This window comes from Paraburkholderia sp. GAS448 (assembly GCF_050435685.1).
Taxonomy (GTDB): domain Bacteria; phylum Pseudomonadota; class Gammaproteobacteria; order Burkholderiales; family Burkholderiaceae; genus Paraburkholderia.
In genome coordinates this window covers 1-57468 of record NZ_JBNDKT010000022.1, presented here as the reverse complement: position 1 = coordinate 57468, position 57468 = coordinate 1, and the positions used below count along the sequence as shown (strand labels likewise).

General features: G+C 62.2%; 48 protein-coding genes and 5 tRNA genes (1 of these 53 only partly in view). 36 read left to right on the top strand and 17 right to left on the bottom strand.

Annotated elements, in window-relative coordinates; genetic code table 11:
* Positions 1 to 1133 carry the 5' portion of an elongation factor P maturation arginine rhamnosyltransferase EarP gene (gene earP, locus P3T23_RS31180; protein ID WP_429319934.1) on the bottom strand. The gene continues 64 nt to the left of window position 1, outside the view, so only the first 1133 of its 1197 coding nucleotides appear in the window; it begins with the start codon at positions 1131 to 1133; the stop codon falls past the left edge of the window.
* Between the two features lie 109 nt (positions 1134 to 1242).
* On the opposite strand from earP, the gene uvrC reads away from it, so the two are divergent.
* The 6 genes from uvrC to P3T23_RS31150 all read left to right on the top strand — a co-directional run bounded on the left by uvrC (position 1243) and on the right by P3T23_RS31150 (position 5671).
* Positions 1243 to 3384 carry an excinuclease ABC subunit UvrC gene (gene uvrC / locus P3T23_RS31175; RefSeq protein WP_429319933.1) on the top strand — a complete coding sequence of 714 codons (2142 nt, stop codon included), beginning with the start codon at positions 1243 to 1245 and terminating at the stop codon, positions 3382 to 3384.
* A gap of 131 nt (positions 3385 to 3515) precedes the next feature.
* Complete coding sequence (gene pgsA / locus P3T23_RS31170) at positions 3516 to 4109, top strand: CDP-diacylglycerol--glycerol-3-phosphate 3-phosphatidyltransferase (protein WP_429319932.1); 594 nt, start codon at positions 3516 to 3518, stop codon at positions 4107 to 4109.
* Between the two features lie 134 nt (positions 4110 to 4243).
* Positions 4244 to 4319, top strand: a tRNA-Gly gene (locus P3T23_RS31165).
* A gap of 47 nt (positions 4320 to 4366) precedes the next feature.
* Positions 4367 to 4442, top strand: a tRNA-Gly gene (locus P3T23_RS31160).
* A gap of 113 nt (positions 4443 to 4555) precedes the next feature.
* Positions 4556 to 4629 (top strand) — tRNA-Cys (locus P3T23_RS31155).
* A gap of 493 nt (positions 4630 to 5122) precedes the next feature.
* On the top strand, positions 5123 to 5671 hold the full coding sequence (locus P3T23_RS31150) for a hypothetical protein (RefSeq protein WP_429319931.1): 549 nt from the start codon (positions 5123 to 5125) through the stop codon (positions 5669 to 5671).
* 216 nt (positions 5672 to 5887) lie between these two features.
* On the opposite strand, the gene P3T23_RS31145 is transcribed toward P3T23_RS31150, so the two are convergent.
* Entirely contained in the window at positions 5888 to 7102 is a 1215-nt protein-coding gene (locus P3T23_RS31145; RefSeq protein ID WP_429319930.1) for a DUF2252 domain-containing protein, read from the bottom strand.
* A 451-nt stretch (positions 7103 to 7553) separates the two neighbouring features.
* On the opposite strand from P3T23_RS31145, the gene P3T23_RS31140 reads away from it, so the two are divergent.
* Entirely contained in the window at positions 7554 to 8051 is a 498-nt protein-coding gene (locus P3T23_RS31140; protein ID WP_429319929.1) for a GNAT family N-acetyltransferase, read from the top strand.
* 78 nt (positions 8052 to 8129) lie between these two features.
* Here the strand turns inward: P3T23_RS31140 and P3T23_RS31135 are convergent, their stop codons facing one another.
* From P3T23_RS31135 to P3T23_RS31125, 3 genes are read right to left on the bottom strand one after another with little or no spacing between them, the layout of a single operon-like run.
* Positions 8130 to 9041: a cytochrome c oxidase assembly protein gene (locus P3T23_RS31135; RefSeq protein ID WP_429319928.1), complete on the bottom strand. Its 912-nt coding sequence runs from the start codon at positions 9039 to 9041 to the stop codon at positions 8130 to 8132.
* A 9-nt stretch (positions 9042 to 9050) separates the two neighbouring features.
* Positions 9051 to 9512 (bottom strand): copper chaperone PCu(A)C, encoded by a 462-nt coding sequence (locus P3T23_RS31130; RefSeq protein ID WP_429319927.1) that lies wholly within the window; start codon positions 9510 to 9512, stop codon positions 9051 to 9053.
* 32 nt (positions 9513 to 9544) lie between these two features.
* Positions 9545 to 10120 (bottom strand): SCO family protein, encoded by a 576-nt coding sequence (locus P3T23_RS31125; protein WP_429320014.1) that lies wholly within the window; start codon positions 10118 to 10120, stop codon positions 9545 to 9547.
* Between the two features lie 447 nt (positions 10121 to 10567).
* Between P3T23_RS31125 and otsB the strand changes: the two genes are divergently transcribed.
* Positions 10568 to 11317 (top strand): trehalose-phosphatase, encoded by a 750-nt coding sequence (gene otsB, locus P3T23_RS31120; protein ID WP_429319926.1) that lies wholly within the window; start codon positions 10568 to 10570, stop codon positions 11315 to 11317.
* Between the two features lie 55 nt (positions 11318 to 11372).
* On the top strand, positions 11373 to 12824 hold the full coding sequence (gene otsA / locus P3T23_RS31115; RefSeq protein ID WP_429319925.1) for an alpha,alpha-trehalose-phosphate synthase (UDP-forming): 1452 nt from the start codon (positions 11373 to 11375) through the stop codon (positions 12822 to 12824).
* Between the two features lie 79 nt (positions 12825 to 12903).
* Here otsA and P3T23_RS31110 read toward each other — a convergent pair whose 3' ends face one another.
* Positions 12904 to 14739 carry an ABC transporter ATP-binding protein gene (locus P3T23_RS31110; RefSeq protein WP_429319924.1) on the bottom strand — a complete coding sequence of 612 codons (1836 nt, stop codon included), beginning with the start codon at positions 14737 to 14739 and terminating at the stop codon, positions 12904 to 12906.
* A gap of 703 nt (positions 14740 to 15442) precedes the next feature.
* Here P3T23_RS31110 and P3T23_RS31105 point away from each other — a divergent pair.
* The 4 genes from P3T23_RS31105 (at position 15443) to P3T23_RS31090 (ending at position 19913) form a co-directional block, all read left to right on the top strand.
* Positions 15443 to 16507 (top strand): glycosyltransferase family 4 protein, encoded by a 1065-nt coding sequence (locus P3T23_RS31105; protein WP_133662302.1) that lies wholly within the window; start codon positions 15443 to 15445, stop codon positions 16505 to 16507.
* Positions 16508 to 16725: 218 nt separating this feature from the next.
* Complete coding sequence (locus P3T23_RS31100; protein WP_429319923.1) at positions 16726 to 17589, top strand: hypothetical protein; 864 nt, start codon at positions 16726 to 16728, stop codon at positions 17587 to 17589.
* 130 nt (positions 17590 to 17719) lie between these two features.
* Positions 17720 to 18175: a DUF2214 family protein gene (locus tag P3T23_RS31095; protein WP_429319922.1), complete on the top strand. Its 456-nt coding sequence runs from the start codon at positions 17720 to 17722 to the stop codon at positions 18173 to 18175.
* A gap of 454 nt (positions 18176 to 18629) precedes the next feature.
* A complete protein-coding gene (locus P3T23_RS31090) occupies positions 18630 to 19913 on the top strand; it encodes an MFS transporter (RefSeq protein ID WP_429319921.1) in 1284 nt (427 codons plus the stop codon).
* Positions 19914 to 20181: 268 nt separating this feature from the next.
* On the opposite strand, the gene P3T23_RS31085 is transcribed toward P3T23_RS31090, so the two are convergent.
* On the bottom strand, positions 20182 to 21177 hold the full coding sequence (locus P3T23_RS31085) for a LacI family DNA-binding transcriptional regulator (protein WP_429319920.1): 996 nt from the start codon (positions 21175 to 21177) through the stop codon (positions 20182 to 20184).
* A 252-nt stretch (positions 21178 to 21429) separates the two neighbouring features.
* Between P3T23_RS31085 and P3T23_RS31080 the strand changes: the two genes are divergently transcribed.
* The 3 genes from P3T23_RS31080 to P3T23_RS31070 all read left to right on the top strand — a co-directional run bounded on the left by P3T23_RS31080 (position 21430) and on the right by P3T23_RS31070 (position 23937).
* Complete coding sequence (locus tag P3T23_RS31080; RefSeq protein ID WP_429319919.1) at positions 21430 to 22263, top strand: NAD-dependent epimerase/dehydratase family protein; 834 nt, start codon at positions 21430 to 21432, stop codon at positions 22261 to 22263.
* Complete coding sequence (locus P3T23_RS31075; protein WP_429319918.1) at positions 22260 to 23174, top strand: SMP-30/gluconolactonase/LRE family protein; 915 nt, start codon at positions 22260 to 22262, stop codon at positions 23172 to 23174. The genes P3T23_RS31080 and P3T23_RS31075 overlap by 4 nt, the downstream gene beginning before the upstream one ends.
* A 313-nt stretch (positions 23175 to 23487) precedes the next feature.
* Positions 23488 to 23937, top strand: coding sequence for a hypothetical protein (locus P3T23_RS31070; protein ID WP_429319917.1), 450 nt, complete (start codon positions 23488 to 23490; stop codon positions 23935 to 23937).
* A 108-nt stretch (positions 23938 to 24045) separates the two neighbouring features.
* Here P3T23_RS31070 and P3T23_RS31065 read toward each other — a convergent pair.
* The 4 genes from P3T23_RS31065 to P3T23_RS31050 all read right to left on the bottom strand — a co-directional run bounded on the left by P3T23_RS31065 (position 24046) and on the right by P3T23_RS31050 (position 26247).
* Positions 24046 to 24120 (bottom strand) — tRNA-Val (locus tag P3T23_RS31065).
* A gap of 48 nt (positions 24121 to 24168) precedes the next feature.
* Positions 24169 to 24915: a DNA polymerase III subunit epsilon gene (gene dnaQ / locus P3T23_RS31060; protein ID WP_429319916.1), complete on the bottom strand. Its 747-nt coding sequence runs from the start codon at positions 24913 to 24915 to the stop codon at positions 24169 to 24171.
* Between the two features lie 61 nt (positions 24916 to 24976).
* A complete protein-coding gene (rnhA, locus tag P3T23_RS31055) occupies positions 24977 to 25423 on the bottom strand; it encodes a ribonuclease HI (protein ID WP_429319915.1) in 447 nt (148 codons plus the stop codon).
* A complete protein-coding gene (locus P3T23_RS31050) occupies positions 25420 to 26247 on the bottom strand; it encodes a class I SAM-dependent methyltransferase (protein ID WP_429319914.1) in 828 nt (275 codons plus the stop codon). The genes rnhA and P3T23_RS31050 overlap by 4 nt, the downstream gene beginning before the upstream one ends.
* 19 nt (positions 26248 to 26266) lie before the next feature.
* Between P3T23_RS31050 and gloB the strand changes: the two genes are divergently transcribed.
* The 7 genes from gloB (at position 26267) to P3T23_RS31015 (ending at position 36473) form a co-directional block, all read left to right on the top strand.
* Positions 26267 to 27058 (top strand): hydroxyacylglutathione hydrolase, encoded by a 792-nt coding sequence (gene gloB / locus P3T23_RS31045; protein ID WP_429319913.1) that lies wholly within the window; start codon positions 26267 to 26269, stop codon positions 27056 to 27058.
* 153 nt (positions 27059 to 27211) lie between these two features.
* Entirely contained in the window at positions 27212 to 28909 is a 1698-nt protein-coding gene (locus P3T23_RS31040; RefSeq protein WP_429319912.1) for a transglycosylase SLT domain-containing protein, read from the top strand.
* A gap of 192 nt (positions 28910 to 29101) precedes the next feature.
* Positions 29102 to 30343, top strand: coding sequence for an MFS transporter (locus P3T23_RS31035; RefSeq protein WP_429319911.1), 1242 nt, complete (start codon positions 29102 to 29104; stop codon positions 30341 to 30343).
* Between the two features lie 396 nt (positions 30344 to 30739).
* Positions 30740 to 31903: a glutamine-hydrolyzing carbamoyl-phosphate synthase small subunit gene (gene carA / locus P3T23_RS31030; RefSeq protein ID WP_429319910.1), complete on the top strand. Its 1164-nt coding sequence runs from the start codon at positions 30740 to 30742 to the stop codon at positions 31901 to 31903.
* A 160-nt stretch (positions 31904 to 32063) separates the two neighbouring features.
* On the top strand, positions 32064 to 35318 hold the full coding sequence (carB, locus tag P3T23_RS31025) for a carbamoyl-phosphate synthase large subunit (protein WP_429319909.1): 3255 nt from the start codon (positions 32064 to 32066) through the stop codon (positions 35316 to 35318).
* Between the two features lie 144 nt (positions 35319 to 35462).
* Positions 35463 to 35939, top strand: a complete 477-nt coding sequence (gene greA, locus P3T23_RS31020) for a transcription elongation factor GreA (RefSeq protein ID WP_133662336.1) — start codon at positions 35463 to 35465, stop codon at positions 35937 to 35939.
* A gap of 21 nt (positions 35940 to 35960) precedes the next feature.
* Positions 35961 to 36473 carry a DUF4149 domain-containing protein gene (locus P3T23_RS31015; RefSeq protein ID WP_429320013.1) on the top strand — a complete coding sequence of 171 codons (513 nt, stop codon included), beginning with the start codon at positions 35961 to 35963 and terminating at the stop codon, positions 36471 to 36473.
* A 169-nt stretch (positions 36474 to 36642) separates the two neighbouring features.
* On the opposite strand, the gene P3T23_RS31010 is transcribed toward P3T23_RS31015, so the two are convergent.
* Entirely contained in the window at positions 36643 to 37170 is a 528-nt protein-coding gene (locus P3T23_RS31010) for a YhbY family RNA-binding protein (RefSeq protein WP_429319908.1), read from the bottom strand.
* 187 nt (positions 37171 to 37357) lie between these two features.
* Between P3T23_RS31010 and P3T23_RS31005 the strand changes: the two genes are divergently transcribed.
* The 11 genes from P3T23_RS31005 to phoR all read left to right on the top strand — a co-directional run bounded on the left by P3T23_RS31005 (position 37358) and on the right by phoR (position 49563).
* Entirely contained in the window at positions 37358 to 38020 is a 663-nt protein-coding gene (locus P3T23_RS31005) for an RlmE family RNA methyltransferase (RefSeq protein WP_429319907.1), read from the top strand.
* A gap of 191 nt (positions 38021 to 38211) precedes the next feature.
* Positions 38212 to 40098 (top strand): ATP-dependent zinc metalloprotease FtsH, encoded by a 1887-nt coding sequence (ftsH, locus tag P3T23_RS31000; RefSeq protein ID WP_429319906.1) that lies wholly within the window; start codon positions 38212 to 38214, stop codon positions 40096 to 40098.
* 174 nt (positions 40099 to 40272) lie between these two features.
* A complete protein-coding gene (folP, locus tag P3T23_RS30995) occupies positions 40273 to 41073 on the top strand; it encodes a dihydropteroate synthase (RefSeq protein WP_429320012.1) in 801 nt (266 codons plus the stop codon).
* 39 nt (positions 41074 to 41112) lie between these two features.
* Entirely contained in the window at positions 41113 to 42471 is a 1359-nt protein-coding gene (glmM, locus tag P3T23_RS30990) for a phosphoglucosamine mutase (protein ID WP_429319905.1), read from the top strand.
* Positions 42472 to 42803: 332 nt separating this feature from the next.
* Complete coding sequence (pstS, locus tag P3T23_RS30985; protein ID WP_429319904.1) at positions 42804 to 43835, top strand: phosphate ABC transporter substrate-binding protein PstS; 1032 nt, start codon at positions 42804 to 42806, stop codon at positions 43833 to 43835.
* Positions 43836 to 43948: 113 nt separating this feature from the next.
* Positions 43949 to 44935 carry a phosphate ABC transporter permease PstC gene (pstC, locus tag P3T23_RS30980; RefSeq protein ID WP_429319903.1) on the top strand — a complete coding sequence of 329 codons (987 nt, stop codon included), beginning with the start codon at positions 43949 to 43951 and terminating at the stop codon, positions 44933 to 44935.
* Entirely contained in the window at positions 44932 to 45828 is an 897-nt protein-coding gene (gene pstA, locus P3T23_RS30975) for a phosphate ABC transporter permease PstA (RefSeq protein ID WP_429319902.1), read from the top strand. Before pstC ends, pstA begins: the two co-directional genes overlap by 4 nt.
* A gap of 16 nt (positions 45829 to 45844) precedes the next feature.
* Positions 45845 to 46693, top strand: a complete 849-nt coding sequence (gene pstB / locus P3T23_RS30970) for a phosphate ABC transporter ATP-binding protein PstB (RefSeq protein WP_429319901.1) — start codon at positions 45845 to 45847, stop codon at positions 46691 to 46693.
* A 40-nt stretch (positions 46694 to 46733) separates the two neighbouring features.
* Entirely contained in the window at positions 46734 to 47438 is a 705-nt protein-coding gene (phoU, locus tag P3T23_RS30965; RefSeq protein ID WP_429319900.1) for a phosphate signaling complex protein PhoU, read from the top strand.
* Between the two features lie 25 nt (positions 47439 to 47463).
* Positions 47464 to 48165, top strand: coding sequence for a phosphate regulon transcriptional regulator PhoB (gene phoB / locus P3T23_RS30960; RefSeq protein WP_006051991.1), 702 nt, complete (start codon positions 47464 to 47466; stop codon positions 48163 to 48165).
* Between the two features lie 84 nt (positions 48166 to 48249).
* The gene (gene phoR / locus P3T23_RS30955) at positions 48250 to 49563 is read left to right on the top strand and encodes a phosphate regulon sensor histidine kinase PhoR (RefSeq protein ID WP_429319899.1); all 1314 of its coding nucleotides are present in this window, start codon (positions 48250 to 48252) and stop codon (positions 49561 to 49563) included.
* Positions 49564 to 49638: 75 nt separating this feature from the next.
* Here the strand turns inward: phoR and ppk1 are convergent, their stop codons facing one another.
* A complete protein-coding gene (gene ppk1 / locus P3T23_RS30950; protein ID WP_429319898.1) occupies positions 49639 to 51702 on the bottom strand; it encodes a polyphosphate kinase 1 in 2064 nt (687 codons plus the stop codon).
* Positions 51703 to 51906: 204 nt separating this feature from the next.
* On the opposite strand from ppk1, the gene ppx reads away from it, so the two are divergent.
* The gene (ppx, locus tag P3T23_RS30945; RefSeq protein WP_429319897.1) at positions 51907 to 53487 is read left to right on the top strand and encodes an exopolyphosphatase; all 1581 of its coding nucleotides are present in this window, start codon (positions 51907 to 51909) and stop codon (positions 53485 to 53487) included.
* 149 nt (positions 53488 to 53636) lie between these two features.
* Here the strand turns inward: ppx and P3T23_RS30940 are convergent, their stop codons facing one another.
* Both P3T23_RS30940 and sixA read right to left on the bottom strand, forming a co-directional pair.
* Positions 53637 to 54455 (bottom strand): GNAT family N-acetyltransferase, encoded by an 819-nt coding sequence (locus P3T23_RS30940; RefSeq protein ID WP_429319896.1) that lies wholly within the window; start codon positions 54453 to 54455, stop codon positions 53637 to 53639.
* Between the two features lie 130 nt (positions 54456 to 54585).
* Complete coding sequence (gene sixA / locus P3T23_RS30935; RefSeq protein ID WP_429319895.1) at positions 54586 to 55044, bottom strand: phosphohistidine phosphatase SixA; 459 nt, start codon at positions 55042 to 55044, stop codon at positions 54586 to 54588.
* A gap of 197 nt (positions 55045 to 55241) precedes the next feature.
* Here sixA and P3T23_RS30930 point away from each other — a divergent pair.
* Positions 55242 to 55318: transfer RNA gene (locus P3T23_RS30930), tRNA-Pro, on the top strand.
* 250 nt (positions 55319 to 55568) lie between these two features.
* Here the strand turns inward: P3T23_RS30930 and P3T23_RS30925 are convergent.
* Together P3T23_RS30925 and P3T23_RS30920 are read right to left on the bottom strand one after the other, a co-directional pair.
* On the bottom strand, positions 55569 to 56105 hold the full coding sequence (locus P3T23_RS30925) for a hypothetical protein (protein ID WP_429319894.1): 537 nt from the start codon (positions 56103 to 56105) through the stop codon (positions 55569 to 55571).
* Positions 56106 to 56112: 7 nt separating this feature from the next.
* Positions 56113 to 57468: glycoside hydrolase family 24 protein (locus tag P3T23_RS30920; RefSeq protein WP_429319893.1), on the bottom strand; the 1356-nt coding region annotated here is incomplete at its 5' end.

Sequence of the window (57468 nt, the reverse complement as noted above, 5' to 3'; positions counted from 1 at the left end):
TCGCCGGCCGATTTCGCCGCGCGTGCCTCGAATGCAGCGCGGTGACGCTGGAAATCCGCCCAGTCGGGCTTGCCCACGCCGTTCCATGCGTGCCAGAAGCGCGCAAGCGCGGCGCGGGCGCGGGCGGGGAGCGGGCCCGCATAGTGAGCGAGGGCGGCGTCCAGCTTGGGCAGATGGGCGTCGTCGGCTTGCGGATAGATATGCCAGACGAACGGCCGGGCGGCCCACTGGGCCCGCACGAACGAGTCTTCGCCGCGCACGAAATTGAGGTCGCTCGCCCACAACAGCCGGTCATAGCCGGGCTGGTCGGTGAAGGCGAGGGCGTAGGCCGTCAGGTTGCCGCGGCGGGCGTCTGAACCCGCCGCAAAGGCAGGCAGACCGAAAAAGCGCGCGACGGCGCCCGAAATCCGGCCTTCAGGCACCAGCAGGACAATCTCTCCGGTGCTATCGCGCCATTGTTCGAGGAGGCTGTCCACCGCGGGATTTTCGTATGCGAAGAGGGAAACGACGGTGGCATCGCGGCCGGGTGGGGGCGCGCCGGCGGTCTTGCGCCACCACGCGTCGCGCGCATCCGGCGACGCTTCGAACGCGGCGCGCGCGGAGTCCAGTCCGCGCTCTTTCAATACGCCGCCAGTTCCGGCGCCGAGTCCTGGGAAAAAGAAAGTCTTCGTGAGTGGAAAGCGCGGGTGTGGCGACGGCCGCAGATGAAAATCCGCGACCCAGTCTTCGGCGCTCAGATATTCAAGGTTCAACCAGACCGGCGCGCGCTCTCGTTGCGCCATCCCCGCAATGTAGACCGGTGGCAACTCACACCCAAAGGCTTCAATGACGACGTCCGCAACTTCGAGCGTGTCGCCGGCGTGCGCGGGCTCGTGCCAGTGCTCGATGACAATGCCCTCGACACTCTGCCGCGCCCGGTCGACCGACAGGGTCGGGCAGAGTTTCTGAAACGCGTGCAGATCGTCGACAAATACCCGCACCTGCCAGTCGTGCTCAGCCGCGAGCTGACGGGCGAGGCGCCAGCAGACGCCGATGTCGCCGAAATTGTCGATGACCGCGCAGAATATATCGCACGCGATATCGGCGACCGGCCCTGGGGCCGAAGCGGTGGCGGGGGGAACGGGCGAGGACATGATGGCCGGCATCCGGAGGCCGGACGCGCGCGGAATGTTCTAAACTGGCGATTCTAAAGCACTTGCCACCGTTTCCGCGCCGCGTGCGCGGTGCCCAGCCTGATCCTGCATGACCGATTCCGACGCTTTCGAGCCCAAAAGGGTACTGGCCCAACTGCCGCATCTGCCCGGCGTCTACCGCTATTACGATGCGCACGGTGCTGTGCTGTATGTAGGCAAGGCGCGCGACCTCAAAAAGCGTGTATCGAGCTACTTCACGAAGACGCTGCTGTCGCCTCGCATCGCGATGATGGTGACGCGTATCGCGCGCATCGAGACAACCGTCACGCGCTCCGAAGCCGAAGCGCTGCTGCTCGAAAACAATCTGATCAAGGCACTCGCGCCGCGCTACAACATCCTGTTTCGCGACGACAAGTCGTACCCGTACCTGAAGCTCACGGGGCACAGGTATCCGCGGATGGCGTACTACCGCGGCGCCGTCGACCGGAAGAATCAGTACTTCGGGCCGTTCCCGAGCGCGTGGGCCGTGCGCGAGAGCATCCAGATCCTGCAGCGGGTGTTCCAGCTGCGCACGTGCGAGGATTCCGTGTTCAACAACCGCACGCGGCCGTGTCTGCTGCACCAGATCCAGCGATGCACCGCGCCATGCGTGAAGGCGATCAGCGAGGAAGACTACGCGCGCGATGTCGCCAACGCGTCGCGTTTCCTGCTCGGGCGGCAGAACGAAGTGATGAACGAACTCGAGCAGAAGATGCACTCATTCGCGGCAGAACTTAAGTTCGAGCAGGCCGCGGCGGTGCGTAACCAGATGAGTTCGCTGTCGACCGTGCTGCATCAGCAGGCGATCGAAGTGGGTGGCGACAGTGATGTCGATATTCTCGCGGTCGTCGCGCTGGGCGGGCGCGTCTGCGTGAATCTGGCAATGGTGCGCGGTGGCCGGCATCTCGGCGACAAGGCGTATTTCCCTGCTCACGTCGAGACGGCGCTGACACCCGATGAGGGCGGGCTCGACGCAGACGAGGCAGAGGCGCTCGCCGAACCTACCTCCACCGCGGCGGCCGCAGCCGACGCCGCTGATGCGTCCGACGCACTCGCGATCGCTCAGGATCTTCCCGCAGAGACGGACGCGGACATGGACGCGGACGCCGAACCGGGCGCCAACGGCGCATCCGGTGCTGCGGCCGAACCCGGCACACGTATCGCAAGCATCGAAGCAGAAGTGCTTGAAGCGTTCATTGCGCAGCACTACCTGGGCAACCGGGTGCCGCCGGTGCTTGTCGTGAGTCACGCGCCGTCGAATCGCGAACTGGTCGATCTGCTGATTGAGCAGGCCGGCCACAAGGTCACATTGCTGCGCCAACCGCAAGGCCAGAAGCGCGTGTGGCTTTCAATGGCCGAACAGAATGCGCGGCTTGCGCTGGCGCGTCTTCTGTCCGAGCAGGGTTCGCAGCAGGCGCGCACGCGTGCGCTCGCCGATACACTCGGCCTCGAATGCGATGATCTCGCGCATCTGCGCATCGAATGCTTCGACATCAGTCATACGATGGGCGAGGCGACGCAGGCTTCGTGCGTGGTGTATCACCACCACAAGATGCAGTCTGGGGAATACCGGCGCTACAACATCACGGGCATCACGCCCGGCGACGATTATGCCGCGATGCGCCAGGTCCTCACGCGCCGCTACGAAAAGATGGTCGCGCAGGCCGCGCAGAACGCCGCGGATGAAGCGGCTACCTTGCAACCCGAAGACGCACCGGACCCGGCGGTCACTGCGGAGGCCGCTGAACCCGTCGCTGCGGGCGGCACATTGCCGAATATCGTGCTGATCGACGGGGGCAAGGGTCAGGTCGAAATCGCCCGCCAGGTCTTCACTGAAGTCGGGCTGGACACCGGCATGCTGGTCGGTGTGGCAAAAGGAGAGGGCCGCAAGGTCGGTCTCGAAACCCTGATTTTTGCCGACGGCCGCACCCCGCTCGAACTTGGCAAGGAAAGCGCGGCGCTGATGCTCGTCGCGCAGATCCGCGACGAAGCGCATCGTTTTGCGATCACGGGCATGCGCGCGAAGCGCGGCAAGACCCGGCAGACATCGCGGCTCGAAGAACTGGAAGGGGTGGGCGCGAAACGTCGTCAGCGGCTGCTGGCGCGCTTCGGTGGTTTGCGCGGCGTGGTGGCGGCGAGCGTCGACGATCTGGCGAGCGTCGAGGGCATTTCGCGTTCGCTCGCCGAGCAAATCTACCGGCAATTGCATTGATGTGAGCACATGACCCGCGCAGCGTGGCCCCGCAACCCTGCAGGCGTGCGCGCCGCTTTGCCTTCGTTGCTTGTAGCAGGCCCCACGACACGGCACAATTGCATCTCCCTTGTCAGACGTGGCCTCCGCCCATGCCGTTTAATTTTCCGATCTTTCTGACGTGGCTGCGGATCGTGCTGATCCCGCTGGTCGTGGGCGTGTTCTATCTGCCCGACACGATGATGCTTCCCGCGCACCGCAATCTGGCGGCTGCGGTGATCTTCATCCTGGCGGCGTTGACCGACTGGTTCGACGGCTATCTCGCACGCAGATGGAATCAGACGTCGGCGTTCGGCGCGTTCCTCGATCCGGTTGCCGACAAGCTGATGGTGACCGCCGCTTTGCTCGTGCTGGTGCAGCTGGCGCGACTCGATGCGGCGATTGCGCTCGTGATCGTTGGTCGTGAAATCGCCATATCCGCGCTTCGAGAATGGATGGCGCAGATCGGTGCATCGAAGAGCGTCGCCGTGAATTCGCTCGGCAAGTTCAAGACGGCCTGCCAGATGGTCGCGATTCCGATGCTGCTTCTGTACGAAACGGTGCCGCTAGGTGCGGGGCTGTCGATCGACACGCGCGTGTGGGGTGCCTGGCTGATCTATCTTGCCGCGATACTGACGATCTGGTCGATGCTGTACTACATGAAGCTTGCATGGCCGCAGATTCGTGAGCGGGGCGGCATCGTGTGAAGCGGATTCATCTGGTTGCGTGAAAGGGGTTGACACGTTTCAGCGCTTTATACATAATCTCGTCTCTCCGGTGCACGCGGTTCTGCAACGGAAGGCGGGAAGCAGTAGTGATTAGCAACCGGTAGTAGCAAAACGCGGGAGTAGCTCAGTTGGTAGAGCGCAACCTTGCCAAGGTTGAGGTCGCGAGTTCGAGACTCGTCTCCCGCTCCAGATTTCGAAGCAGCGTTTTGCGGTAGTGGAATGAAAAGCAGGACAATGCGGGAGTAGCTCAGTTGGTAGAGCGCAACCTTGCCAAGGTTGAGGTCGCGAGTTCGAGACTCGTCTCCCGCTCCAGACACAGGGGAAGCAAAGCTTCCCTTTTTGTTTGGCAGGCCGGTTGGCCATCGCACAAATCTGCGAGCCGTTGCGTGATGTAACTTGTCATGTCGGCTCGACAGTCCGCTTACGGCGCGATAGCAAAGCGGTTATGCAGCGGCCTGCAAAGCCGTTTAGACCGGTTCGACTCCGGTTCGCGCCTCCAGCAGTTAAAGAAAAGCCCCGACGAGTCGGGGCTTTTCTTTTTTCTGCGGCGCTTCCGCCGACTGAAGCAGTCACCGGTGGTTTTATCCTCACATTGAGACAGTCGGCGTCACGGAGACAGTCATCATTGGTCAAGCCCTGTCCATGTGATCATCACGACGGCGAGGTCTGGCCACGACCCGTGCCAGTATCAACGACAGCACGGTCAGGATAACGATAGCGGGGATACCTTCAGGATCCGGAAGCATTGCAGCCTCCAGGTCGCCGCGTGAGTCGTCAGCTGATGGATGGCATACACGTATGCTGGCATCTGCATCGGTTGAAGGCCACCTTCAATCGATTGACAAGACTCGACCTTTGCATCGACTGCTGCGCAAGCATCGCCGCGGCAAACTGCATCGACTTGCAGCGACCTCCACCGGCGCGCGTCAACTAGAATGGATGCACATTGCGATCAAAACATTGGAAAAAGAACCGGCGCGTCAAGCGAGGTGTTGTACACAACGTCTACGATTCCTGAAGCCGAAACCGTCGAGATACGCGTCGAGCAGGTAACGCAACTTTTCGAGACTCACGATCCGTATCCTTTCAGGGAACGTAGCCTCGATCAGGCGGCGGAGGCCTATATCGTCGGCCAGGCAGAGAATCTGCCCTCTGGCCGGCCGGTTCACCTCATTGTGCATCTGCCGCCGCAGGAGGCCGCCTCTCAGGCGGCGACTCAACTGGAGCAGGCCATCACCCGCCACTTCAGCAGCGATCGCACCGACGCCGCGCAACGCTCGCTTCGTGCGTTGTTCCGCGATGGTCGGCGCCCGCTCGCAATCGGTCTTGCTGTGCTTGCCGTATGTCTCCTCGGCGGCAAGTTTGCGGAAAATCTGCCGGGCGAACGATTTCCCAAGCTTGTCGCGGAGGGACTGATCATTTTCGGCTGGGTTGCCAACTGGCGACCGATGGAGATCTTCCTCTATGACTGGTGGCCGATTGTCCGGCAGCGCAATGTCTATCGCCGGCTCGCTAAAGCGCAGGTGCTGGTGAAGGCTTGAGATCAAATCCTGTGCGGGCGCCGAGGCCGATAGCCGTCTGCGCCTGTCCCGTCGCAATGAAGGTCATCTCTGGCTGCGAACAGTGGTGCTGGAAACAGACCCTGCACTGCACAGCGCCGCCGGTCCAGGCTCTCTTTGACAGACTGTCTGTTCTAACGCCGCAGCCAACGACGGCTCGCTAGATCGGCAGCGCGACAGCGTTGGTGACGCGCGTATCTAACCCTTCACCGGCGGCCCGAATCGACCACTGTCGTACGCCTCGCAGTACGCGCGCCAGTCGGTCTTGACCTGCGTCTCGCACTCAGTCGCGAGTTCGATCAGCGGCATCTGCCAGTCGCGGCGACTGCCGAACGCTATGAGTTCGTCGGCGATTGCCGAGCCCTGGCGTCCGCCGCTGCGCAGTTGCGACCATGCACTCAGTTCCGCCATGTTGTTGACGACGGATTCGAGTCGGGAGAGCTTGCCGTTCCAGTTGGCTAGCGCGACGCGGTCTTCGGACGGTTGCAGCCCGCGCAGCACATATGCCTTGCCATCCATCTGGACGGCGTGCAGGAACGCTTGCGAGACAGCTTGCGCGCGGTGCTGGACTTCCACGACGCGTTGTGCCTCCGTGTCCCATTTGGGTTGCTTCGTCTTCACATGCGGCACGACAGAGGACGGCAACGCCTCCTTGAGATCGAGCAGATAGTTACCATCGGGCGAGCCTTTTCCTTCGACCAGAATCACGTAGCGATCGACGCCAAGGCTGCCCGTTCCCGCAATTCGGCGTGCAACATCGAGCATGTTGAAGAATGCGGGATTCGGCTCGCCGGCCGAGAATTTCTTCATGAAGGCAGTCACGGCGAGACGCGCCGTATCGCTCACAGGAAGCGCCTTTTTTCCATCGATCTTCAACGCACGCTGCTTGCCTTTCAGATCGGTGCGCCGGTTAAGGTAATCGACGCGCGTGCGCTCGTGCAATGCCTCGAACAACTCGCGCACCATCCCTTCCGCGGTTTCTTCTTCGATCCAGCGCGCCTTGCCGAAACGCAGCACGGCGCTGTACGAGTCGATCGCCGTGTGACAGAGCGCGAGCGCTTCTGCGCGGCTGACCTGCAGACTGTCGGCGGCGATGAGCACGCTCGTCAGAAGGCGCACGAGCTCCGCGAGACACGGCGCGAGACAGGCCTCGTCGAAGTCGTTCATGTCGAAATAGATGAGGCGGTTGTCGCCCTTGTAGCTACCGAAATTTTCCAGATGCATGTCGCCGCAGATCCAGGTCGCCGGCGTGCCGGCGATCACGCTACCCGATGGCAGCCGTGCGTAAAAGAGGTGGCAGGTACCGCGCAGAAAGACGAACGCCGACGTGCGCATCAACTTGTATTTCATGCTGAGTCGTTCGGGATCCCGTCCGGTGTTGAAGTTTGCGATCTCTGCTGCAACATCGAGCATGATGGGCTCCCATTTGATTCGCCGTGTGGCCCGACCCCTTTCCGGCATCGAGCGGCCGCTCCGATCATTGTGCGCCATCCGGAGTGACAGGCGAAGCGGCGCTCGTCATGGATTGACCGGTTTGCATGCCGGTTATGCGTCCCGTTTTGCGCCCGGTTGGGCAACCGCGCGCGCGTCCGACTCGATCAGCAGGGCGCGCCCCGCGGGACGTCGAGACGCACTGGCGCTGTTACTCTGCCCGGGTAGCTGTCCGCCATCCAGGCCGCTGCCAGCACTTCGCGCTTCGTCTCGAGAATGTGCTGCTCGAGCGGCGTGACGACCTCATCGCTGCGGATGCCGCCATACCGGCGTTAGGACCGGGATTGGCCTTGGCGGCGCGTCGCGGCATAATTCGGCACTGACGCGTGCACACCTGCACCGGCACTTGCGTACCCCTTCAGAAGCAGATTCCATGACTCAGTCTTTGCCCCCTTCGCAACAACCGGAAATCGAATGGCGCTGGAAAGCATTCGACGAACTTACGACCGCTGAGGTCTACGACATGCTGGCGGCCCGCAGCGCGGTGTTCGTCGTCGAGCAGAACTGCGTGTACGGCGATGTCGACGGCCTCGATACGGTGGCGTGGCATCTGTTCGCTTATGGCGTGGACAAGGCAGGCGAGGGTCGGGCGCCGCTGGCCGGTTATCTGCGGGTACTTCTGCCGGACGAAGAGGAAACCGACATTCGCATTGGCCGCGTGCTGACAACTGCAGGGTTTCGCGGTCAGGGGCTTGGCAACACGATGCTCGAGCGGGCGCTCAGCCATATCTACGCTCAGTGGCCAGGCATCCCCGTGCGGCTGCATGCGCAGGCGCACCTGCAGCCTTTCTATGGCGCGTTCGGTTTCGAACCGATTTCAGAGGTTCACGACGAGGATGGCATTCCGCACGTGTGGATGCGCTCCGCCTGAGATTTCGTCGCTTAGAGTAGGGGCGAGATCGGGCAACACCGGGTGTCAGCGCCGCAGCGGCTGGCGTGGCCCACTGGATCAGCTCTGCCGCGCGGGGATCGAACCTGAACGCGCGGCCATTTCACCTTCCGGATTCGTCGCACCCGTCAAACCGGCCGGAGCCGGAATGCGCTCATCGCGCAGCCGGGCGCGAGCCGACAGCCGCATCAGGTGACGCAGCGCAAGCACGGCGCCGATCACGCTCATCATCGAACCCGGAATCCAAAGCAACAGGCCGCCGATCTGTTGATCGCGCAGCGGGCTTAGCCAGGTAAATGCGCGGCCGCAGATCGAGTACACCGGATACAGTTCGCGCGGCGAAAAGAAAATGAACGCGCCGAGCACGATCTGTGGCGGAATCGCCGCGACCACGACCAGAACGCGCCGCCCAGGCGACAGCCGCGCCGGCGGCGCCGGCCGCGAATCGAGGACGAGCCACCAGAACATCAGCCCGTCGATGACCATGCTCCAGTTCATCACCCGATAAAGCCGCCAGTCGAGCATCGCGATGAAATGAATCGGCGACAGCAGCCAGAAATAGATCAGCCCTACGAACAGCACAACGGCGACGACCGGGTGCAGCAGCACACCGAGCACCGCCCGCACCGCGCGGGCGTTCAGTGCCGGCCGCACGAAGCGTTGCCGCCAGCGGAACGGAATCCCGGCGCGCAGCGCCGCCCCGGGATACGAAAGCGCAATGAAGAACGGGCCGAGATGATGTAGCACCAGGTGCTGGGCGCGGTGCATGAAGAATTCATGCTCGAAGAAATAATCGAGCCGCGTGTGCAGCGCGACGTATAGCGCGGCAAGACCGAACCAGAACGACAGCTGACGGGCGAACGACACCCTCGCCTTGCGCACGCCACGCGTGAACAGCACGGCCGCAACCAGCACCGCGACGACGACCGTCGGCGAAAACTCCCAGGGATCGAGCCAGTAAAGCAGGTTCATCGCGTTGCGCTACTTCGTCTGTGATGGCGGCTTCACGGCGAACGGTGTGTCCAGCGTTTCGCCGTCGGAGAACTTCAGCTGCAGATGAACGGTGTCGCCCGGGGCGATCTTGTGCTTCGCATCTTCGAGCATGACGTGATAGCCGCCCGGTGCGATCGATACCGTGCCGCGAGCGGGCACGGTCAGCTTGTCGACCATCACCATCTTTTGTGTCGAGCCGTTCGATACGGTCTGGTGCAGCATCGCACCGCCGTAGTCGCTGCTCGATATGTCGATGAGGTCGACGGGTTTGTCGCCGGCATTGACGAGCGTGACGTAGGCGGCGGCCGGCAGGTTGTTCGGCAGCCAGCGGACCCACGCATTCTGCGCCGTGATTGCCTGCGGGCCAGCCGCCTGCGCGGTGGCGCTGAACGAAAGCGAGCAGGCGAGCGCGAAAGCAGCAGCCAGTGCGGCGGGCGATTTGTTCTTCATCTGGATCGACATGACTGAACTTACGATAGGGATCAGGAATGGGTTTCGATGATACGGCGCAGATCCTGCGCGATGGTGTCGGGCGAATCCCGATCGGTGGCGAGCAGCCGTGCTCGTCCCTGCGCGTCGAAGACGTAGACGGCAGAGCTATGCGTCACCTCGTAGTTGCCTTTCGGATCGCGCTTCTCCATCTGGTACGCGACGCGGTAGCGTTTTGCGAGCGATTCGATCTGGTCGTCGCTGCCAGTCAGGCCGCGCGCATGCTGTGCGTCGAATGCGCCGACGTAGTCGCGTAACGCCTGAGCCGTGTCGCGCGCCGGATCCACCGTGATGAACAGGATGCGCACCTGCCGGGCCTCGGGTCCCAGTTTATCGAGCACCTGCATCAGACGGCCCATCGTCTCCGGGCAGACGTCCGGGCAATGCGTATAGCCAAAGTAGACGAGCGACGCGCGCCCTTTGAACGAGTCGCCGGTGACGGGCTTGCCATCGTCGGCGGTTAGCGAGAACTGGAGATCCGGCAGGTGGCCTGTGACGTTCGTGAGCTGCCACGGTGTGTCGTGGTGCGAGCAGGCGGCAAGGGTGAGCGCGCCCAGCACCGCGAGCAGCCCTGCCAGTCCGGCGCGGGCGGCGGATTTCGCCTGTCGCCGATACGGCGCATCATGTAGCGGTTCGCCTCGTTTCTGGCGCGTGGACGGGGGGAAGGGGAACAAAGGCGGCGTCAATGACTCGATTGATCAGGGCGGTCGCCGTTGCAGGTTCAGAGGGAATCGGTCCCATACCGGCAACGCGCGGTTGGCTGCGACTGTATCGCAATTCGGCCGGCCACGTCGGGCCACGGCCGTGCTCATGGTGTAAGCGGGGCAATTTGCCGCATGCGACTGAAAGCTGGCTGAAGCCCGATTGTTCTGTTTTTGAACGGAATGCAGGGGCTCGACCGGCGCGACGGCCCGTCCAGCCGGGCGTCCAGTCTTACTTTCTCGAAAAAAAGGCGGATGCGCGGTAAGATGCGCACACTTTTCCGGCTGCAAGCGGCTGAAAGGCAAGATAAAACGATGCAAGCACTTCCGGCTGTCCTGTCTCCCAGCGAGACTGCATATTTCTTCGACTTCGACGGCACGCTCGTCGAGTTGGCGCCGACGCCTGATGGCGTGCTGGTGCAACCCCAGGTCATCGATCTGCTGAGCGCACTGCGGCACCAGACGAACGGCGCGGTGGCGATCCTGTCGGGCCGCGGCATCGACAGCATCGATTCGTTTCTCGGTTTGCCCGATTTGCCGATCGCCGGTCTGCATGGCGCTGAGCGGCGCGACGCGAACGGCGACACGCAGCGCGTTGGTTTCAACGACGAGCGGCTCCTGCGGATGGAACAGGATCTGGCGGAGGTCGTGCGCCTGAATCCCGGCATGCTGCTGGAGATCAAGGGGGCGGCGGTCGCGTTGCACTACCGCAATGCGCCGGATCGCGAACCGGTCGCGCGCGCGGCGACGACCCGGCTCGTTGCCGATTATCCCGGCGCTTACGTGCTGCAGCCCGGCAAGATGGTCTACGAGATCAAGCCCAAGGGCGTCGACAAGGGCCGCGCGCTGCGGGCCTTTCTCGGAGAGCCGCCGTTCGCCGGCCGCAAGCCGGTGTTCGCGGGCGATGACCTGACCGACGAAAAAGGCTTCGCCGTCGTCAACGAGTACGGCGGCCTGTCGATCAAGGTCGGCGGCGGGGATACGATCGCGAAATCGCGCATCGAATCGGTGAACGGACTGATCCAGTGGCTCGCATCGATTGTGGCTGCTGGGGGCAGAGCGTGACGCCCGTGTGGCACGCCGTCAGCGGCTATCTCTTCCAGCATGGGAATTGCGCTTCATGAGTCGACTGATCATCGTATCGAACCGGGTCGCACCGATCTCGGAAGGCGGCCCCGCGGCAGGTGGGCTGGCAGTGGGCGTCTACGACGCGCTCAAGGAAACCGGCGGCATGTGGTTCGGCTGGAGCGGCGACGTGCTGCCGTCCGGTCAGCCGCAGATCAGCGTCGAAGAACGCGGTCCGGTGACGTTCGCGACCATCGGGCTCATGCGGCGCGATTACGATCAGTACTATCGCGGCTTCTCGAACGCGACGCTGTGGCCTGCGTTCCACTATCGCGCGGATCTGGTCCAGTATGACCGTCACGATTTCGAAGGCTATTGCCGCGTGAACGCGTGGCTTGCGCAGCAACTCGTGCCGCTGCTGCAGGCCGACGATGTCATCTGGGTCCACGACTACCACCTGATTCCATTCGCGCAGGCGTTACGCGCCGCGGGCGTGAAGAATCGCATCGGTTTCTTTCTGCACATTCCGTTTCCCGCTTCGCAGGTGCTGCTGGCCGTGCCGCCGCATCGCGATCTGGTCGAGGCGCTGTGTTCGTTCGATCTGCTCGGCTTCCAGACCGAGCCGGATCTGCGCTCCTTCTGCGACTACATCGTCCACGAGGCGAACGGCTCGGTCGAAGCGTCGCTGGCTGGCAGTCCGATGACCGTGCACGCGTTCGGCAGGACCCTGCACGCGGCGGCCTATCCGATCGGCGTCTATCCCGACGAGATCGCCGAACTCGCGAAAGCGGGCGAGAGCGGCAAGCCGGTGCGCACGCTGAAGGCGACGCTCCATTCGCGCAAGCTGATCATGAGCGTCGACCGGCTTGATTACTCGAAGGGGCTTGTCGAGCGCTTCCGTGCCTTCGAAAGGCTGCTCGAACATTCGTCCGCGCAACGCAACAACGTGTCGTTCCTGCAGATCGCACCGCCGACGCGCGCCGACATGCACGCCTATCAGGACATCCGGCTGCAACTGGAAGGCGAGTCGGGCCGTATCAACGGCCGCTTTGCCGAACTCGACTGGACGCCGATCCGCTATATCCATCGACAGTACGAACGGCCGGTGCTGGCTGCGCTGTTTCGCGCATCGCACGTCGGCTACGTGACGCCCCTGCGCGACGGGATGAATCTGGTCGCGAAGGAGTATGTGTCGGCGCAGGATCCCGACGATCCCGGCGTGCTGGTGTTGTCGCGCTTCGCGGGTGCGGCACAGGAGCTGACTGGCGCGCTCATCGTGAACCCTGTCGATATCGACGGCATGGCGGAGGCGCTGGCCACAGCGCTCGAGATGCCGCTCGCGGAACGCCAGGCGCGCTATCGCGACATGATTGCGCAACTGCGCGAGAACAATGTGTCGGTGTGGCGCGACAACTTCATGCGCGACCTGCAGAGCGCAGGAGCAGGGCGGCGTGCCGGAACGCGCGCGGCCGCCACTTCACCCGTTGAGGCGACGCCGGATCGCTAACTGCTGCAGGCAATGAAAAAACGCCGCTTCGATCCGAAGCGGCGTTTTTGTTCGAGGGCGCGGAAAAGAGAGACTGCGCTCAAGCCACGTGTTGCTCGTCGACTTTCTTGCCGCCCACGTGCAGCGTGGTTCCCTTGCCGTATTGTTTGGACAGCAGGTCGCGGTACAACCCCGGACGGTTTCGCAGCTCTTCCGGACTGCCGTCGTCGATCACCTTGCCCTGGCTCATCACGATGATGCGGTCGAAGTTGTGCAGCGTCGACAGCCGGTGCGCGATCGCGATGACGGTCCGGCCAACCATCAGCCGGTCGAGCGCCTTCTGGATCGCTTCTTCCGAAGCGCTGTCGAGCGCCGAGGTCGCTTCGTCGAGCAGCAGGATCGGCGCGTTCTTCAGGATGGCCCGCGCGATCGCAATACGCTGCCGCTGGCCGCCCGACAGCTTCACGCCGCGGTCGCCGACGATCGTGTCATAGCCCTCCGGCATCGCCTCGATGAAGTCGGCGCAACGCGCCTCGCGGGCGGCGGTGAGCACTTCTTCACGCGACGCCTCCGGGCGACCGTACGCGATGTTCTCGTACACCGAGCGATGGAGCAGCGAAATGTCCTGCGGCACGAGCGCGATCGTGTGACGGAGGCTGTCCTGCGTGATCGTGGCGATGTCCTGACCGTCGATCTTGATCTGGCCGGCCTGCGTCTCGTAGAAGCGCTGCAACAGCGCGAGCACGGTGGACTTGCCCGCCCCCGACTTGCCGATCAACCCGACGCGTTGCCCCGCTACGATATGCAGATCGAAGTGATCGAGAATCGGCCGGCGGCGCGGATACGCGAACGTGACGCGTTCGAAGTCCACGCGCCCGCCTTGCGGCACGAGTTCGCCTGCGTCGGACCGGTCCGGCATGCCGTGCGGCTCAAGCAGCGTCCTGATTGCCTCGGCGAGCCGCGCGATATGCTGGGTCACATCGACTAGCGCCACGGCCAGATCGCGCGTGCCGTGCAGGATCGTGAACCCCAGCGAGCTGACGAGCACGATGTCGCCCGAGGTCGCGCGGCCCTGATCCCACAGCCACAACGCCCAGCCGAGGAGGCCGGCCGACAGCAGCGCCGTGATCACCGCATGCAGCAGCCGCAGCTTCTCGAGGTACAGCAGGCTCTGCTGACGCGCGTCCATTTCGGCCTTGACGGTGGCGCCAAAGCGCGCCTGCTCGCGCAGCGTCATGCCGAACGCGCGTACGAGGCCCATGTTGCTGATCACGTCGACGAGTTCGCCGTCGACGGACGCCGCCTTCGTCGCGAAATGATGATGCCGCGCCGAGCCGCGCCCGGCGAGCTTGTAGAGCACGATTGACAGGATGGCCGAGCACAGCATCAGCCCGCACGCCATCAGCGGGTTCACGGTAATGATCATCACGATCGCGCCGAGCACCGCGATGCAAGGCGGCAGAACGTTCCAGGCCATCGTGTTTTCGGCGGTATAGACGGCGTTCGAGGTCGCCGTGATGCGGCTCGCCAGCATGCCGGGCTGCTTTTCCGAGTAGTACGTGGGGGAGTGCCCGCTCAGATACTGAAACAGATCGCGCCGCAGATCGCCGGTGACGGCGACGAAAGTATGCGCGGCCACCCAGCCGCCTACACGCCACAACAGGTTGTCCGCTGCAATCAGGCCGACGAGGATCGCGAAAGCGCCCCATAGCGGGCCCGGGTGATGCCGGCCCCCGGCAAGCACGTCGATGAGGTGCTTGATCGCGTACTGCGAAGCGAGCGCACAACCCACGGCCGCAAATACGCTGCACAGCACGATCGTGTGGGCGACCGGGTGGCGGCGGATGAAGCGGAAAAGGAACGCAAGCGGCCGGTGCGCATAGCTCGCGAGCTTTGCGTTGTGGGCATTACGCTGGGCGATGGTCAGATGTTCCAATGTGTTCGTGTGGTCGTGTTAGAGCGGTTGATCGCTGAACTGGCAACCGCCGCAAAAATTGCGACAAATGCGCGCGTCCCGGCATTGTAAACATGCAAATACCGTTACGTAGAGTGGTTCAGACTAACGATGAACAAAAGACGGGCCATCGTTTTCGCGCGACGCATATCACCAATGTATGCCTTGCTCGACCCGTCCGTAAGACGGTGGTTCACCCGGTGGGCGATTTTTTTCGAGATATAATTACAAATTGCATTCAGTCAAGTCCCGGCACGGGTGACGCAAGGCGATGTGGCCGGGGAAGCTGGGGGATCGGAATGGTCCGCGGATACTGGTCTCGATGGCAGGCCTTTCAATGTAAAACTGTCTTACAAAACAAGGGTTTGCAAAGTGTTTCGCCTTTGTAACAAGATAAAGACTTTGAAAGGTTTGGGGTCGCGCGAGGCTCCCGGCACCGATAATGCAGACTCGGTTGTGCCCACGAAAATCTGACAGTTTGTCAACGACTGCGCTTCCCGTGCGTTTACGCCGAATGTGCCGCCTGGTGACGATGACCAGTCTGGGCATCCTTACCAGCGATCAATCGCAGAATTTCCCGAACGAAACAGGCCGGAGCCGAAAAGCTTGCGGACTGCCCGGGGCGAGCGGGTGAGTCGCTTTAAACAAACAGCAGTCTTTGAATTTTTTTCAGGAGTTCACCACTATGCGAATCGCTCAAATCGCTCCGTTGCACGAGGCGGTTCCTCCCAAGCTTTATGGCGGCACGGAACGTGTGGTTTCGTACCTGACCGAGGCACTGGTCGAGCTGGGACACGATGTAACCCTCTTCGCGAGCGGCGATTCGCAGACTTCGGCAAAACTCGAAGCGTTCTGGCCGCAGGCGCTGCGCCTCGACCCGACGATCCGCGACACGATGGCGCCGCACATGCTGCTGCTCGAAGAAGTGCGCCGCCGCGCGGACGAATTCGACGTGCTGCATTTCCACATCGACTACTACCCGTTCTCGCTTTTCTCGCGTCAGCCGACGCCGCATCTGACCACGCTGCACGGCCGTCTCGACCTGCCGGAACTGCAGCCGATCTTCAACACGTTCAGCGACGTGCCGGTCGTTTCGATTTCGGACAACCAGCGTACGCCGCTGCAACAGGCGAACTGGCTGTCGACCGTTTATCACGGCCTGCCGGAAAACCTGCTCAAGCCGATCAAGGACGTGAAGCCGAGCTATCTCGCGTTCCTCGGCCGCATTTCGCCGGAAAAGCGTCTGGACACGGCCATCCGTATCGCTGAACAGGCAGGCATGCCGATCAAGGTCGCAGCCAAGCTCGACAAGGCCGACCGCGCGTACTACGACGAGGTCATCAAGCCGCTGATGTCGCTGCCGCACGTCGAATACATCGGCGAAATCTGCGAAGCCGAGAAGACCGAGTTCCTCGGCAACGCACACGCGCTGCTGTTCCCGATCGACTGGCCGGAGCCCTTCGGTCTGGTGATGATCGAGGCGATGGCTTGCGGTACGCCGGTGATCGCGTTCAAGCGCGGCTCGGTACCGGAAGTGATCGAAAATGGTGTGTCCGGTTTCGTCGTCGAAGACGAAATCAGCGCTGTGGCAGCTGTGAAGCGTCTGCACACGCTGCCGCGCGAAACCGTGCGCAAGGCGTTCGAGGCACGCTTCTCGTCGAAGGTGATGGCGCAGAACTACATTGCTTCGTACGAAGAGCTGCTGCGCCAGAAGCGCCGCACCGTGCTGCGCGAAGTGAACGCCGGATAAGCGCTTCAACTGGGGCCGCTCCCGCGGCCCGCAAACAAGCCGTTCCCCAGCAACGCCCTGCATGCCACCGGCATGCAGGGCGTTGTTGCATGCGCGCCGCGTCTTCATGACCGAAGCGCTGATTCGACGTCGCGAACGGTGAGCCGTCGCGGCAATGTCCCTATAATGGCCGTGCCGCAAAATTCCCCCAGCGGTGCTGCCGACGACAGGAGGATCCCTTGGCGAGAACGAAAGAAACGCGTGCGAACGCGGCGCCTGGCGCCGGAACGATTTTCGCGCTGCGCGCCATCGGTCTCGTGATTCTGGCTCGCTGGCTGTTTTCGATGTCGGAGATGGGGTTGAGCCTTACGACATTCCTCGCGATGGTGTCGTCGCCATGGGCGTGCATCAACCTCGTTTTCATCTTCCTCGTGATTGTCCTGCCCGGCGCGCAAGCCCGGGCCGAGCGGCCGTTTCATCCGCTGCCGCAGTGGCTTCGGCAGTCGTTGCGGCTCTTTGCTCTTCTTGGTTTTGTGTTTGCGATCTGGTCGGTGGGAGCGTTCGTCTGGACAGCCGGCTGGCGCCGTACGATCAATGCGATTGCGACGACCAACGGCTGGCTGGTGGCGGCGCCGGCGCTCTATGCCGCGGTCCTGCGGATCTGTCGGCCGCGGGCGCTATGGCGCACGAACATCGCCGCGCGCCGGTTTGCGATCGGCCGCTACGCCGTGGCGCTCGATCTGGCTACCCGTACCGCAATCGTCTGGGTCGAGAGCCGCAAGGTTGGCCAATACGATGCGCGCGAACTGTCGGTGCGCTGGCCGGCTGCCATGCAGGACGATGCGGGTGCCGCGGGTGCAGACCCGCCGCCACCCGCAATGGACGAACCTGGGGTGGACTCGCAGGCGACGCGTCCTGCCGTGGCGCTCGCCGCTCGGAGCCCGAGGCTTGCGGGTCTGCGGCGGCGTCCGAAGGTCGAGTTGCTGTGGGATTCGCCCGCTGCGGCCGGGCATAACCGGCAGACCGTCTTTAGCGCGCCGCTCATAACGGAAGGCGACCGGGTCGCCGCCCGCGCGCTTGACTCCATGCTCCGGCAGGCCTGAGCCGCTGGATTCCGGGCCGGCGCGATTCGCGTTGCCCAGAGCGGCCGCACATCGGTGGTCAAAGCGGCGGCCCGGCGTTTGAAACGTAACGAAGTACAGCGATCGTTTAGCACGCTTCGAAGGAGTCGCCATGCTGTTTCGCTGGTCGCTTGCCGCTGTTCACCTGCTCGCGTTCGGTCTCGCGCTTGCCTCGATTCTCGGCCGCTCGTGGGCGCTGCGTCGCACCTCGAGCCCCGCAAATGTGTCTGCGATCTTTCAGGCGGACGCCGGGTGGGGGCTCTCGGCGCTCGTCCTGATCATCACCGGCGGCATGCGCGCGTTCGGTGGGTATGAAAAAGGCGGTGGATATTATCTCCATGAGCCGCTCTTTCACCTCAAGATGGCGGCGCTGATCCTGATTCTCCTGCTCGAAATCGCGCCGATGATGGCGCTCATCCGCTGGCGTGCCGCCGTCAGACAGGGCCGCGTGCCGGATCTCAGCCGCGCGGCCCATTTTGCGCGCATTGGTACGGTCCAGACGATCTTGCTGATCGTGATGGTGTTCGCCGCTTCAGGGATGGCGCGGGGAGTGGGGTTGCCAGACTGAGGGCAGGGCTTTCCTGCTTCGTGATGCCCGTTTTCTACCTAATGAAAGAAAACGGTTAACGATCAATCGCCGGTGTTCGTGGCCGCAAGCGACGGTTCGTATTTGCCCGTCCGGATCGCCGCGACGCACGATCCCCCGCCCCGCCTTGATGTCTGCGCCGCATGGCGTCAACCTTCACTGCGCATTCCAGCGCGCTCCCAGTTTGTTCCTCATGCCCCAGGCGAGGCGCGTCCCCTCCGCTCTCTCGGGGTTTATCCTGGCCAGGGCATTTTTTGTGAACCTCAAGACAAAATGGGTTATAGAATGATCGAGGAGGAAAACGTTTTACTCTTTACCGGAACGACAGTCCGGGCGGCCGTGCAGTGAGGTATCTGCTTCGTCGCCCCAGTGTTCGTACCTGATATCAACAACATAGGCCCCGCGTGACGAGCCACGCCGGGCACGGAGACAAAACATGCAACCTGCCGTTCTGGGCGTTGCGCGTGTAGCCAGCCGCTATCGCTGGACTGTGTGCGCGCTGCTCTTCTTCGCGACAGTCATCAATTACATGGACCGGCAGATTCTCGGTCTGCTCGCGCCAGTCTTGCAGCACGACATCGGCTGGAGCCAGGTTCAGTACGGCCGGATCGTGATTGCGTTTTCCGCGTTCTATGCACTGGGTTTGCTGGGCTTCGGGCGAGTGGTCGACTGGCTCGGTACGCGGGTGTCGTACGCGATGGCCATGCTGATCTGGAGCGTGGCGGCGATGTTGCACGCCGCGGTGGGGTCGGTTGCGGGTTTCGCGGCGGTGCGCGCGCTGCTCGGCATCGGCGAAGGCGGTAACTTCCCGGCCGCTATCAAGGCGACGGCCGAATGGTTTCCGCGTCGTGAGCGCGCGCTCGCGACCGGCATCTTCAACTCAGGCGCCAACATCGGCGCGGTCTTCGCGCCGGCGATCATTCCGCCCCTCGCGATTGCCCTTGGGTGGCGCTCGGCCTTCATCGTGATCGGCGCGCTCGGCATCGTCTGGATTGCCGTCTGGATGGCGATCTACAAGCCTGCCGACCAGAGACGTGCTGAAGAAGTGGACGGCGTGGCCGCCGTCGACGAAGACGAGGATACGGATACCCGCGCAGGCGCGCCGGGCATGGGCGTGCTGTTGAGAAAACGTGAGACGTGGGCGTTTATCGTCGGCAAGTTCCTGACCGACCCGGTCTGGTGGTTCTATTTGTTCTGGCTGCCGAAGTGGCTCAACGAGGCACGCGGCATGGATCTGCAGCACATCGGGCCGCCGCTCGTCGCCATCTACGCGTTGACGACGGTCGGCAGTATCGGCGGCGGCTGGATCTCGTCGGCGTTGCTGCGCAGCGGCTGGACGGTGAACCGTGCGCGCAAGACCGCGATGCTGATCTGCGCGTGTTGCGTGCTGCCGATCGCGTTTGTGTCCCAGGTTGAGAACCTCTGGCTTGCTGTGTTGATCATCGGGCTTGCCGCGGCGGCGCATCAGGGCTGGTCGGCGAACCTGTTCACGACGGCATCGGACATGTTCCCGAAGCGTGCCGTTGGGGGCGTGGTCGGTATTGGCGGCATGGCTGGCTCGATCGGCGGGGTGCTGTTCTCCGAAGTGATCGGCCAGGTGCTGCAGCGTACGGGTCAGTACTGGGTGCTGTTTGCGATCGGCGCCTGCGGTTATCTGATCGCGCTGGCAATCATGCATCTGCTCGTGCCTGACATGAAGACCACGACGCTCGAGAGCTGATCTCCCGCTGCATAAAAAAGCCGATATTCGCGCAGGATATCGGCTGTTTTTATATTGGGTCTTTGCAACGGCCAGGGCATGACGCGCGCCGGCACACGGGACACGCAAGTTTGTGATCGATGGTCCCCCCAGAAATGAGGTACTGCGTGGCGACGCTGTCGTCGCGTGCGCAGCCCGCCTGTAACGCGTCTCATGGAGGTGCGTCCGGGATCGGCCATCGTATATCGCGCAATTTGCGCCGGCGGTCGCGCAGGGCGCACGCCGTCAATCAGCGTGGGTTGTCGCGCGGGATGGTCGAATCGCGGACGATCAGGCGCGGTTCCAGCGTCACATGGCCGATGTCGCGTTTGCCGGCGAGGGCGTCAATCAGCTTGAGCATCGCCTGTTCGCCCATCTTTTCGCTTTGCAGGTCAACGGTTGTGAGCGCCGGGACCGCATATTCGCCGTACGGCACGTTGTCGAAACCCGTCACCGACAGGTCCTGGGGCAGCTTGAAGCCGAGAGCGCCGGCTTCTTTCATGAAGCCCAGCGCGATCAGGTCGTTGTAGCAGATCAGTGCTTCAGGCCGGTGCGGCCCGAGCATGACCGACGAGCACGCGTTTTTTCCGGCAAGCGCCGACGGCGCATGCGCTTCGTGGACCTCGAGGGTGAGGCCGGCTTCGGACAGGCAGGTGCGTGCGCCGCGGATCCGTTCGGCGTCCCAGCGTGAGCGGGCGAAACCGAGGTAGCCGATGCGGCGATGGCCCTGGTTCAGCAGATGCCGGGCCAGCATGTATCCTGCCAGATAGCTGTCGTTGCTGACGCTGGGAATCGGGAACAGCTCGTTGCGGCCGAGCAGGACGACGGGCTTGTTCAGCTCGGTCATCCATTGCATCGAGTCTTCCTGCATCCGCGAACTGATGATCACGCCGTCGACGCGCTGCGCCAGCGCCTCGATCAGCGGTTGTTCGCGCTCCTGGTTTTCTTCGGTATCGACGAGCAGCAGCGTGTAGTCGTGCCGCAGCGCGATCCGGTTCGCGCCCTTGACGATGTTCGTGAAATACGGATTGCGGATATCGAGGATGGCAAGGCCGATGGTGCGGGTAACGCCTGTGATCATCGAGCGCGCCAACGGGTTCGAGCGGTACCCGAGCTGTTCGATCGCGGCTTTGAGGCGAGCTTCGACGGGCGCGGAAAAGCGTTGCGCGCCGTTCATGTATTTCGAGACCGTTGCCACAGACACCCCGGCGGCAGCGGCGACATCGCGAATCGTAGCTTTTTTCATTTACGGAGGATAACGTTTTCTTTTTGTATGAACTGCGCCTGATTGCGAGGCACGTCTGGATGTCATGATGTCAGCTTACAGTACGTCATAAAAGGCAGGAATTCCATCGACAGAATGTCATCCGGGAGTCTCGGCATCGGTCAAAACGATTGACGCCAGGGTTGCTCCAATTCTATATTAGGAAAACGTTTTCTCGTCCTTCTCCTTAAGCAGGGCGATTATCGATGATACGCATATCAGGGACGCACCAACATGAGCAATGAACCAGCGGCACAACGCAAGCCTTTCCGGCGCCTTCTTTTGACCGGCGCGGCAGGCAATCTCGGCCGCCAGATGCGAGGCGCGCTCGCTGACTGGGCCGATATCGTGCGCCTGTCCGACATCGCACCGCTTGACGACGCGGCGCCGCACGAAGAACTGGCGGTGCTTGATCTGGCCGATCGCGCGGCGGTCGACGCTCTCGTTGAAGGTGTCGATGCGATTGTGCACCTGGGTGGCATCTCGGTCGACGCCCCGTTCGACGACCTGCTCGAAGCCAACATCCGCGGACTCTACAACCTGTACTCGGCGGCGCACAAGCACGGCGTGAAGCGCATCGTATTTGCAAGCTCGAATCACACGATCGGTTTTCATCCCACGACTTCGGTGCTCGACGCCGACTCACCGCAGCGGCCCGACAGCCTGTACGGCGTGACGAAGTGCTTTGGCGAATCGCTGTCGCGCTACTACTACGACCGTTTCGGGCTCGAAACGGTCTGCGTGCGGATCGGCTCGTCGTTCGAGGAGCCGAAGAACCCGCGCATGCTCGTCACGTACCTGAGCTATCGCGACTTCATCGAACTGGTGCGCTGCTCGCTGTTCACGAACCGCGTGGGGCATGCGATCGTCTACGGCGCGTCGAACAATCCGGTGAAGTGGTGGGACAACACGAAGGCGGCGTTCCTCGGTTTCAATCCGCAGGACAGTTCGGAGCAGTTTGCGGGTCTTTTTCCGCCGGCCGCGCCGACCGACAATCGCAACGATCCGGCGGAACTTTACCAGGGCGGCGCATTCGTGCTGGGCGAGCCGATGGAGCGTAGTCAATGAGCGTCGGCGTATCGGTCGAGCGGGTGGTGGCGGCAGGGCAGGCTTCGGTTGGAGAAAGTCCGGTCTGGCGAGCGGCGGAAGAGGCGCTTTACTGGGTCGACATTCCCGCACGCAAGATCGTGCGGTTGCACGTTGTTTCGGGTATGAGGTCCGAATGGACGCTGCCGGAAAAGGTCGCATGCATTGCGTTCGACGCCTCCGGTGTCGGATTGGCGGGGCTCGAGACAGGATTGTTCGCGGTGACGCTGCCGGCGTCCGCGGGTCCGCAGGCTGCGGTGCCTCGAACCCGCAAGCTTGCCGCGCCGGTGTTTCCGGCGCCGGACATGCGCTTTAACGATGGCCGCTGTGATCGTCAAGGGCGATTCTGGGCCGGGACGATGGTGCAGGACATGTCGCAGGCGAATCCGGCCGGGGCGCTATTCAGGTTCGATGCGAATGGCGAACTCTCGGCGCCCGTGGTCGACGGTCTGATTACACAGAATGGCCTCGCATGGTCGCCGGATGGCACGACAATGTATCTGTCCGACTCGCACCCATCGCGGCGCCTGATCTGGGCTTTCGACTTCGACGTCGAGAGCGGCACGCCGCACAATCGGCGCGTGTTCGCCGATCTGCACGACTACGTGGGTCGACCGGATGGCGCAACCGTGGATGCAGACGGTTGTTATTGGACCTGTGCCAACGATGCAGGTGTGCTGCTGCGCTTTACGCCGCAAGGAAAGCTCGACCGGCAGATTGCGGTGCCAGCGGTGAAGCCTTCGATGTGCGCGTTTGGTGGCCGCGAGTTCGACACGTTGTACGTGACTTCAATTCGTCCGGCCAGTGGGGCGACTGAGGACGATGGATGTGTCTTTGCCGTCCGGGCGGGCGTGTCGGGCTTGTCGGAGCCGGCGTACGCGGGCGCATTGTGAGGTGCGGGGAAGTGCTGCGTGATGTTGTTGTCGCGTAGATGTGGCTGCCGGATTTTCGCGCGTCGACCGACGCAGGTTGACGCGGAAACGCAAATGTAAAATGCCCAGGTCGTTGGTCCTGGGCTTTTGCGTTTCACAGTGCATCCGACGGCGCGCTGGACGCCTCGTCCACTTGATTTGCTGGTTTCGCGCGCGGTTGGCCCAGGACAGCACGCGACGTTCAGGATAAATTCTCGATTTGCCGTTAAAGTCTCTTTTCCTCAACCGGTAAAGCCCGTTACCGTGAGCGCATCGACCGGGGCGTCTTAAGCCAATGAAGCGCATCGCAGGAGTCGTTCGAATCGTGCTGACCGGCGCGGCCGCTTCAGTCGCACTTTGGCCGGTGCTTTCGCGCGCCGTTCCGCTCGATGCGCAACTCGACTGTCGCTCAACCGGGCACGCTTTCATCGCTCCGCTCCTGGAGAACCTGTATATCGAACCGGAGCCGATGCATGTCGAAGCAAACTCGATCAATGCGTTCCGACCGGCGAAGGGCATCCATCTGACGGCATTCGACTTTCATGTCTATGCCGTGCTCGGCTACGAGAAGGACGATCCGATTTTCAGGCAGGGAAGCGGTCAGCCCATTGCGGACTCGGCCTACGGCGCCGTCGTGATCGGCCGGACGGAAGCGGTGGAAGCGCGCGTGCGGCAGGCGGGCAGCGACGCCGTCGTGCATCACGTCACGCCCTTCATCACCGCGATTTTCTGCAACGTGCGCTGACGCGGTGCCCCCTATTCGGAGCGGGGCGGCGCAGTGGAATGCGCGGTGGAATGAAAAAGGCCCTCGGCTTTCGCCTGAGGGCCTTTATTCTTCGGGTCACGCAAATTCTGGTGGGTAGTACTGGGATCGAACCAGTGACCCCTGCCGTGTGAAGGCAGTGCTCTACCGCTGAGCTAACCACCCGAAGAGAGCCGAATTATGTCAGACGTCCAACGCTTCGTAAAGCACTTTTTAAGCAGTCTGCGCATCCGCATTGGCATCCACGGACGCAGCGGGTTCGAGGCGCCACACGCTCGTGCCCTTGACCGCCTTGTCGAGACCGTCGAGCACGCTCTGATGAGCGGTGAGTTCTTCGTCGCTGGCAAACAGCACGGGCAACTCAAGCGCTTCCAGTTTCACGCGCGGTGTATCTGTGCCGCCGAGGGCCGACGTCTCGCCCAGCATGTCGATGACGAGGCTCTCCTGGCCGCGTGTCATCGCGAGGAACACTTCCGCGAGCAATTCCGAGTCGAGCAATGCACCGTGCAGCGTCCGGTGCGCGTTGCTGATGCCGAAACGATCGCACAGCGCATCGAGCGAATTGCGCTTGCCGGGGAACATCGCTTTTGCGCGGACGAGCGTATCGATCACTTCGCCGCAATGCTGGCTGAACGGCGGCAGGCCGAGCAGTGCGAACTCCGCTTCGAGAAAGCCGATGTCGAACGGCGCGTTGTGAATGATCAGTTCCGCATCTTTGAGAAAGTCGCGTAGCGGATCGGCAATTTCCGCGAACTTCGGCTTGTCGCTCAGGAACTCGGTTGTCAGGCCGTGAACTGCGAGTGCGCCCGGATCGCTGTCGCGTTCCGGGTTGATGTAGAAGTGCAGGTTGTTGCCGGTCAGCCTGCGATTCACCAGCTCGACGCAGCCGATTTCGATGATGCGGTCGCCCGAGCGGGCATTCAGGCCAGTGGTTTCGGTATCGAGAACGATTTGACGCATGTCGGATCAGCCTGCCTTAAAAGCGGCATGAAAAAACGGAAAGGGGGTGAGCATACACCGCTCAGCTTTCGGCAAGCGCGGCGACACCGCGGTTCGCGAGCGCGTCGGCGCGCTCGTTCTCCGGGTGGCCGGCGTGGCCCTTGACCCAGCGCCATTCGATCTCATGTTGCTGCACCAATGCGTCAAGGCGCTTCCACAGATCGGCGTTCTTGACTGGCGTTTTCGCCGCGGTCATCCAGTTTTTCCTCTTCCAGCCGTGAATCCATTCGCTGATGCCTTTCTGCACGTATTGCGAATCGGTATGAACCACCGCCTTGCAGGGACGCTTCAACGCCTCGAGCGCCGCGATGACGCCCATCAGTTCCATGCGATTGTTGGTCGTGAGCGCTTCGCCGCCGAACAGTTCTTTTTCCTGCGTGCCGAAGCGCAGCAGCGCGCCCCAGCCGCCAGGACCGGGATTACCCTTGCAGGCGCCGTCCGTGAATATTTCGATGAGATCGGAAGTCATTGTCGATGGTTGCGGGTGTTCGGTGTGGCTGCGGGAGCGAGTCCCGCAGCAAGGACGGGCTTCTTCACCTTCAGCGGGCCGACGAGGCGCATGCCGCGCACGCGCTTGATTGCCGTCACCATGTAAGAAGCACCGAAAATGGGCCACCAGCGGTCGCCGGCGGCTTCCATGAAGGCATAACGCGCGAGCCACTGATCGCTGACGAGGGGCGGACGATAGCAGCCGAAGCGTCCGCGTTCAAGGTCGAAGCCTAACAGCTTGATCCAGTCTTTCAGGCGCGTAAAGGCGATCAGGTCATGCTGCGCGGGCACGAACGGCCTGCCGGTTACCTTGCCGAGCGATTGCCGCGCGCCCCACAGGGACAGCGAATTGAAGCCGAGAATGATCAGCTGGCCTTCGGGCATCAGGACGCGTTCGGCTTCGCGCAGCAGACGGTGCGGGTCGCTCGTGAATTCGAGCGTGTGTGGCATCACGATCAGATCTACGCTCTGCGCTTCGAAGGGCAGGTCGAGCAGATCGCACCAGACCGTGCTGCGGCCTGCAGGCGCGTGCCGCCCCGGCAGGCTGCGGGCGGCAGCCGACGCCGGTTCACGCGGAAACGTGTACGGCGCACTGGCGCCGCTTGCCGCGTCGAGCACAAGGCCGCGGCACGGCATGCGGTTTTCGCGCAGTGCATCGAGTTGCGGCAGGCCGAGCTGCAGCGCGTGATAGCCAAACACGTCCGATACCACGCGGTCGAGCTGCGCCTGTTCCCACTGGAGCACATAGCGTCCAGGCGGTGAGTCGGTCCACGCCGGCCAGTCTATAATCGTTCGATCAGACATATTGAAGAATGCGTCGCCTATGAATGCGCTCGAGTACGTACCAGTCCCGGCGTTTGAGGACAATTACATCTGGCTCGTGTCGGACGGCCGCTATGCGGTAGTCGTCGATCCGGGTGAGGCCGCGCCCGTTCACGCGTATCTGGCGAAACGGGGCTGGCAACTGAGCGCTATTTTACTCACGCACCATCATGCCGACCACGTCGGCGGGGTGGCCGATCTGCTGAAAGGCCAGGTGGTGCCGGTCTACGGCCCCGCTGGCGAAGCGATCGCGCATCTCACGCGGCGTTTGAAGCGCGGCGATCGCGTCAGCATCGCCGCGCCGGCGCTCGATTTCACCGTGCTCGACGTACCGGGTCACACGAGCGGCCACATCGCGTATTTTCAGACGGCGGATTCGCGCGGCACGCCGCACGTCTTCTGTGGGGACACGCTGTTTGCATGCGGTTGCGGCCGGCTTTTCGAGGGCACGGCCGCCCAGATGCTCGAGTCGCTCGATGCGCTCGCGGCGCTGCCGGGTGCCACTGAGGTGCATTGTGCGCACGAATACACGCTGTCGAACATCCGCTTCGCGCTCGCCTGCGACCCTCAAAATCATGCGTTGCAAACATGGCGCGACGAAGCGACCGCGTTGCGCGCGCGCCAAGTACCGACCTTGCCGACAACGATCGCGCACGAGAGGGCAGTGAACCCCTTCCTGCGCGCCAATGATCCCGCGATCCAGGCGACGCTCGCGGAACAGTTGCACGAATCGGTGCCGGATCGATTGACTGCGTTCACATTGATGCGAGAATGGAAGAACAGGTTCCGCTGACCCACTAAAACGCTGGGTCATGCTCATGCCAAAAATAGAAAAATTCTCCAAGCCTAAGATTTGGCTAGGTTTTCCGACATTTCTAATTGACGGAAACGGTGTGGTTTCGTACTATCGGCAGCAAATTCCAGTCCTATGGACGCCGAGATCTTCATGCGATTTATCCTAAGTGCGCTGTTGGTCCTGATGCTCGCCGCGTGTGCGAGCCAGGGGCCGGCTGCGAGTAGCAATACCACTGCTTCTAATCCTGCCAGTCAGCAGGCCGTTGCTGACGCCCTCCGCAAGACCGCCTCCGCCAAAGAAACGATCAACCTCGATCAAGGCTCCGTCAACCAGTTGACGACCTCGGATCCGGATCTGTGGGGACGAATCCGCCGTGGTTTTCAGATGCCCGACCTGCAGGGCGACCTTGTCGACATGCAGGCCAACTGGTATGCGCAGCGCCCTGACTACGTCCAGCGCATGACCGAACGGTCGCAAAAATACCTGTACCACATCGTTGAAGAGCTCGAAGCGCGCCATATGCCGACCGAACTGGCGCTGCTGCCCTTTATCGAATCTGCCTATAACCCGCAGGCGCTGTCGGTCGCCAAGGCCGCCGGCATGTGGCAGTTCGTGCCGGGCACCGGTCGCACGTACAACCTCAAGCAGAACATGTGGCAGGACGAGCGTCGCGACGTGCTGGCGTCGACGAGCGCGGCACTCGACTATCTGTCGCGCCTGCACGACATGTTCGGTGACTGGTATCTCGCGCTTGCCGCCTACAACTGGGGCGAAGGCAACGTACAGCGCGCAATTGCACGCAACGAAGCGGCGGGGCTGCCGACGGACTATCAAAGCCTGCGCATGCCGAGCGAGACGCGCAATTACGTCCCGAAGCTGCAGGCCGTCAAGAACATCGTAACGAATCCCCAGATGTACGGGCTTTCGCTACCGGAGATTCCGAATCACCCGTATTTCGTGACGGTCACGACGTCGCACGATATCGACGTCGACATGGCGGCGAAGCTCTCGAACATGACGACCGAGGAGTTCCGCTCGCTGAACCCTTCGTTCAGGAAGCCGGTGATTCTCGGTGCGACGCAGCCGCAGATCCTGCTGCCATTCGATAACGCCAACGCCTTCGAGCAAAACCTGAAGTCGTACACCGGCTCGCTGTCGTCGTGGACTACGTACACGGTCACCGAGCGCGCGGCGCCGGCGGCGATCGCGCAAAAGATCGGCGTCGATGCGGACACGCTGATGGAAGTGAACAAGATCCCCGCAGGCATGCGGCTGAAGCCCGGTTCGACGATCGTCGTGCCGCGCGGCGACGATGACGACGAAGACATCAGCGCCGACGTCGCCGAAAGCGCTGTGCTGGCAATGGAGCCGGACGTTCCCGATACCCGCAAGATGCTGATCCGCGTGCGGCGCAAGCAATCGATGGCTGTGCTGGCAGACCGCTACGGCGTGTCGGTCAGCCAGTTGAAGGCGTGGAACCGTACGCATCGTGATCTGGTGTCGCCGGGACAGGTGATCGTTCTGCACGTGCCTGTCGGCAAGGCGCTCCCATCCGAACCCGGTCCTGTGCTGCGCGCGAGCGCCACGCCGGCAAGCGGCGGCGGCGTCGAGAAGATCGGTACCCGCGTCGCAGACACGAAGCCCGAATCGCGCTACGATAGAAAGAAGGGTCGTAGCCACGGCGGCGTTGCCAAGGCTTCGCAACCGGAGAGCAAAGCCAGCGGGGCGGCCAGCGCCAGCAAGGGCAAAGTGTCGAAGGTGGCAGCTTCGTCGGGTATGGCCAGCAAGGCGTCGAAGGCTGAGGCAAGCCGCCCGAAAACCGCAGTCTACGCGCAGAAGAGCAAGTAAATAACAAGCGGCTCGCAGGGGTGACCACATGCGTTGCGGGGGCAGCGCATGGATTGCGCTCCGATCACTCCTCGCTTTTTCAAACGCCGTCACCTGTAGTGACGGCGTTTTTCATTTCCGCGGACGATTGCAGCGCGCGGCGCCTATTTCCTTTATCTTCTCTGGTCTGTTCAGATCACCCGCCAGCGCCTCATGTCGTCGACCCAGTTTCGTGTGTTTCTGTTGTTTTCGCTCGGATACTTCGTTTCCTACGTGTTTCGCGGCGTCAATCTGGGCTTCGCGCCGTTGATCACGCACGACCTGGGGCTGTCGGCCGCCGATCTCGGGCTCCTGACGAGCCTCTATTTCCTCGGCTTTGCAGGCGCGCAGATCCCGGCCGGTGTGCTGCTCGACCACTTTGGTCCCCGGCGCGTCACGGCGGGACTGCTGCTGTTCGCGGCGGCTGGCGTGTGGGTGTTCGGCGCGGCGCAAAGCGTCGGCATGATGATGCTCGGTCGGCTGCTGATCGGCGTCGGCGTGTCGGCCTGTCTCGGCGCGGCGTTCAAGGCGCTGGCGCAAAACTTCGCCGTTACGCGGTTGCCGTTCGTCAACGGGCTCGTGATGGCGGTCGGCGGACTGGGCGGCGTGGCGGTCGGCTCGCCCCTGACCTGGGTGCTGACGTTCGCGGGATGGCGTTCGGTATGCGGCGCGCTCGGCGTGCTGACGATCGCTGTCGCCGCGGCGATCTGGACAGTGGCTCCCGACGCACGCGATACCCACCATCAGGCGGACCTCGTCAGCCAGTTCAAGGGTACCTGGCACATTCTGAAAAGCGCCGCGTTCTGGAAAATCGCATCGTTCTCGGTTGTCACGCAAGGTGTCTTCTATGCGATGCAGTCGCTGTGGGTCGGCGCCTGGCTGCGTGACGTGATGGATCTGCAACCGGGTGCGGCTGCTGCCCTCGTATCGATTCTGGGCGTGGCGATGATGGCCGGTTGCGTCGGATTCGGCGCTATGGCACGCAGTCTGGAGCGGCGGGGCATTTCGCTGTACGCCTTCTGCGGTATCGGGATGGCGCTGTTTGTCGTGACGCAGGTTTTGATCATGTTGCGCGCACCCCTGCCGGCAGGATTGTTGTGGGCGGCCTATGGCATTTTCGGCGGCACGGGCATTCTCAGCTATGCCGTGCTGGCGCGGCACTTTCCGCCGCATCTGATCGGCCGTTCGAACACGACGCTCACGCTGATTCTTTTCCTGCTGATTTTCGGCTTTCAGATCGGCGTCGGCGCGGTGCTGTCGCTGTGGCCTGCGACGTCGGGGCGTTACCCGCCGGCTGCGCATCTGACGGCGTGGGGCATTCTGGTGGCCCTCCAGGTCCTGGCTGCAATCTGGTATGTGTTGCCGAGTCGGGCGCTGGCGCAGCAATATCGCGTGCAGGCAGAACGCCAGTTGTAAGGGCGCCGGGGTCGAGCCCCGATTCCGGTCGCAGCGCCGCCAGCAGCAAGGCGGAAGCACCGATCCCACCGTTTCAGGACGTCACCGGCCTATCCTGGATTTGAAGGAAGAGGCACTTTCGCGCTATAATTCAAAGGTTTGAGCTTATCAACCCGCACCCTAGCGCCTACCTCTCCCACCCCGTTCATCCGCCGCGCGTCGCCAACGTCCCTGCACGGTACCGCCTGCCGCCGATCCCGCCCACGCAATGGACACATCGTGGACACATCGCGCACCTGGCGACGTCAGCCGCGACACGCGAGCGAGCCTGCGCGCGCATCCTGTCGATGCGCCTCGCCGCGGCCCGCACGGTCGGATAGACAGGTCGGCAACAGGGTGTTCCCCAAGGAGTCTCCCGTGTTGCCGTCATTTTCTCCCGCTCTGCTCGCGCTCGCCGACGGCACGGTCTTTCGTGGGTACTCGATCGGCGCGCCCGGTCATACGATTGGCGAAGTTGTCTTCAATACGGCCATTACCGGTTATCAGGAAATCCTGACTGATCCGAGTTACGCCCGCCAGATCGTTACCCTCACGTATCCGCATATCGGCAACGTCGGCGTCAACGCCGAAGACGTCGAAGCCACGAAAGTCCATGCCGCCGGTCTCATCATTCGCGACCTGCCGGTCCTCGCGTCGAACTTCCGCATGGAGCGCACGCTCCCCGATTACCTGCGTGACGAAGGTGTCGTCGCCATTGCCGGCATCGACACCCGTAAGCTGACGCGCGTTCTGCGCGACAAGGGCGCGCAGAACGGCGCGATTCTCGCGGGCTCCGATGACGAAGCCAAAGCCATCGAACTCGCGCGCTCGTTCCCGGGCCTCGCGGGCATGGACCTCGCGAAGGTCGTGTCGACGGAAAAGCCCTACGAGTGGACGCAGACCGAATGGCGTCTCGATGCCGGCTACGGCACGCAGGCTGCTCCCAAGTATCGCGTCGTCGCATTCGACTTCGGCGTGAAGTACAACATTCTGCGCATGCTCGCCGAGCGCGGCTGCCACGTCACCGTGCTGCCGGCGCAAGCCACCGCTGCTGATGCGCTCGCACTCAACCCCGACGGCGTGTTCCTGTCGAACGGCCCGGGCGACCCGGAACCGTGCGACTACGCGATCGCCGCCACGAAGACCTTCATCGAGCGCAGCATCCCGACATTCGGCATTTGCCTCGGTCATCAGATCATGGGCCTTGCCGTCGGCGGGAAGACGATGAAGATGAAGACCGGCCACCATGGCGCGAACCATCCGGTGAAGGATCTGCAGGACGGCCGCGTCGTGATCACGTCGCAAAACCACGGTTTTGCCGTGGATGCGGCCACGCTGCCGGCGAACGCCAAAGTGACGCACGTGTCGCTCTTCGACGGCACGCTGCAGGGTTTTGCGCTCACCGACAAGCCCGCGTTCTGCTTCCAGGGTCACCCGGAAGCGTCGCCCGGACCGCATGACATCGCCTATCTGTTCGACCGCTTCACAGCGTTGATGGACAGCAACAGGGCCGGCATCAAGACAGCGGCCGCGGTCGCATAAGCGACATCGGCGGCATGAGCGGCATCAGCGAGGCGGCCAGAAATGCGGCCTCGCGAAAGGCGAACAGAACAGAGCGCGCGCGAAGCAAGGCAGCAGGCGAATAGCGTGAAACGTGCAGCGCGCCAGCGGAAGAACACAGGAATACATTAGCGAGAGCGTTATGCCCAAGCGGACAGACATCAAGAGCATCCTCATCATCGGCGCGGGTCCGATCATCATCGGCCAGGCGTGCGAGTTCGATTACTCGGGCGCGCAGGCGTGCAAGGCGCTGCGTGAGGAAGGCTACAAGGTCATTCTCGTCAACAGCAATCCGGCGACGATCATGACCGACCCGAACACGGCCGACGTGACCTACATCGAGCCGATCACATGGGAAGTGGTCGAGCGCATCATCGCGAAGGAGCGCCCGGACGCGATCCTGCCGACGATGGGCGGCCAGACCGCGCTCAACTGCGCGCTCGATCTGCATCACCACGGCGTGCTGGCGAAGTACAACGTCGAACTCATCGGCGCGTCGCCGGAAGCGATCGACAAAGCCGAAGACCGTCAGAAGTTCAAGGACGCGATGACGAAGATTGGCCTCGGTTCGGCCAAGTCGGGCACCGCGCATTCGATGGAAGAAGCGCTACAGGTGCAGGCCGAAATCGCCGTGGCAACAGGTAGTGGCGGTTACCCGGTCGTGATCCGTCCGTCGTTCACGCTGGGCGGTTCGGGCGGCGGCATCGCCTACAACCGCGACGAATTCGAAGAAATCTGCAAGCGCGGTCTCGATCTGTCGCCTACGCGCGAGCTGCTGATCGAAGAATCGCTGCTCGGCTGGAAAGAGTACGAGATGGAAGTGGTCCGCGATACCAAGGACAACTGCATCATCGTCTGCTCGATCGAAAACCTGGACCCGATGGGCATCCACACCGGCGACTCGATCACCGTCGCGCCGGCGCAGACGCTCACCGACAAGGAATATCAGATCCTGCGTAACGCGTCGCTCGCGGTGCTGCGCGAGATCGGCGTCGACACGGGCGGCTCGAACGTCCAGTTCTCGATCAACCCGAAAGACGGCCGGATGATCGTGATCGAGATGAACCCGCGCGTGTCGCGTTCGTCGGCGCTGGCGTCGAAGGCGACCGGCTTCCCGATCGCGAAGGTCGCGGCAAAGCTGGCCGTGGGCTACACCCTCGACGAACTGAAGAACGAAATCACCGGCGGCCAGACGCCGGCATCGTTCGAACCGACAATCGACTACGTCGTCACGAAGATCCCGCGCTTCGCGTTCGAGAAATTTCGCGAAGCCGACTCGCGCCTGACGACGCAGATGAAGTCGGTGGGCGAAGTGATGGCAATCGGCCGCACCTTCCAGGAGTCGTTCCAGAAGGCGCTGCGCGGTCTGGAAGTGGGCGTCGACGGTCTCGACGAAAAAACCACGAGCCGCGACGAAATCATCCGCGAGATCGGCGAAGCCGGCCCGGATCGTATCTGGTACGTCGGCGATGCGTTCCGCGTCGGCATGACGCAACAGGAAATCTTCGAGGAAACCTCGATCGATCCGTGGTTCCTCGCCCAGATCGAACAGATCATCCTGAAGGAAAAGGCGCTGGCGGGCCGCGCGCTCGCAAGCCTGTCGAAGGAAGAACTCAAGTATCTGAAGCAGAGCGGTTTCTCGGATCGCCGTCTGGCGAAGCTGCTCGGCTCGACGCAGGCGGACGTGCGCAAGCGCCGTATCGAACTGAACGTGCGCCCGGTGTACAAGCGCGTCGACACGTGCGCTGCTGAGTTCGCGACGAAAACCGCCTACATGTACTCGACCTACGAGGAAGAGTGCGAAGCGAATCCGACGAACAACCGGAAGATCATGGTGCTGGGCGGCGGCCCGAACCGGATCGGCCAGGGCATCGAGTTCGACTACTGCTGCGTGCACGCCGCGCTCGCCATGCGCGAAGACGGCTACGAAACGATCATGGTCAACTGCAACCCTGAAACCGTTTCAACCGACTACGACACGTCCGATCGTCTCTACTTCGAATCGCTGACGCTCGAGGACGTGCTGGAAATCGTCGACAAGGAAAAGCCGGTCGGCGTGATCGTTCAGTACGGCGGCCAGACACCGCTTAAGCTCGCGCTTGATCTCGAAGCGAACGGTGTGCCGATCATCGGCACGTCGCCGGACATGATCGATGCCGCCGAAGACCGCGAACGCTTCCAGAAGCTGCTGCAGGATCTCGGTCTGCGCCAGCCGCCGAACCGCACGGCACGTGCCGAAGACGAAGCGCTCAAGCTCGCCGATGAAATCGGCTATCCGCTCGTCGTGCGTCCGTCGTACGTGCTGGGTGGCCGCGCGATGGAAATCGTCCACGAGCCGCGCGACCTCGAGCGCTATATGCGCGAGGCCGTGAAGGTGTCGAACGATTCGCCGGTGCTGCTCGACCGCTTCCTGAACGACGCGATCGAATGTGACGTCGACTGTATCTCCGATGGCGAAGCCGTGTTCATCGGCGGCGTGATGGAGCACATCGAGCAGGCTGGCGTGCACTCGGGCGACTCGGCGTGCTCGCTGCCGCCGTACTCGCTGTCGAAGGCAACCATTGCCGAGCTGAAGCGCCAGACGGGCGCGATGGCGAAGGCGCTGAATGTGGTCGGCCTGATGAACGTGCAGTTCGCGATCCAGCAGGTGCCGCAGGCGGACGGCTCGAAAGAGGACGTGATCTATGTGCTCGAAGTGAATCCGCGTGCGTCGCGCACAGTGCCGTACGTGTCCAAGGCTACGAGCCTGCCGCTCGCCAAGATCGCCGCGCGTGCCATGGTCGGCCAGAAGCTTGCCGCTCAGGGCGTGACGAAGGAAATCGACCCGCCGTACTTCAGCGTCAAGGAGGCAGTATTCCCGTTCGTCAAGTTCCCGGCGGTCGACCCGGTGCTCGGACCCGAAATGCGTTCGACCGGCGAAGTGATGGGCGTGGGCCAGACGTTTGGCGAAGCACTCTTCAAATCACAGCTCGCAGCGGGCTCGCGTCTGCCGGAATCGGGCACGGTGCTGCTGACGGTGATGGATGCTGACAAGCCGAAGGCCGTCGAGGTCGCGCGCATGCTGCACGAACTCGGCTATCCGATCGTCGCGACGAAGGGCACGGCTGCCGCGATCGAAGCGGCCGGCGTGCCGGTGAAGGTGGTCAACAAGGTAAAGGACGGTCGTCCGCATATCGTCGACATGATCAAGAACGGCGAGATCGCACTCGTTTTCACGACGGTCGATGAAACGCGCGCCGCCATCGCCGATTCGCGCTCGATCCGCATGAGCGCGCAGGCCAACAAGGTCACGTACTACACGACGATGTCGGGTGCGCGCGCGGCGGTCGAAGGCTTGCGCTATCTGCGCAACCTGGAAGTCTATGATTTACAAGGACTCCATGCTCGCCTAAACTAAGGCTTCGAATCCGAGTCAAAGATGTAAGTGCCGCGGTTAAGCGGCGTCCCACAAGGCACCGGCTCCGTTCCGGCCAGGTTCCTCCGGGATGCACTTAACCGCGGTGATTTTTTTTATGGCCGTTTTTTGCGACAAGAGTTGTTTATGAGCACTATTCCATTGACGAAGCGCGGCGCAGACCAGTTGCGTGGTGAACTGCAGCGCCTGAAATCGGTTGAACGTCCGTCGGTCATCAATTCGATCGCGGAAGCGCGTGCCCAGGGCGATCTGTCGGAAAATGCCGAATACGAGGCCGCGAAGGAAAAGCAGGGCTTTATCGAAGGCCGCATCGCCGACATCGAGTCGAAGCTGGCTGCCGCGCAGGTCATCGACCCGGCTACGCTCGATGCGGATGGCCGCGTCGTGTTCGCCGCAACGGTGGAACTCGAAGACCTCGAATCGGGCGCTCCAGTTACGTATCAGATCGTCGGCGACGACGAAGCCGACCTCGAACACGGCCTGATCTCGATCAGTTCGCCGATTGCGCGTGCGCTAATCGGCAAATCGGAAGGCGACGTTGCTTCGGTGCAGGCACCGGGCGGCGTGCGCGAGTACGAAATCATCTCGGTCCGCTACGTTTAAGAAAGGCGCACCGTGTCTTCAATGCCTCATCGCGTGTTCCGGCTGCTGACGGTGGCGTGGGTCGGCAGTCAGCTTACGATTGGCTATGCCGTGGTGCCCGTGCTGTTCGCCTCGCTGGATCGGATGACGGCCGGCTCGGTCGCCGCGCAGCTGTTTCGTATCGAAGCGGTGCTTGGCGTGGTGTGCGGCGTGCTGCTGCTCGCACTGGGCAATGTGCTGGTGCGGCGTGGCGCCGATGCGTACCGGCAACTGCGCTGGCTGCTCGCCGGGATGCTCTTGTGCGTGCTGATCGGTTACTTTGCTTTGCAGCCGTTCATGAATGCGTTGCGCATCGCTGCGATGAATGCTGGCACGGATGTCGGGCATTCCGCCTATGCGGGACGCTTCGGCATGCTCCACGGGGTGTCGAGCCTGTTCTATCTGATCCAGAGCCTGCTTGGCGTCGTGCTTGCCTGGAAGCTGCCGGTAGCGCTGGGTTCTACGTCAGCGCGGGATGTTCGTGCCGCTTCGCGAACGGGCAAGGTCGCGGGCTGATTGGTGCGGCCGTGGTGTCGGGCGTGATTCGCCGGTGCCGGCTGGACCGTTCGTGCGAACAGGAATTGCTGGCGTCGGTAAGGGCGGCACAAAAAGGCCGCTGTCGTGATGGAATAGCGGCGCGCGCAGTGTGCGCAAGCATGGCGCGACCATCGCCGCCACCGCAGGCTTACTTCGACGTCTGATGCTGGCGCTTCGCGCTGGTCTGGCGTTTCTTGGCCCGCTTGATATTGCCGCCTGCCGTCACACGCTCGTTGCCGCGAACCACGACTGCCTTCGGCTTTGGCTTGCGCATCGGACTATCGGACGGCTTGACGACTTTCACGACGCGCGGCGCGCGGCCTTTACCGGGCCTTGTGTCTTGCGCTGCTTCACGGGCGCTCGGCAGGGTGCCGCGCTTCGCTTTCACGGCGGGCTCGGCGGCCTCCGGCTTCCAGATCACCAGTAGTTTGCCGATATGCTGGATCGGGGCTGCGTTCAGCTGGTCGCAGATCTGTTCGTAGATCGCGAGCCGTTCTTCGCGTTCGTCGCCGAACACGCGGATCTTGATCAGTTGGTGCGCCTTCAGGTGAACCTTGATTTCGGTCAGGACGGCATCGGTCAGCCCTTCGGCGCCGACGAGCACGACCGGCTTGAGCGCATGTGCCTGGGAGCGCAACTCGGCGCGTTGGTCGGAGGAAACTTTGAGGGCGGGCATGGAAAGTGGGAGACTCGACTAAAATGACGGCGCCCGCATTCCCGATTGCTTCGGTTATCGCGCAGGACGGCTCGTCGTCAGAACAACAGAGAAGCGCGGAACATCGCCCAGTGGGCGGCAGTCGCGCGAATTAAACGCGTATTATCCGCTAAAAGCGCGACATCACGCAGCAAGAGTTCATCGTTTAATGGCAAAAAACCGCTTCAACCAGTCGTGGCTGCACGACCACATCAATGATCCGTACGTGAAAATGGCGCAGCGGGAGGGTTATCGCGCCCGCGCGGCCTACAAGCTCAAGGAGATCGACCAGCAGGACAATCTGATCCGTCCGGGGCAGGTCATTGTCGATCTGGGCTCCGCGCCGGGCAGTTGGAGCCAGTACGCCCGCAACAAGCTCGCGCAGGGCGCAAAGCGCGATGCGGCGAGGGAGGGCGGCATCGACGGCACGATCATCGCCCTTGATCTGCTGCCCATGGAACCGATCGCCGACGTGCACTTCATTCAGGGCGACTTTCGCGAAGACAGCGTGCTCGAGCAACTGGAAGAACTAGTGGGTGAGCGCCAGGTGGACCTTGTAATTTCGGATATGGCGCCCAACCTGTCGGGAGTGGCCATGGCGGATGCCGCGCGGATCGAGCATGTATGTGATCTCGCACTCGAATTCTCCCAAAACCATTTGAAGCCGGATGGTGCCCTTTTAGTCAAGTGCTTTCACGGCAGCGGTTACAGCCAGATTGTCGAAAAGTTCAAGCAGCAGTTTAAAACGGTGGCGGCCCGTAAGCCCAAGGCTTCACGGGATAAATCGTCCGAAACGTTTATTTTGGGTAGGCATCTGAAGCGTCCCCGTTAATTGCGGCGACAGGGTAGTGCGCCGCGACAGCCGTGCATTTCCCGACCGCCCGCAACACAGGCCAGACTTGCGCCGCGGCTATTTGTGCGGTAGTGAATGGTTATGGCAGGGGTCTGCGGACTGGATTAGAATGCTTTCGTGGTGCCGCAAGGCAAATGTAGGCGCCCGTCTATGAGTGAAGGAGTGGTGCTTTGAACAACAATATGTTTTCGAAGGCAGCAGTGTGGCTGGTTATCGCACTGGTGCTGTTTACGGTGTTCAAGCAGTTCGACAAGCCCCGTGTCCAGGAAGGCGTTTCCTATTCGCAGTTCATGGACGACGCAAAGAACGGCAAGGTCAAGAACGTCATTGTCCAGGGGCGGAACCTCACGGTCACTCCAGCAGACGGTCAGAAGTACCAGATTGTGTCGCCAGGCGACATCTGGATGGTCGGCGACCTGATGAAGTATGGCGTTCAGGTCAGCGGCAAGGCTGACGAAGAACCGAACGCGCTTGTGTCGGCACTGTACTACCTCGGACCCACGATCCTGATCATCGGTTTCTGGTTCTACATGATGCGGCAGATGCAGGGCGGCGGCAAAGGCGGAGCCTTCTCGTTCGGGAAGTCCCGTGCGCGTCTGATCGACGAGAACAACAACGCGATCAATTTCACCGACGTCGCCGGTTGCGACGAAGCGAAGGAAGAAGTTTCTGAACTGGTCGACTTCCTGCGTGACCCACAGAAATTCCAGAAGCTAGGCGGCCGTATTCCTCGCGGCGTGCTACTCGTTGGCCCCCCGGGCACGGGTAAGACGTTGCTCGCACGCGCCATCGCCGGCGAGGCGAAGGTGCCGTTCTTCAGCATTTCGGGTTCGGATTTTGTCGAAATGTTTGTTGGTGTGGGCGCGGCCCGCGTTCGCGATATGTTCGAACAGGCAAAGAAGCATGCACCCTGCATTGTGTTCATCGATGAAATCGACGCGGTCGGTCGCCATCGTGGCGCCGGCATGGGCGGCGGCAACGACGAACGCGAGCAGACGCTGAACCAGATGCTCGTCGAGATGGACGGCTTCGAAGCGAATTCCGGCGTGATCGTGATCGCTGCGACGAACCGCTCGGACGTGCTCGACAAGGCGCTGCTGCGTCCGGGCCGCTTCGACCGCCAGGTGTACGTTGGTCTGCCGGACATCCGCGGCCGCGAACACATCATGAAGGTTCACCTGCGCAAGGTGCCGATTTCGAACGACGTCGACGCAGCGGTCATCGCGCGGGGCACGCCGGGCTTCTCGGGCGCCGATCTCGCCAATCTCGTGAACGAAGCCGCCCTGTTTGCTGCACGTCGTGGCAAGCGCATCGTCGAAATGCAGGACTTCGAAGACGCGAAGGACAAGATCTTCATGGGTCCGGAACGCAAGTCGGCGGTGATTCGCGAAGATGCGAAGCGCGCGACGGCGTATCACGAGTCGGGCCACGCGGTGATCGCCAAGCTGTTGCCGAAGGCCGATCCGGTGCACAAGGTCACGATTATTCCGCGCGGCCGCGCGCTGGGCGTGACGTGGCAGTTGCCGGAGCACGACAACGAAACGTATTCGAAGGACTACCTCCTCGACCGTCTGGCGATCCTGTTCGGCGGCCGTGTTGCGGAAGAGCTGTTCCTGAACCTGATCAGCACAGGCGCCTCGGACGACTTCAACAAGGCGACCGCTACGGCTCGTGCGATGGTGGCCCGCTTCGGCATGACCGATGCGCTCGGACCGATGGTGTACGTCGACGACGAAAACGACGCCTCGCCGTTCGGCCGCGGCTTCACGCGCACGATTTCCGAAGCGACGCAGCAGAAGGTCGACGCGGAAATCCGTCGGGTGCTCGACGAGCAATACAATCTGGCGCGGCGCCTGCTCGACGAAAACCGCGACAAGGTCGAGGCCATGACTGCCGCGCTGATGGAGTGGGAAACGATCGACGCCGATCAGATCAACGACATCATGGCGGGCCGTCCGCCGCGTTCGCCGAAGAGTTCGCCGCCGTCGGCAAGCGACGCGTCGGGTGGCAGCACGGGCACCGAGGTCAAGCCGGGCAACGCGACGGCGCCAGCCTGATTCTCAAGGTATCAAACTGCGGGCCGGTGTGATTGCACACCGGCCCGTTTTGCATTCATTTCCCTTCCTTCCTGAATCATTACAGCAGTGTCGAACGCCGATATCCTGAATCATCCCGATCCTGAGCCGTTGCAGTGCGGCCGCTTTATCTTGTCGTTCGAGCGCCCGCTGGTCATGGGCATTCTGAACGTCACGCCCGATTCCTTTTCGGATGGCGGCCGCTTCGTCACGCGTGGCGATGCGCTGCGCCAGGCCGAGCGCATGTTGCTCGACGGCGCGGACATCATTGATATCGGTGGCGAGTCGACCCGGCCAGGTGCTCCGCCGGTGCCGCTCGACGAGGAACTCGAGCGTGTCATTCCGCTCGTCGAGCAACTGCGTGGCGCGAATATGCCGCTGTCGGTTGATACGTACAAACCCGAAGTCATGCGGCAGGCGCTGGCGGCAGGGGCGGACCTGATCAACGACGTCTGGGGCTTTCGTATGCCCGGCGCGATCGAAGCGGTGCGCGAGAGTAACTGCGGTCTTTGCGTCATGCATATGCTGGGCGAGCCGCAAACCATGCAGACCGTCGAGCCGGCCTACGAGGACGTGGTACGCGAAGTGCGTGCCTTCCTCGAAGAGCGGGTTGGCGCGCTGACCGCGGCTGGCATTGCGAAGGCGCGGATCAGTGTGGATCCGGGCTTTGGCTTCGGCAAGGCGGTGGTGGAACATAACTATGCGTTGCTGGCCCATCTGCGGGAGACGGCGCCGCGTAGCGAACCGCCGTTCCCGATTCTGGTCGGCATGTCGCGTAAGTCGATGCTGGGCAAAGTGACGGGGCGTCATACCTCCGAGCGTGTCGTGGCCGGTGCTGCGGCGGCCGTCTGCGCGGCGGAGCGAGGGGCGGCGATCGTGCGTGTGCACGATGTCGCGGAGACAGTGGATGCATTGAAAGTATGGGCAGCCGTGCGCGACGCAGCGCGTCGCAGCTGACCATTCACGGAACACGGAAGCGAGGAGGGGCAGTTAACGATGGCACGTCGCTATTTTGGTACTGATGGGATTCGAGGCAAGGTCGGCGAAGCGCCGATTACGCCTGATTTTGTATTACGGCTGGGTTATGCCGCAGGCAAGGTGCTCGCGGGTGCGGACCACTGGGCCAAGACTGGTGCTCGCCCGACGATCCTGATCGGCAAGGACACGCGTGTGTCCGGCTACATGCTCGAGGCGGCGCTGGAAGCGGGCTTTTCGGCGGCCGGCGTCGACGTGATGCTGGCCGGCCCGATGCCGACCCCCGGCATCGCCTACCTGACGCGTGCGCTGCGTCTTGCTGCGGGCGTGGTGATCAGCGCGTCGCACAATCCGTATTACGACAACGGCATCAAGTTCTTCTCGGCGGACGGTAACAAGCTTCCGGACGAGGTCGAATCGCAGATCGAAGAGCAGCTCAACGAACCACTCGCATGCGCCGCTTCCGAGCAGCTCGGCAAGGCGCGGCGCCTCGACGACGCCGCCGGTCGCTATATCGAGTTCTGCAAGAGCACGTTCCCCGCGGCGTTCGATCTGCGCGGCATGAAGCTCGTGATCGATTGCGCGCATGGCGCCGCGTACGACATCGCGCCGCACGTATTCCATGAATTGGGCGCGGATGTGATTCCGATCGGCGTGGCGCCGAACGGCTTCAACATCAATGACGGCGTCGGTGCTACCGCGCCGGACGCGCTGGTGCGCGCGGTCCGTGCGAATCGCGCGGACCTCGGTATTGCGCTCGACGGCGACGCTGACCGTGTGCAGATCGTCGATGCAACGGGGCGTCTCTACAATGGCGACGAACTGCTATATCTGCTCGTGCAGGATCGCATAGCGACTGAAGGGAAGGTCGAAGGCGCCGTCGGGACGTTGATGACGAATATGGCCGTCGAAGTGGCGTTGCAGCGCGCGGGCGTGAAGTTCGTCCGCGCTGCGGTCGGCGACCGCTATGTGCTCGAGCAGCTGCACGAACACGGCTGGCAACTGGGGGCCGAAGGGTCGGGGCATATCCTGTCGCTGGATCGCCATTCGACGGGCGACGGCATCGTGTCGTCGCTACTCGTGCTTGCGGCGATGAAGCGTAGCAGCAAGACACTCGCCGATCTGCTGCAGGGCGTCACGCTATTCCCGCAGAAGCTGATCAACGTGCGGATGCAGCCCGGAGCCGACTGGAAGGGTAGCGATGCGATCCGCCGCGCGATCCGCGAAGCCGAAACTGCGTTGAACGACACCGGTCGCGTGCTGATTCGCGCTTCCGGCACAGAGCCGGTATTGCGCGTCATGGTCGAGGCGCGAAGCGAACGCGACGCCGTCCAGTACGCCGAGTCGATCGCAGACGTCGTCAAGCAGGCGACGTCCTGAAAGCCGGCGGCCGGATAGACTTCCGGCCCGCACGCGGGGAAGAGGGCGGACACAAGGTGGCGCCGATCTCCCTTCCTCCGCGTATTGCCCCTGTTTCCTGCCTCCCAGGCTGGGATTGCGCAGGGCGCTCTCACAAGTCATTCCAGACCCGCTCCGCCGCCCCAGAGGCGACTCAGAAATGAGGCGCGCTGACGCCTACTCCTCAGCTCGTCTACACCTTTCATCCCAGTAATGCGACTGTCACGTCAGCTTCACGAATAGTCACGTTACTGTCACAAAGAGGCCCTATTCTTCGCGGTGTCGTGTAATCCGCTCACACCACTGGAGGTCTCATGAAATTGATGCAAACCGCGTTCGCTGGCATGGCTGGCGCGCTTTTCGCTATCGCAGCGCAAGCCACCGACATCACCGGCGCGGGCAGCACCTTCGCAGCACCGATCTATACGAAATGGGCTGACGCTTATCAGAAGACGGGCGGCGGCAAGGTTAACTACCAGGGTATCGGTTCGTCGGGTGGCGTGAAGCAGATCGTCGCGAAAACGGTCGATTTCGCTGGCTCGGACGCTCCGCTGAAGGACGACGAACTCGCGAAAGAAGGCCTGTTCCAGTTCCCGACGGTGGTCGGCGGCGTGGTGCCGGTCGTCAACGTGCCGGGCGTGAAGGCTGGCGAACTGACGCTGTCGGGCGAAGTGCTCGGCGACATCTACCTGGGCAAGATCAAGAAGTGGAATGACCCGGCAATCGCCGCGCTGAACCCGAAGGCCAAGCTACCGGATACGGACATCGCCGTGGTGCGCCGTGCGGACGGTTCGGGCACGAGCTTCATCTGGACGAACTACCTGTCGAAGGTGAACCCGGAATGGAAGTCGAAGGTTGGCGAAGGTTCGACGGTCAGCTGGCCGACGGGTACGGGCGGCAAGGGTAACGATGGCGTCGCAGCCTTCGTGCAGCGTCTGCCGGGCGCGATCGGCTATGTGGAATGGGCGTATGCCAAGCAGAACCATATGACGTACGTCGGTATGAAGAATTCGTCGGGCACGGTGGTCGAGCCGAAGACGGAAACGTTCAAGGCAGCGGCAGCGGGCGCGGATTGGTCAAAGTCGTTCTACCAGATTCTGACGAACGAGCCGGGCAAGGAAGCATGGCCGATCGTCGGCGCGACGTTCGTGCTGCTGCACACGACGCAGGAAAAGGCTCCGCAAGGCGCCGAGACCCTGAAGTTCTTCGACTGGGCATTCAAGAACGGTGGCCAGGCTGCCAACGATCTCGACTACATCTCGCTGCCGGAATCGGTTGTGTCGGAAATCCGCACGCAGTGGAAGTCGAAGGTCAAGGACGCTTCGGGCAAGACGGTCGCAGAGTAAGCTGTACGGTCTGAAGACGTGCCGCCCGGGCTCACATGAGGCCGGGCGGTTTGCAGTATCAGCTGCAGGGCATTGTGCCGTGCAGCTTCTGGAAACAGGCTCAGAAGGCTGACATGTCCGACATCCACATTGTGTCGACTCCGCCTGGCAGCGGGGCGGAGCAGAAAGCGCCCAGCCGCGCCGGCGATATCATTTTTGGCGGCCTCACACGAGCGGCCGCTATCGTTACCCTGTTGCTGCTCGGCGGCATTATTGTGTCGCTGATCGTGGCGTCGATGCCGACGATCGAGAAGTTTGGCCTGAGCTTTCTTTGGACGGCCGACTGGGATCCACCCAGCGACCAGTTCGGGGCACTGGTGCCCATCTACGGCACGATTGCGACATCTATCATTGCGCTCATCATCGCGGTGCCGGTGAGTTTCGGCATCGCCCTGTTCCTGACTGAACTGTCGCCCGCGTGGTTGCGCCGGCCGCTCGGCACCGCGATCGAATTGCTCGCTGCGGTCCCGTCGATCGTGTACGGCATGTGGGGTTTGCTGGTTTTCTCGCCGATTTTCGCGACCTGGTTTCAGAAACCGCTCGGCCAGGTGCTCGGCCCCATTCCGTATTTCGGCGCCCTGTTCCGCGGGCCGCCGATCGGCATCGGTCTTCTGTGCGCGGGCGTGATTCTCGCGATCATGATCATTCCGTACATCGCCTCGGTGATGCGCGACGTGTTCGAAGTCACGCCGGTGCTGTTGAAGGAATCCGCGTATGGAATCGGCTGCACGACGTGGGAAGTGATGTGGAAAATCGTCCTGCCGTTTACGAAGACCGGTGTGATCGGCGGCGTGATGCTCGGTCTCGGCCGTGCGCTCGGCGAGACGATGGCGGTCACGTTCGTGATCGGCAATACCAACCTGCTCGACAACATCTCGCTGTTTTCTCCGGGTAACAGCATCACGTCCGCGCTCGCGAACGAATTCGCCGAGGCGAGTCCAGGCCTGCATACGGCAGCGTTGATGGAACTCGGCCTCATCCTGTTTGTGATTACCTTCATCGTGCTCTCGATCTCGAAGATCATGCTGCTTCGCCTCGAAAAAGGGGAGGGCGCGAAATGAGCGATCCCATCATGAAGATGCCCGGATCGTCTGATCCAGCCGCGCTGGAGGCGATGCGCAATCGCCTCCAGCGCCGCCGCAAGATGACCAACGCGATCGCGCTGACGTTGTCGCTGGCCGCGATGGCCTTCGGTCTGCTGTGGCTGGTCTGGATCCTCTTTACGACGCTGCGCCTCGGCATCGGCGGTCTGTCGGTCGAACTGTTCACGCAGTCGACGCCGCCGCCGAACACCGACGGCGGTGGTCTCGCGAACGCAATCGTCGGTAGCCTGATGCTGGTGGCGGCTGCCACGTTCATCGGCACGCCGATCGGCATTCTCGCGGGCGTCTATCTTGCCGAATACGGCCAGAAGGGCTGGCTGGCGAGCGTCACGCGCTTTATCAACGACATCCTGCTGTCGGCACCGTCGATCGTCGTGGGTCTTTTCGTGTACGCGCTCGTGGTGGCAAAAATGGGGCACTTCAGCGGCTGGGCCGGTGTCGTCGCGCTCGCGCTGCTGCAGATTCCGATCGTGATCCGCACGACCGAAAACATGCTGAAGCTCGTGCCGAACGCATTGCGCGAGGCCGCCTTCGCACTCGGTACGCCGAAGTGGAAGATGGTGATGTCGATCACGCTGAAGGCTTCGATTGCCGGTATCGTGACGGGCGTGCTGCTCGGCGTTGCGCGGATTGCCGGCGAAACGGCGCCGCTCCTCTTTACCGCGCTGTCGAACCAGTTCTTTACGTGGAACATGAACCAGCCGGTCGCGAACCTGCCGGTTACGATCTTCAAGTTCGCCATGAGCCCGTTCGCGCAGTGGCAATCGCTTGCGTGGGCCGGTGTGTTCCTGATCACGCTCGGGGTGCTCGGGTTGAACATCCTCGCACGCACGATCTTCTCGAATAAGTAAGGGCGGAATCATTCCGATGAATATGGCAGAAAGTCACCTCAACACCGCCGCGCGTCCTGCCGCGCCAGCCGGTTTCGATCCCGCCCAGGGCGACAACGCACTCGCGCCGTCGCGGCCGAAGATCGAGGTCAACGACCTCAACTTCTTCTACGGCAAATATCACGCGCTGAAGAACATCAACCTGCGCATCCCCGAAGGCAAGGTGACGGCGTTCATCGGCCCGTCGGGTTGCGGCAAGTCGACCCTGCTGCGCACGTTCAACAAGATGTATGCGCTCTATCCGGAGCAGCGTGCGGAAGGCGAAATCCTGATGGACGGCGAAAACCTGCTGGCCTCGAAGCGCGATATCTCGCTCTTGCGCGCCCGGATCGGCATGGTGTTCCAGAAGCCGACGCCGTTTCCGATGTCGATCTACGACAACATCGCATTCGGCGTAAAGATGTTCGAGTCGCTGTCGCGCTCGGAGATGGATGATCGCGTCGAATGGGCGCTGACGAAAGCGGCGCTCTGGAACGAAGTGAAAGACAAGCTCGGCCAGAGCGGCTACGGCCTCTCAGGCGGCCAGCAGCAGCGTCTGTGCATCGCCCGCGGGATCGCGATCCGCCCTGAAGTGCTGCTCCTCGATGAACCGTGCTCGGCGCTCGATCCCATCTCGACCGGCCGTATCGAAGAACTGATCGCCGAGCTGAAAAGCGACTACACCGTGGTGATCGTCACCCACAACATGCAGCAGGCGGCGCGCTGTTCGGACTACACTGCCTATATGTACCTTGGCGAACTGATCGAATTCGGCGACACCGAAAAGATCTTCATCAAGCCGGTCCGCAAGGAAACGGAAGACTACATCACCGGCCGCTTCGGCTAAGCCGCTGACAGAGCAACGCAGGGAGCATAAGGAGCAAGACATGTCCGACAAACACCTCTCCAGCCAGTTCGACGCCGACCTGAATCTCGTTTCGTCGAAGGTGCTCGAAATGGGCGGCCTCGTCGAATCGCAGATCGTCAAAGCGATGGAGGCGCTCAACAACTTCGACCTCGATCTCGCCGAACAGGTGATCACGGCTGAAGCCCGTCTGAACACGATGGAAGTCGAGATCGACGAAGAGTGCAGCAATATCATCGCGCGGCGCCAGCCGGCCGCGCGCGATCTGCGTCTGCTGATCGCGATTTCGAAGACCATTACGAATCTCGAGCGTGCCGGCGATGAAGCCGAAAAGATCGCGAAGCGCACCAAGCGCCTGATGGAAGACGGCGCGTCGCGCACGATCAACATCGCCGAGATCAAGCTGTCGGGCGAGATGGCCGTGACGATCCTGCGCCGCGCGCTCGATGCGTTCGCGCGCCTCGATACGGTTGCCGCCGCGCAGATCGTGCGCGACGACAAGGCGATCGACGAAGAATTCCGCGCGTTCGTGCGCAAGCTGATTTCGTACATGACGGAAGATCCGCGTTCGATTTCGGTGGGCCTCGATTTCCTGTTCATCGCGAAGGCGATCGAACGGATCGGCGACCACGCGAAGAACATCGCCGAATTCATCATTTACATCGTGAAGGGCACGGACGTGCGACACAAGTCGCGTGACGCGCTCGAGCGCGAAGCGCTCAGTTAACCCAGTCAAGGATATAGAGGTGCCGATGCCCAGCAGCATTCTCGTCATCGAAGATGAGCCCGCAATTTCCGAACTGATTTCGGTCAATCTTCAGCATGCGGGACATTGTCCGATTCGCGCGTACAACGCCGAGCAGGCGCAGAACCTGATCAGCGATGTGCTGCCGGACCTGGTCCTGCTCGACTGGATGTTGCCGGGCAAGTCTGGCATTGCCTTCGCTCGCGACCTGCGCAACAACGAACGGACGAAGCACATCCCGATCATCATGCTGACCGCACGTGGCGATGAGCAGGACAAGGTGCTCGGCCTCGAAATCGGCGCTGACGACTACGTGACGAAGCCGTTCTCGCCGAAGGAGCTGATGGCGCGGATCAAGGCGGTCCTGCGTCGGCGCGCGCCGCAGCTGACAGAAGACGTCGTGGCGATCAACGGTCTAAAGCTCGATCCGGCGACGCACCGGGTCGCGGCTCACGCGGAAGGCAGCGAGATCAAGCTCGATCTCGGTCCGACCGAATTCCGTCTGCTGCATTTCTTCATGACGCACCCGGAGCGCGTGCACAGCCGCACGCAACTGCTCGATCAGGTGTGGGGCGATCATGTCTTCGTCGAGGAGCGTACGGTGGACGTCCATATCAAGCGCCTGCGCGCCGCACTCAAGCCGGCCGGGTGCGATGCTATGATTGAAACGGTACGCGGCAGCGGTTACCGGCTCGCCAAAAGCGCCTGACAACGCAGGGCGCTGACTGACCCGACTGCAACGCCGCGACGGTTCCGTCGCGGCGAGCTCTATCTTCTCTTCGATCGGTAGAACATGAACGTCATCTGGGCGCGCTCCGTCGTGTCGCTCGTGCTGCTGGCGATCGCGTGTGCGGCGGTTGGCGCGCTTCTGAACGTCAGGGCGGCGCTGATTCTCGCGATCGTGGTGCTGGTCGTGCAGAGTTTCATCGGGACGTTCCACAAGCAGCGTCTGTGGCGTCTGCTCGATGCGCCTGTCTACGGCGAAGTGCCGAGCGCGCCCGGCATCTGGGGCGAAATCTACTACCGTCTCCACAAGCTCGCGAAGCGCTGGCACGCCCAGGTGCGTCAGGTCGAGCAGCAGCATTCGCGCTTTATTCAGGCCATTCAGGCCTCGCCGAACGGCGTCGCGATGCTCGACGATCACGATCAGATCGAGTGGTGCAATGCAATCTCGGAAGTGCACTTCGGTCTCGATGCGAAACGCGATCTGCGTCAGCACATCACCCATCTGGTTCGTCAGCCCGATTTCGTCAGGTATCTGAATTCGCATCATTACGACGAGATGCTGATCATGCGCGGGATGGGCGACAAGCGGCAAAACGTGCTGTCCGTGCAGGTATTTCCGTACGGCGAAAATCGCAAGCTCGTCCTGTCGCAGGACATCACCGAACTTGAGCGTACCGACGCGATGCGGCGCGACTTCGTGGCGAATGTGTCGCATGAACTGAAGACCCCGCTGACGGTGCTGTCGGGCTTTCTCGAGACGATGCGCGAGTTGCCGCTCAGCGAGGCCGAACGCACGCGTTACCTCGAACTGATGGAGCAGCAGGCGGGGCGCATGCGGCACATCGTCAGCGATCTGCTGGTGCTCGCGACGCTCGAAGGCGACGGCAAGCTGCCGAGCGATCAGATGGTCGATATGCGCGCTGTCATCCGGCATCTGCAGGACGATGCGGAAAGTCTCTCGGGCGGCAGGCATCGCATTTCGTTCGATGCCGACGAAGGTTTGACCGTCACCGGCGTCGAAACGGAAATCCTCAGTGCGCTCGGCAATCTGGTGACGAACGCGATCCGCTATACGCCGGACGGCGGCAGGATTCACGTCGACTGGCACGCGACCGGCGGCGGGGCGGTGTTTTCCGTGACCGATAGCGGGCTGGGGATTCCAGCCGCCGATATCCCCCGGCTGACCGAGCGCTTCTACCGCGTGGACCGCAGCCGCTCGCGCGACACCGGCGGCACCGGGCTCGGACTCGCAATCGTCAAGCACGTGCTGCAACGGCACGATGCGCAGCTCGAAGTGAAGAGCGAAGTGGGGAAGGGAAGCACGTTTACCGTGCGGTTCCCGGTATCCCGCACGACGCGGCGGCAGCCCGCCCCGGTTTAAACGTGCACCGGGCGCGCCGTGCGCGCCGCCCTTCGCGCCCGGCCGACGTAGCCACCTGCAAGGCGGTTTCTCCTCCTACGTGCAGAACTTCGCGAGCAGGCTCATCTGCGCGTTGCGCGACGACTTGCCAGGGCGGCGCCGGCGGTAGTGGCCATCGCTTTGCATGAGCCACGCGGCCTGGTTGTCGCCGAGAAATGCGGACAGCCCTTCAGCAATCACGCGCCGCTTCAACCGGCGGCTATTGACCGGAAACGCCACTTCGACGCGCCGGAAGAAATTCCGGTCCATCCAGTCGGCGCTCGACAGATACACCTGTTCCTCGCCATTGGCGTAGAAGTAGTAGATCCGGTGGTGTTCCAGAAAACGCCCAATGATCGAGCGCACCGTGATGTTCTCCGACAGACCCGGCACGCCTGGCTGCAATGAGCACACGCCGCGCACGATCAGATCGATCTTCACGCCGGCCTGAGACGCCTCATATAGCTCCGCGATCACGGTGGGCTCGAGCAGCGCATTCATTTTCGCGACGATGCGCGCCTTGCGGCCGGCGCGGGCGTGATCGGCTTCCGCGCGAATCGCTTCGACGAGCTTCGGATGCAACGTAAACGGCGATTGCCACAACTCATGCAACGTCAGTTCACCACCGATGCCGGTCAGTTGCTGGAATACGTGGTGCACGTCTTCGCAGATTTTCTGGTCGCACGTCATCAGGCCGAAGTCGGTATAAAGACGCGCCGTGCGCGGATGATAGTTGCCCGTGCCGAGGTGCGCGTAACGCTTGAGCATCGATTTGCCGTTGACCGACACACGCCGCACGATCAGCATCATCTTCGCGTGGCACTTGTGCCCCACCACGCCGTACACGACGTGCGCACCCACCGCTTCGAGCTGCGATGCCCAGTTGATATTCGTTTCCTCGTCGAAGCGCGCCAGCAGTTCGACCACCACCGTCACTTCCTTGCCGTTGCGTGCCGCCTGCATCAGCGCATCCATCAGCGGCGAATCGGTGCCCGTGCGGTAGATGGTCTGCTTGATCGCGACGACACTCGGATCCTTCGCAGCCTGCAACAGCAGCTCCAGCACCGGCTGGAAGCTCTCGTACGGATGGTGCAGCAGGACGTCGCCCTGATCGATCACATCGAACAGGCTCGCGGTGTTCGCGATCTGTTTCGGGGTCGCGGGAATGTGCGGGACGAACTTGAGGTCGGGTCGGTCGACCATCTCAGGCAACTGCATCAGCCGCACGAGATTCACGGGACCATCGACGTAATAGCAATCCTTTTCCGACAGGCCGCTTTCGTCGAGCAGTCGTCGCGCGAGATGCGCCGGCGTTTCCGCCGACACTTCGAGCCGCACCGCGTTGCCGAGGTGCCGCGCCGGCAGTTCGCCCTGCAGCGCGACGCGCAGATTGGTAATTTCGTCTTCGTCGACGAAGAGTTCGCTGTTGCGCGTGATACGAAACTGGTTGCAGCTGCGCACGACGAGGTTGGGAAACAGCTCGTTGACGAAGCGCTGCAGGAGCGAGCTAAGCAGCACGAAACCATGCGGATAGCCCGACAGTTCCTGCGGCATGCGCACGAGCCGCGGCAGCGCACGCGGCGCCTGCACGATGCCCATCACAGCCTGGCGGCCGAACGCATCCTTGCCCTCGAGCTCGACGACGAAGTTCAGGCTCTTGTTCAGCACGCGCGGGAACGGATGCGCCGGGTCGAGGCCGATCGGCGTCAGCACCGGCAGCAGTTCATCGAAAAAGTAGTTGCGCGCCCATTCGGTCTGGGTCTCGTTCCACACTTCGGTGCCGTGAAAATAGATGCCCTCGTGTTCGAGCGCCATCAGCACGGTGTCGTGCAGCATCGCGTACTGGCGATGCACGAGCTTCTGCGCGCGTTCGACCACGAGGTCGTACACGTGCTGCAACGACATGCCGTCGGGCGAGAGCGCGCCCGGGTTGTCGCGCATCTGTTCCTGCAGGCCGGCCATGCGGACTTCGAAGAATTCGTCGAGATTGCTACTGGTGATGCAGATGAAGCGCAGACGTTCGAGCAACGGCACGGCGGGATCGGCGGCTTGCGCCAGCACACGCTCGTTGAAACCCAGAATGCCCAGTTCGCGATTCAGAAGGGGGTAGCGGATGGACATCGGCAGCGGGAATGGAATGTCGGATGAAGACTCAAAAGGACGCTCGGAAGCTCTCACAGTATGATGACGTTCTCATGACATTCTTTGACTGTCGTAAATTCTACGCTGTATTTGCCAGGTGTCGTCAATCCGACTCAGTGTATGTGGGACCATAACGCACCCACAATCGCGAGGGGTGACACCGTGAGGACCAGTACGCTTAAAATGGCGTCTTTCAACAGCGCTGCGGCTCTAAAGGTGGCAGCGCTAGCGCGCATGGAGTCAGCTCAATCGATGGTCAATACGCCACAACTCCTCGCCGCCGTCGACATGGGCTCGAACAGCTTCCGGCTGATCGTGGGCCGCGTTGAAGAAACCGATGCGGGCAGCCAGATCTATCAGGTCGATGCGCTGCGCGAACCCGTGCGCCTTGCGGCGGGCCTGTCTCGCGACAAGATGCTCGATCGCGCTTCGCAGGTGCGCGGTTGGGATGCGCTCAAGCGGTTTGGCGAGCGCCTGCGGGATTTTCATCCCGATCACGTGCGCGCCGTAGCGACCAACACGTTGCGTATTGCCAAGAACGCCGGGGAGTTTCTGGGCGAAGCGGAAGCAGCGCTCGGCTTTCCGATCGAAGTGATCGCCGGCCGGGAAGAGGCCCGCCTGATTTATGCGGGCGCTGCACATTCGGTACCGGCGAGCGCAGGCAAGCGGCTCGTGGTGGACATCGGCGGTGGCTCGACCGAATTCATCATCGGCTCGCACTACACGCCGATCAAGATGGAAAGCCTGTACATCGGGTGTGTCAGTCACAGCCGGGCGTTTTTTCCGGCGGGCAACGTCGACGAATACACGATGCGCCAGGCCGAGCTCGCCGCTACGCGCGAAATCCAGATCATTTCCAGCGTCTACAGGCAGACCGGCTGGGATCAGGCGATCGGTTCGTCCGGCACGGCACGCGCACTTGCCGAACTGGTCGAGGCCAACGGCTTCAACGACGTGGGCATCACGCATGGCATTTCGCGCGGTGGACTGGAGCGTCTGAAGCGGGCGTTGATCAAGGCGGAAAACGTCAACCGGCTGAAACTGGTCGCGCTCAAGAGCGACCGGATTCCTGTGCTCGCAGGCGGGCTGTCGATCATGCTGGCGGTGTTCGATGAACTCGGCATCGATTACGTCGATACGACCGATGGCGCATTGCGTCTGGGCGTGCTGTATGACCTGCTGGGGCGGTCGCAGCATGAAGACATGCGCACGGTTACGGTCGAGGGATTCATGCGGCGCTATGGAGTGGATCGGGCGCAGGCGGGCCGGATCGGCGAACTCGCGGTGCGCTTTTACGATCAGTTCGACGAACCCGACGAGGAGCGCCGCGCGGAGAACCGGATGTTCCTCGGCTGGGCGGCGTCGTTGCACGAGATCGGCCTGTCGATTTCGCACAGCGCGTATCACAAGCATTCGTCGTATATCGCGAGCAACGCGGACATGCCGGGCTTTTCGCGCACCGATCAGGCGCGGCTCGCCGCGCTCGTGCTCGGGCATGCGGGCAAGCTCGGCAAGCTGTCGCAGGCGCGTGAGGTGGAGTGGCCTTTGCTGTTCTGTCTGCGCCTGGCGGCGCTGCTGTGCCGCCGTCGTGCGGATGTCGGCTTGCCTGGTATCCTCGTCGCGCAGGTCAATGCCGGTTATGAAGTGCGCCTGCCCAACGAATGGGTCGCCGCCAATCCGCTCACCGACTACAGCCTGATTCAGGAAGCCGCGGAGTGGGAGAAAGTCGGCATGCCGTATCGCGTTGTCTATACGGAAGAGTAGGCGCGACGAATCAGCACGCTGGCCTCACCTCACGCATCGGGCTGATATTCGCGCGCTCGATAAAAAAGCCCGACGGTTGTGATCGACCGGTCGGGCTTTTTATCTGCGCCACCCTTTGCGTGACGTCGCGTCAGGGATGCCTGACATGCCTAGCAGGGCAGTGCGTCCCCAAGGAAGTGGCGTGCGTAGCGTGCGTTGATCTCGGATAGACGGAAGAGCGTCAGGAAGTCGGCGGTATTGAAATCGGGATCCCATGCCGGCGCGCCGCAGATCTTCGCGCCGAGACGCAGGTAGCCTTTGACGAGCGGCGGCGGTGCGACGTCTGCGCCGTCCTGCAGTTCCTCGACCGGCAGCGGTGTGTGCGGGAATGCGCGATACTCCGGCGCCGTCAGGGCGCTATCGCGCAGTGAGCCGTAGAGATTGGCGGCATAGTGACCGCCGTCGGCCATCGAGACGCTCGCGCAGCCGAGCATCGTTTCGTAGCCGTTTTGCATCATGTACGAAGCGAGGCCGGCCCACAGCGACATGATCACCGAGCCGCTGCGGTAGTCCGGATGCACGCACGAGCGGCCGACTTCGACCATCTTCGAGCGAAGATGCGTGAGGCGCGAAACGTCGAATTCGCTTTCCGCGTAGAGGCGGCCGATACGCGCAGCCTGGTGCGGCGGCAGCACGCGATACGTGCCGACCACCTTCAGCGTGTCGAGATCGCGGACCAGCAGATGATCGCAGTAGCCATCGAACGAATCGACGTCGAGACCGGCAGGGCCCGTGAGGCGCGCGCCCATTTCGTCGGCGAAGACGCGGTAACGCAGACGCTGGGCCTCGCGAAGCTCCTCATCGGTCCTCGCCCAGGCGACCTGCAGCCGATGCTGTGCGGTGACCGTTTCCTCGGCGCGCGGGAGACGGCGGCGCGATTCGGACAGGATCGAAGCGAAGGGCAGGGTAGGCGTCGGCAATTCTCGCATGTGGCGTTCCTGGTCGGAAAAGGAGGAGTCCGTTTTCCCGCCAATGTAGTAACGCCAGGTGACGCTCGCATGGCAAAGCAATGACGATTCAATGACGCGTCGTAAGCCTGCCGCGTGGTGATTGTATGGATCAGACGAGGTCGGGACTGATGGCCGCCCGCAGGACGACCTGCTCGTCGCCAGCCCGCTCGCGGTTGGCGAGCCACCAGAGGCCGGATTTTTTCAGCGGCCAGCTGGACGCGTTGCCGGACAGAAGTAACGCGGCGACCTGGCCGAGCGTCGGTTGATGGCCGACCACGACCACCGTGGGCGCGATGCCGTCGGGCCAGCCCACGGCGGTGAGCACGTCGGTGGCGCGTGCGCCGGGCGCGAGTTCGCGCACGACACGGTACTGGTCCGTCAGCGCTTCGACCGTCTGCACAGTGCGCACGGCGGGGCTGGCGAGAATCACGGCATCTTCGTCGAGCCGCGCCCGCAGCCATTTCGCGACGCTTTGTGCCTGCTTGCGGCCACGTGGGGTGAGTTGCCTCGCGAGATCGCTTGGGGCGACGTCTTCGGCTTCGGCGTGACGCCAGAGGATGAGGTTCATCGTCGTCTCCTGTGACTCGTGGATGCGTGGGCGTGCACGGCGTTCGTGACACACTCGCAGGTTTCGTCATGCGTGTTGCGATGAGTATTCCCACTGTCGCACGGCTGTGTACGAAACCGCAAGGCAGCGTCGAATTCGCCGTCGCGCGATTCGGGATTGACGGCGCTACCTGCACCCAGGTAGAATCTCGGATTCGTCGGAGCGTAGCGCAGCCTGGTAGCGCATCTGATTTGGGATCAGAGGGTCGAAGGTTCGAATCCTTTCGCTCCGACCATTGGAATCAAGCACTTAGCCCGGTCATCGCGACCGGGCTTTTTGCTTTATGGGTTCCGTGCAGGCCCTGTGCAGGGAAATTCGATCGACGCGAAGTCATTGACCTGCCATGTTGAGCTCCAGCGTTGGGGGTATTGGACGGATGCAACGCCACCTATTTGCTGGAACAGCGCCGCCCGAAAATGGAGCTGTGGGCGGCGCATTTCATGAACGATTGATTAGAAGCTCACTCGGCTGCTCATAATCGAATTTCAGTGAAACTCCTCGCAAAAATTAACGGTTCTGGTTATTGGCTTAACCTCCTTCCCGTCTTCACTTAGAGAAAAAATCCTTTCTCGACACTCCGCTTTGGAGGTTGCGTCTTGTTCAATATGATATTGCGCAACCAGCATCTTGCTGTCAGGCCGACCTACGAGACTGGTTATGTAAGTTCGACCGTCAGAAGTCGTCTGGGGGCGTCCTTCATCATTTGAAAATATATCGAGCGCGTTTGAATCAGAACCGCTTGCCAAGTCCGATAGCGTATAGTATCTACAATCCGCCCCGCAACTATGGATTCCGATATAATATTTACCTGCGAAATTTATCTCGGGGGGAGCCACCAATTTCCCCATATCGTCACGCCACTCACCGCCCGTTTTTTTATAATAGGTCGGCACTTTTAGTTGACCACGATAAACATTGACGAGGTAATCCGAAAATCTTGGCAACGTGTTGTTATCAGATGCGTATACAAAGGAGCACCCGCTGACAACAAAAAATGCTAAAGCTCGAAATATAACCTTCATGGCACCCTCATTCGATCAGATCATCAAGCCCGCCAACTGGCACGGCCAAATCACTCTTCCCTGATAGTTCATCATTCAGGTATTCCGAAAATTTTGCGCTTACCGTACTCATGCCGACACCACCTTGCCCGTAATCATTTCCCGGCAAACTCGCCCACTCAAGATTGCAACCGTCTGCAATGACAGCTTTTTGAATTTCTCCACTTTTAATATCCTCCAGGGCGTGACGCTTATATTTCAACAAGATAACGCAATACCTGTCTTGGGAAACTGGAGTGAAATCGGCGATCCTGTATTGCCTCCGATACGCCATATATGTGGGATCGTCCCAGTTATACCCCATTACCTGATATGCACCAGCAGCGGTAGATCGCAACGTCTTCCCTTTGCTGTTTGTCCGAGTTATTAGGATTCGAGGATGATCACCAAAATCCCGTCCGTAGTCTTTGATAAACGATTGCCCACCAAATAGACGCTCGTAACCGGCTGGAGTTTCCGTACCCTCTCCAACTCGAATCATTCTTAAAAAAGCACGTACCCTTGCTTCCTCGACGGCCAGATCAGCGCCGCTCTGGAAAAAATTCCCCACCAGCCCGATCGGATGGATGTGGAACACATCGGGACTGGCCGGGAAAGGCTGGTTGACCTTGCCCTGCACCTCATTCCACCAGGCAAGTTTGCCGATGCGTTCGATTTCGGCCTCGTGATAGGGCGATGGCTCACTGCGCGCCAGCAACTGGGCGAGCAATTCACGATAGCTTTCTTCGCTGGCCCATTCGCTGCGGTGTCGGGGAATCAGGCGGGACGCGCGAAACCGCAGCCACCGGTTCGCCCCGTGTGACAGCAGTTCATCGGCGGCCTCCTTTTCGTTGCGCGCGGGCGACATGGCGCGGTAGACACCCGCCGCCAGCGGCTTGAGCCTGCCCACGTCGGCAAGGGCAGGCCTGTCCGCGTCCAGGACATAGTCCAGCCAGGCATCCGTTGTGCCAAACAGCGTCGGATTGCTCGCGTCTGAATCCGTGAACATCTCGAAATCAATCCAGTGGCCGGGGGATTCGCGCGTCACACGGCCCGCAGGGGTCTGCCGGTTGCGCACCCAGCCCGTGATATCCGCATACCGGCTGTCGGCGCTGGTGATTTTCCACCACGGTTCGCCGTGGCCGTGGTGGAAGGGGTCGTCGTCAACCGGTGCCTTGCAATCGGCGGGCAAGGCATCCAGCACGCACTGGCTGTAGACCTGCACGACGCCTGTCCGGGGCGCATTGGCCCCCTCCTGCTTAACCGATGGACCGGCGTACAGTTTCACTCCGCGGTCGATGCGCAGGATGGGCCGCTCGCTGTAGTAATCGGCCTCTGCGGCCGC

Coding starts and splice junctions, on each gene's coding strand:
- uvrC (WP_429319933.1), top strand. CDS start 1,243: ATGACCGATTCCGACGCTTTCGAGCCCAAAAGGGTACTGGCCCAACTG.
- pgsA (WP_429319932.1), top strand. CDS start 3,516: ATGCCGTTTAATTTTCCGATCTTTCTGACGTGGCTGCGGATCGTGCTG.
- P3T23_RS31145 (WP_429319930.1), bottom strand. CDS start 7,102: ATGCTCGATGTTGCAGCAGAGATCGCAAACTTCAACACCGGACGGGAT.
- P3T23_RS31140 (WP_429319929.1), top strand. CDS start 7,554: ATGACTCAGTCTTTGCCCCCTTCGCAACAACCGGAAATCGAATGGCGC.
- P3T23_RS31135 (WP_429319928.1), bottom strand. CDS start 9,041: ATGAACCTGCTTTACTGGCTCGATCCCTGGGAGTTTTCGCCGACGGTC.
- P3T23_RS31130 (WP_429319927.1), bottom strand. CDS start 9,512: ATGAAGAACAAATCGCCCGCCGCACTGGCTGCTGCTTTCGCGCTCGCC.
- otsB (WP_429319926.1), top strand. CDS start 10,568: ATGCAAGCACTTCCGGCTGTCCTGTCTCCCAGCGAGACTGCATATTTC.
- otsA (WP_429319925.1), top strand. CDS start 11,373: ATGAGTCGACTGATCATCGTATCGAACCGGGTCGCACCGATCTCGGAA.
- P3T23_RS31105 (WP_133662302.1), top strand. CDS start 15,443: ATGCGAATCGCTCAAATCGCTCCGTTGCACGAGGCGGTTCCTCCCAAG.
- P3T23_RS31095 (WP_429319922.1), top strand. CDS start 17,720: ATGCTGTTTCGCTGGTCGCTTGCCGCTGTTCACCTGCTCGCGTTCGGT.
- P3T23_RS31090 (WP_429319921.1), top strand. CDS start 18,630: ATGCAACCTGCCGTTCTGGGCGTTGCGCGTGTAGCCAGCCGCTATCGC.
- P3T23_RS31085 (WP_429319920.1), bottom strand. CDS start 21,177: ATGAAAAAAGCTACGATTCGCGATGTCGCCGCTGCCGCCGGGGTGTCT.
- P3T23_RS31080 (WP_429319919.1), top strand. CDS start 21,430: ATGAGCAATGAACCAGCGGCACAACGCAAGCCTTTCCGGCGCCTTCTT.
- P3T23_RS31075 (WP_429319918.1), top strand. CDS start 22,260: ATGAGCGTCGGCGTATCGGTCGAGCGGGTGGTGGCGGCAGGGCAGGCT.
- P3T23_RS31070 (WP_429319917.1), top strand. CDS start 23,488: ATGAAGCGCATCGCAGGAGTCGTTCGAATCGTGCTGACCGGCGCGGCC.
- dnaQ (WP_429319916.1), bottom strand. CDS start 24,915: ATGCGTCAAATCGTTCTCGATACCGAAACCACTGGCCTGAATGCCCGC.
- rnhA (WP_429319915.1), bottom strand. CDS start 25,423: ATGACTTCCGATCTCATCGAAATATTCACGGACGGCGCCTGCAAGGGT.
- P3T23_RS31050 (WP_429319914.1), bottom strand. CDS start 26,247: ATGTCTGATCGAACGATTATAGACTGGCCGGCGTGGACCGACTCACCG.
- gloB (WP_429319913.1), top strand. CDS start 26,267: ATGAATGCGCTCGAGTACGTACCAGTCCCGGCGTTTGAGGACAATTAC.
- P3T23_RS31040 (WP_429319912.1), top strand. CDS start 27,212: ATGCGATTTATCCTAAGTGCGCTGTTGGTCCTGATGCTCGCCGCGTGT.
- P3T23_RS31035 (WP_429319911.1), top strand. CDS start 29,102: ATGTCGTCGACCCAGTTTCGTGTGTTTCTGTTGTTTTCGCTCGGATAC.
- carB (WP_429319909.1), top strand. CDS start 32,064: ATGCCCAAGCGGACAGACATCAAGAGCATCCTCATCATCGGCGCGGGT.
- greA (WP_133662336.1), top strand. CDS start 35,463: ATGAGCACTATTCCATTGACGAAGCGCGGCGCAGACCAGTTGCGTGGT.
- P3T23_RS31015 (WP_429320013.1), top strand. CDS start 35,961: ATGCCTCATCGCGTGTTCCGGCTGCTGACGGTGGCGTGGGTCGGCAGT.
- P3T23_RS31010 (WP_429319908.1), bottom strand. CDS start 37,170: ATGCCCGCCCTCAAAGTTTCCTCCGACCAACGCGCCGAGTTGCGCTCC.
- P3T23_RS31005 (WP_429319907.1), top strand. CDS start 37,358: ATGGCAAAAAACCGCTTCAACCAGTCGTGGCTGCACGACCACATCAAT.
- folP (WP_429320012.1), top strand. CDS start 40,273: ATGGGCATTCTGAACGTCACGCCCGATTCCTTTTCGGATGGCGGCCGC.
- glmM (WP_429319905.1), top strand. CDS start 41,113: ATGGCACGTCGCTATTTTGGTACTGATGGGATTCGAGGCAAGGTCGGC.
- pstS (WP_429319904.1), top strand. CDS start 42,804: ATGAAATTGATGCAAACCGCGTTCGCTGGCATGGCTGGCGCGCTTTTC.
- pstC (WP_429319903.1), top strand. CDS start 43,949: ATGTCCGACATCCACATTGTGTCGACTCCGCCTGGCAGCGGGGCGGAG.
- pstA (WP_429319902.1), top strand. CDS start 44,932: ATGAGCGATCCCATCATGAAGATGCCCGGATCGTCTGATCCAGCCGCG.
- pstB (WP_429319901.1), top strand. CDS start 45,845: ATGAATATGGCAGAAAGTCACCTCAACACCGCCGCGCGTCCTGCCGCG.
- phoU (WP_429319900.1), top strand. CDS start 46,734: ATGTCCGACAAACACCTCTCCAGCCAGTTCGACGCCGACCTGAATCTC.
- phoB (WP_006051991.1), top strand. CDS start 47,464: ATGCCCAGCAGCATTCTCGTCATCGAAGATGAGCCCGCAATTTCCGAA.
- phoR (WP_429319899.1), top strand. CDS start 48,250: ATGAACGTCATCTGGGCGCGCTCCGTCGTGTCGCTCGTGCTGCTGGCG.
- ppk1 (WP_429319898.1), bottom strand. CDS start 51,702: ATGTCCATCCGCTACCCCCTTCTGAATCGCGAACTGGGCATTCTGGGT.
- ppx (WP_429319897.1), top strand. CDS start 51,907: ATGGCGTCTTTCAACAGCGCTGCGGCTCTAAAGGTGGCAGCGCTAGCG.
- P3T23_RS30940 (WP_429319896.1), bottom strand. CDS start 54,455: ATGCGAGAATTGCCGACGCCTACCCTGCCCTTCGCTTCGATCCTGTCC.
- sixA (WP_429319895.1), bottom strand. CDS start 55,044: ATGAACCTCATCCTCTGGCGTCACGCCGAAGCCGAAGACGTCGCCCCA.
- P3T23_RS30925 (WP_429319894.1), bottom strand. CDS start 56,105: ATGAAGGTTATATTTCGAGCTTTAGCATTTTTTGTTGTCAGCGGGTGC.